The 57,671-nt window shown below is 29.3% G+C and carries 50 protein-coding genes and 2 pseudogenes (2 of these 52 running past the window's edge); 35 read left to right on the plus strand and 17 right to left on the minus strand.

What is annotated here, in order from left to right; all coding sequences use genetic code 11:
* The 3 genes from MSM_RS07425 to MSM_RS07435 all read left to right on the plus strand — a co-directional run.
* Positions 1-321: the 3' end of a triphosphoribosyl-dephospho-CoA synthase gene (locus MSM_RS07425; protein ID WP_011954536.1), read on the plus strand. 564 nt of this gene lie to the left of the window's left edge; 321 of the gene's 885 nt are visible here — the last part of the coding sequence; its start codon lies off the left edge, out of view; its stop codon occupies positions 319-321.
* 156 nt (positions 322-477) lie between these two features.
* Positions 478-2,022: a phenylalanine--tRNA ligase subunit alpha gene (gene pheS, locus MSM_RS07430; RefSeq protein ID WP_011954537.1), complete on the plus strand. Its 1,545-nt coding sequence runs from the start codon at positions 478-480 to the stop codon at positions 2,020-2,022.
* Complete coding sequence (locus tag MSM_RS07435) at positions 2,023-2,796, plus strand: exodeoxyribonuclease III (protein ID WP_004033361.1); 774 nt, start codon at positions 2,023-2,025, stop codon at positions 2,794-2,796.
* Here MSM_RS07435 and MSM_RS07440 read toward each other — a convergent pair.
* Positions 2,791-3,492, minus strand: a complete 702-nt coding sequence (locus MSM_RS07440; protein WP_004033363.1) for a TIGR02253 family HAD-type hydrolase — start codon at positions 3,490-3,492, stop codon at positions 2,791-2,793. The two genes, MSM_RS07435 and MSM_RS07440, sit on opposite strands and share 6 nt — an antisense overlap.
* Positions 3,493-3,530: 38 nt before the next feature.
* Complete coding sequence (locus MSM_RS07445; protein WP_004033365.1) at positions 3,531-4,214, minus strand: DNA polymerase domain-containing protein; 684 nt, start codon at positions 4,212-4,214, stop codon at positions 3,531-3,533.
* 222 nt (positions 4,215-4,436) lie between these two features.
* On the opposite strand from MSM_RS07445, the gene MSM_RS07450 reads away from it, so the two are divergent.
* The 5 genes from MSM_RS07450 (at position 4,437) to MSM_RS07470 (ending at position 8,057) form a co-directional block, all read left to right on the plus strand.
* Positions 4,437-4,784, plus strand: a complete 348-nt coding sequence (locus MSM_RS07450) for a hypothetical protein (RefSeq protein ID WP_004033367.1) — start codon at positions 4,437-4,439, stop codon at positions 4,782-4,784.
* 172 nt (positions 4,785-4,956) lie between these two features.
* Entirely contained in the window at positions 4,957-5,895 is a 939-nt protein-coding gene (locus tag MSM_RS07455) for an ABC transporter ATP-binding protein (RefSeq protein ID WP_011954538.1), read from the plus strand.
* A 6-nt stretch (positions 5,896-5,901) separates the two neighbouring features.
* Complete coding sequence (locus MSM_RS07460) at positions 5,902-7,056, plus strand: ABC transporter permease (protein ID WP_004035370.1); 1,155 nt, start codon at positions 5,902-5,904, stop codon at positions 7,054-7,056.
* 18 nt (positions 7,057-7,074) lie between these two features.
* Complete coding sequence (locus tag MSM_RS07465) at positions 7,075-7,461, plus strand: hypothetical protein (RefSeq protein ID WP_004033373.1); 387 nt, start codon at positions 7,075-7,077, stop codon at positions 7,459-7,461.
* Between the two features lie 218 nt (positions 7,462-7,679).
* Positions 7,680-8,057, plus strand: coding sequence for a 30S ribosomal protein S8e (locus MSM_RS07470; protein WP_004033374.1), 378 nt, complete (start codon positions 7,680-7,682; stop codon positions 8,055-8,057).
* 114 nt (positions 8,058-8,171) lie between these two features.
* Here the strand turns inward: MSM_RS07470 and MSM_RS07475 are convergent, their stop codons facing one another.
* The gene (locus MSM_RS07475) at positions 8,172-8,675 is read right to left on the minus strand and encodes a hypothetical protein (RefSeq protein ID WP_011954539.1); all 504 of its coding nucleotides are present in this window, start codon (positions 8,673-8,675) and stop codon (positions 8,172-8,174) included.
* The gene (locus MSM_RS07480) at positions 8,668-9,288 is read right to left on the minus strand and encodes an energy-coupling factor ABC transporter permease (RefSeq protein ID WP_011954540.1); all 621 of its coding nucleotides are present in this window, start codon (positions 9,286-9,288) and stop codon (positions 8,668-8,670) included. The genes MSM_RS07475 and MSM_RS07480 overlap by 8 nt, the downstream gene beginning before the upstream one ends.
* Positions 9,289-9,741: 453 nt before the next feature.
* On the opposite strand from MSM_RS07480, the gene MSM_RS07485 reads away from it, so the two are divergent.
* The 6 genes from MSM_RS07485 (at position 9,742) to MSM_RS07510 (ending at position 18,736) form a co-directional block, all read left to right on the plus strand.
* Positions 9,742-12,585 carry an FmdE family protein gene (locus tag MSM_RS07485; protein WP_011954541.1) on the plus strand — a complete coding sequence of 948 codons (2,844 nt, stop codon included), beginning with the start codon at positions 9,742-9,744 and terminating at the stop codon, positions 12,583-12,585.
* Between the two features lie 71 nt (positions 12,586-12,656).
* A complete protein-coding gene (locus MSM_RS07490; RefSeq protein ID WP_011954542.1) occupies positions 12,657-13,142 on the plus strand; it encodes a hypothetical protein in 486 nt (161 codons plus the stop codon).
* A gap of 450 nt (positions 13,143-13,592) precedes the next feature.
* Positions 13,593-16,412 carry an FmdE family protein gene (locus MSM_RS07495; protein ID WP_011954543.1) on the plus strand — a complete coding sequence of 940 codons (2,820 nt, stop codon included), beginning with the start codon at positions 13,593-13,595 and terminating at the stop codon, positions 16,410-16,412.
* A 212-nt stretch (positions 16,413-16,624) separates the two neighbouring features.
* Complete coding sequence (gene hypE, locus MSM_RS07500; RefSeq protein ID WP_004033379.1) at positions 16,625-17,644, plus strand: hydrogenase expression/formation protein HypE; 1,020 nt, start codon at positions 16,625-16,627, stop codon at positions 17,642-17,644.
* A gap of 12 nt (positions 17,645-17,656) precedes the next feature.
* Positions 17,657-18,061 carry an RDD family protein gene (locus MSM_RS07505; protein WP_004033380.1) on the plus strand — a complete coding sequence of 135 codons (405 nt, stop codon included), beginning with the start codon at positions 17,657-17,659 and terminating at the stop codon, positions 18,059-18,061.
* A gap of 33 nt (positions 18,062-18,094) precedes the next feature.
* Positions 18,095-18,736 (plus strand): hypothetical protein, encoded by a 642-nt coding sequence (locus MSM_RS07510; protein WP_011954544.1) that lies wholly within the window; start codon positions 18,095-18,097, stop codon positions 18,734-18,736.
* A 19-nt stretch (positions 18,737-18,755) separates the two neighbouring features.
* On the opposite strand, the gene MSM_RS07515 is transcribed toward MSM_RS07510, so the two are convergent.
* Positions 18,756-19,163 (minus strand): thermonuclease family protein, encoded by a 408-nt coding sequence (locus MSM_RS07515; RefSeq protein WP_019262832.1) that lies wholly within the window; start codon positions 19,161-19,163, stop codon positions 18,756-18,758.
* Positions 19,164-19,282: 119 nt separating this feature from the next.
* On the minus strand, positions 19,283-19,966 hold the full coding sequence (locus MSM_RS07520) for a CRISPR-associated protein Cas4 (protein WP_011954545.1): 684 nt from the start codon (positions 19,964-19,966) through the stop codon (positions 19,283-19,285).
* Positions 19,967-20,073: 107 nt separating this feature from the next.
* On the opposite strand from MSM_RS07520, the gene MSM_RS07525 reads away from it, so the two are divergent.
* Both MSM_RS07525 and MSM_RS07530 read left to right on the plus strand, forming a co-directional pair.
* Positions 20,074-21,408 (plus strand): SPASM domain-containing protein, encoded by a 1,335-nt coding sequence (locus tag MSM_RS07525; protein WP_048058642.1) that lies wholly within the window; start codon positions 20,074-20,076, stop codon positions 21,406-21,408.
* A gap of 57 nt (positions 21,409-21,465) precedes the next feature.
* The gene (locus MSM_RS07530) at positions 21,466-22,755 is read left to right on the plus strand and encodes a DEAD/DEAH box helicase (protein ID WP_004033385.1); all 1,290 of its coding nucleotides are present in this window, start codon (positions 21,466-21,468) and stop codon (positions 22,753-22,755) included.
* Here MSM_RS07530 and MSM_RS07535 read toward each other — a convergent pair whose 3' ends face one another.
* From MSM_RS07535 to MSM_RS09225, 7 genes are all read right to left on the minus strand, one after another.
* Positions 22,756-23,559 (minus strand): DUF7839 domain-containing protein, encoded by an 804-nt coding sequence (locus tag MSM_RS07535; RefSeq protein ID WP_011954547.1) that lies wholly within the window; start codon positions 23,557-23,559, stop codon positions 22,756-22,758.
* Positions 23,560-23,615: 56 nt separating this feature from the next.
* Entirely contained in the window at positions 23,616-25,037 is a 1,422-nt protein-coding gene (locus MSM_RS07540) for a single-stranded-DNA-specific exonuclease RecJ (protein ID WP_011954548.1), read from the minus strand.
* Positions 25,034-25,303, minus strand: a complete 270-nt coding sequence (locus MSM_RS07545; RefSeq protein WP_004033388.1) for a signal recognition particle subunit SRP19/SEC65 family protein — start codon at positions 25,301-25,303, stop codon at positions 25,034-25,036. The genes MSM_RS07540 and MSM_RS07545 overlap by 4 nt, the downstream gene beginning before the upstream one ends.
* Before the next feature lie 18 nt (positions 25,304-25,321).
* Positions 25,322-26,416: a UDP-galactopyranose mutase gene (glf, locus tag MSM_RS07550; protein WP_004035348.1), complete on the minus strand. Its 1,095-nt coding sequence runs from the start codon at positions 26,414-26,416 to the stop codon at positions 25,322-25,324.
* A gap of 6 nt (positions 26,417-26,422) precedes the next feature.
* Positions 26,423-27,526, minus strand: coding sequence for a glycosyltransferase family 2 protein (locus MSM_RS07555; RefSeq protein ID WP_011954549.1), 1,104 nt, complete (start codon positions 27,524-27,526; stop codon positions 26,423-26,425).
* Positions 27,516-28,289 (minus strand): uroporphyrinogen-III synthase, encoded by a 774-nt coding sequence (locus MSM_RS07560; RefSeq protein WP_004033391.1) that lies wholly within the window; start codon positions 28,287-28,289, stop codon positions 27,516-27,518. Before MSM_RS07560 ends, MSM_RS07555 begins: the two co-directional genes overlap by 11 nt.
* Before the next feature lie 426 nt (positions 28,290-28,715).
* Positions 28,716-28,865, minus strand: a complete 150-nt coding sequence (locus tag MSM_RS09225) for a hypothetical protein (protein ID WP_004033392.1) — start codon at positions 28,863-28,865, stop codon at positions 28,716-28,718.
* A 361-nt stretch (positions 28,866-29,226) separates the two neighbouring features.
* On the opposite strand from MSM_RS09225, the gene MSM_RS07565 reads away from it, so the two are divergent.
* The 3 genes from MSM_RS07565 to MSM_RS07575 all read left to right on the plus strand — a co-directional run bounded on the left by MSM_RS07565 (position 29,227) and on the right by MSM_RS07575 (position 30,989).
* Positions 29,227-30,249: a glycosyltransferase family 2 protein gene (locus MSM_RS07565; protein ID WP_011954551.1), complete on the plus strand. Its 1,023-nt coding sequence runs from the start codon at positions 29,227-29,229 to the stop codon at positions 30,247-30,249.
* Between the two features lie 130 nt (positions 30,250-30,379).
* Positions 30,380-30,589: a hypothetical protein gene (locus MSM_RS07570; RefSeq protein ID WP_011954552.1), complete on the plus strand. Its 210-nt coding sequence runs from the start codon at positions 30,380-30,382 to the stop codon at positions 30,587-30,589.
* A 13-nt stretch (positions 30,590-30,602) separates the two neighbouring features.
* Entirely contained in the window at positions 30,603-30,989 is a 387-nt protein-coding gene (locus MSM_RS07575) for a hypothetical protein (protein ID WP_048058694.1), read from the plus strand.
* 16 nt (positions 30,990-31,005) lie between these two features.
* Here MSM_RS07575 and MSM_RS07580 read toward each other — a convergent pair.
* Positions 31,006-31,725, minus strand: a pseudogene (locus MSM_RS07580) (class I SAM-dependent methyltransferase).
* 180 nt (positions 31,726-31,905) lie between these two features.
* On the opposite strand from MSM_RS07580, the gene MSM_RS07585 reads away from it, so the two are divergent.
* The 3 genes from MSM_RS07585 to MSM_RS07595 are packed head-to-tail and all read left to right on the plus strand — an operon-like array spanning position 31,906 to position 35,396.
* Positions 31,906-32,946, plus strand: coding sequence for a LicD family protein (locus MSM_RS07585; RefSeq protein WP_011954556.1), 1,041 nt, complete (start codon positions 31,906-31,908; stop codon positions 32,944-32,946).
* 57 nt (positions 32,947-33,003) lie between these two features.
* Entirely contained in the window at positions 33,004-34,080 is a 1,077-nt protein-coding gene (locus tag MSM_RS07590) for a pyridoxal-phosphate-dependent aminotransferase family protein (RefSeq protein WP_011954557.1), read from the plus strand.
* Positions 34,080-35,396 carry a Gfo/Idh/MocA family oxidoreductase gene (locus MSM_RS07595; protein ID WP_011954558.1) on the plus strand — a complete coding sequence of 439 codons (1,317 nt, stop codon included), beginning with the start codon at positions 34,080-34,082 and terminating at the stop codon, positions 35,394-35,396. The genes MSM_RS07590 and MSM_RS07595 overlap by 1 nt, the downstream gene beginning before the upstream one ends.
* A 5-nt stretch (positions 35,397-35,401) precedes the next feature.
* Here the strand turns inward: MSM_RS07595 and MSM_RS07600 are convergent, their stop codons facing one another.
* Positions 35,402-36,268 carry a LicD family protein gene (locus MSM_RS07600; protein WP_011954559.1) on the minus strand — a complete coding sequence of 289 codons (867 nt, stop codon included), beginning with the start codon at positions 36,266-36,268 and terminating at the stop codon, positions 35,402-35,404.
* 133 nt (positions 36,269-36,401) lie between these two features.
* On the opposite strand from MSM_RS07600, the gene MSM_RS07605 reads away from it, so the two are divergent.
* Positions 36,402-38,225, plus strand: a complete 1,824-nt coding sequence (locus MSM_RS07605; protein ID WP_048058643.1) for an aminotransferase class I/II-fold pyridoxal phosphate-dependent enzyme — start codon at positions 36,402-36,404, stop codon at positions 38,223-38,225.
* 111 nt (positions 38,226-38,336) lie between these two features.
* A complete protein-coding gene (locus MSM_RS07610; RefSeq protein ID WP_011954561.1) occupies positions 38,337-39,284 on the plus strand; it encodes an ornithine cyclodeaminase in 948 nt (315 codons plus the stop codon).
* Between the two features lie 145 nt (positions 39,285-39,429).
* Here MSM_RS07610 and MSM_RS09090 read toward each other — a convergent pair.
* Positions 39,430-40,614, minus strand: a pseudogene (locus tag MSM_RS09090) (ISNCY-like element ISM1 family transposase).
* A 901-nt stretch (positions 40,615-41,515) separates the two neighbouring features.
* Here MSM_RS09090 and MSM_RS07625 point away from each other — a divergent pair.
* Positions 41,516-42,022 carry a hypothetical protein gene (locus tag MSM_RS07625; RefSeq protein ID WP_011954566.1) on the plus strand — a complete coding sequence of 169 codons (507 nt, stop codon included), beginning with the start codon at positions 41,516-41,518 and terminating at the stop codon, positions 42,020-42,022.
* Between the two features lie 13 nt (positions 42,023-42,035).
* Here MSM_RS07625 and MSM_RS07630 read toward each other — a convergent pair whose 3' ends face one another.
* Positions 42,036-43,532 carry a transposase gene (locus MSM_RS07630; RefSeq protein ID WP_011954567.1) on the minus strand — a complete coding sequence of 499 codons (1,497 nt, stop codon included), beginning with the start codon at positions 43,530-43,532 and terminating at the stop codon, positions 42,036-42,038.
* A 334-nt stretch (positions 43,533-43,866) separates the two neighbouring features.
* Between MSM_RS07630 and MSM_RS07635 the strand changes: the two genes are divergently transcribed.
* From MSM_RS07635 to MSM_RS09430, 10 genes are all read left to right on the plus strand, one after another.
* Positions 43,867-44,949, plus strand: a complete 1,083-nt coding sequence (locus MSM_RS07635) for a hypothetical protein (RefSeq protein WP_011954568.1) — start codon at positions 43,867-43,869, stop codon at positions 44,947-44,949.
* A gap of 44 nt (positions 44,950-44,993) precedes the next feature.
* Positions 44,994-45,734: an abortive infection family protein gene (locus tag MSM_RS08985; protein WP_011954569.1), complete on the plus strand. Its 741-nt coding sequence runs from the start codon at positions 44,994-44,996 to the stop codon at positions 45,732-45,734.
* Between the two features lie 833 nt (positions 45,735-46,567).
* A complete protein-coding gene (locus MSM_RS07645) occupies positions 46,568-47,230 on the plus strand; it encodes a stage II sporulation protein M (RefSeq protein WP_004033449.1) in 663 nt (220 codons plus the stop codon).
* 195 nt (positions 47,231-47,425) lie between these two features.
* Positions 47,426-48,712, plus strand: a complete 1,287-nt coding sequence (locus tag MSM_RS07650) for an ATP-binding protein (RefSeq protein ID WP_011954570.1) — start codon at positions 47,426-47,428, stop codon at positions 48,710-48,712.
* Between the two features lie 534 nt (positions 48,713-49,246).
* The gene (locus MSM_RS07655; protein WP_011954571.1) at positions 49,247-49,594 is read left to right on the plus strand and encodes a helix-turn-helix domain-containing protein; all 348 of its coding nucleotides are present in this window, start codon (positions 49,247-49,249) and stop codon (positions 49,592-49,594) included.
* A 1-nt stretch (position 49,595) separates the two neighbouring features.
* Positions 49,596-50,324, plus strand: coding sequence for an ImmA/IrrE family metallo-endopeptidase (locus tag MSM_RS07660; protein ID WP_011954572.1), 729 nt, complete (start codon positions 49,596-49,598; stop codon positions 50,322-50,324).
* Positions 50,317-50,853 (plus strand): nucleic acid-binding protein, encoded by a 537-nt coding sequence (locus MSM_RS07665; protein WP_011954573.1) that lies wholly within the window; start codon positions 50,317-50,319, stop codon positions 50,851-50,853. Before MSM_RS07660 ends, MSM_RS07665 begins: the two co-directional genes overlap by 8 nt.
* Before the next feature lie 231 nt (positions 50,854-51,084).
* The gene (locus MSM_RS07670; RefSeq protein ID WP_004035302.1) at positions 51,085-52,581 is read left to right on the plus strand and encodes a sodium-dependent transporter; all 1,497 of its coding nucleotides are present in this window, start codon (positions 51,085-51,087) and stop codon (positions 52,579-52,581) included.
* A gap of 32 nt (positions 52,582-52,613) precedes the next feature.
* Positions 52,614-54,104, plus strand: a complete 1,491-nt coding sequence (locus tag MSM_RS07675) for a sodium-dependent transporter (RefSeq protein WP_011954574.1) — start codon at positions 52,614-52,616, stop codon at positions 54,102-54,104.
* Positions 54,105-54,830: 726 nt separating this feature from the next.
* Positions 54,831-57,671 carry the 5' portion of a hypothetical protein gene (locus MSM_RS09430; protein WP_011954575.1) on the plus strand. Its footprint extends 618 nt past the window's final position, so 2,841 of the gene's 3,459 nt are visible here — the first part of the coding sequence; the start codon lies at positions 54,831-54,833; the stop codon falls past the right edge of the window.

The raw sequence follows: 57,671 nt of genomic DNA on the forward strand, positions 1-57,671 counted from the left end.
CCTGTTGTTTTTGAAAAAGGTTATCCTACCTATAGCGGTTTAAAAAAAACCATGAAAGCTAATGATGCATGTGTTTTAACATTTTTAACTATCTTGTCTGAAACTCCAGACACTTTAATTTCAAGAAAATACGGTGACAAAAAAGCAGATGAAATTTCATCTCAGGCCAGAGAATTGCTTTCATTTAAAGATGATGAGAGTTTTTCAGATAAATTAAATGAATTTGATAATTATTTATATGAAAATAAATTAAATCCTGGAACTACTGCTGATTTAACTGCAGCTTCCATTTTTGTCAGCTATTTGGAATCAAATTTCTAAATACTTTTTTTCTTTTTTTTATTATCTTCAAAGCTCATACTTAAATTAAAATATTTCTTTTTCAATTCTTCTTTTTAAATAAAAGCTATTTTTAGCTAACATTTATAAATTCTATTTACATATATTATAATATTATTTATTATTTAAGGTGTTTAAATGAGTGGGGATATTAAAAAAACCATTAGTGAATTACATATTTATGAGAAAAAACTTTTAAAAGAATTGGAAACTAATCCTGATGCAACTCCTGAGGAAATAGCTAAAAATACACAAATGGATATTAAATCTGTTATGAGTGCAGCAGGTTCCCTTGCTTCTAAGGATATTATTGAAGTGGATAAGGATGTTGAAGAAATTATTTCATTAACTGATAATGGAAGTGAATATGCAGACGGGGGACTTCCAGAACGTAAAATCCTAAGAGTTTTATCTTCCAAAAAAGAAATGAACATGGGAGATTTAGCTAAAGATGCCGATATTGATAAAAAAGAAACCAACATAGCTATTGGTTGGCTGGTTCGTAAAAACTGGGCTAAAATCAATAAAGGTATTGTAACTATTACTGAACATGGTCAGGAATCTTTTAAAATCTTAGGAACTGATGAAAAGTTATTAAAACATTTGCAGGAAGCTAAAAATTCCATTAAAAGCAATTTGCCTCCTGAATTGTTAGACGGATTTAAAAAACTTAATGACAGGAAAAATATTTTAAATATTAAAAAGAACACCTCACACTCTTTTAAAATATTAGATAAAGGTGAAGCTATATTAAAAGAAGGTTTCACTATTCAAAAACAAGCTACTCAATTAACACACCAACAATTAAAAGATGGAGAATGGAAAAATTTAGAATACCGTCCTTATGATATTAATGCTGAAGCTCCAAAAGTTTTCCCTGGTAAAAAACATCCTTTAAGGGAAATCATTGATGAAATCAGAGAAATCTTTTTAAACATGGGGTTCAGTGAAGAAAATGGTTCTATTGTAGCTTCTGCATTCTGGAACTTTGATTCATTGTTCCAGCCTCAAGATCATGCAGCCCGTGAAATGCAGGATACTTTTTATGTTAAAAATCCTTTAACCTGTGATTTGCCTGACCAGAAATTAGTTGATGAAACTGCTGAAGTTCATAATACTGGTGGGGACACAGGTTCTACAGGATGGCAATATGAATGGGATGAAGATGTTGCAAAACAAACAGTTTTAAGAACACATACAACAGGAATCTCAACAAGATATTTATATGAGCATGAAGCTCCGTTTAAAATGTTTTCTGTAGGCAGAGTATTTAGAAGAGAAACTATTACTTATAAACATTTGCCTGAGTTCCATCAGGTGGAAGGACTTGTTGGCGGTGAAGGTGTTAACTATCAAAACTTAATGGGCTTTTTAAAAGAATTTTATAAAAAATTAGGTTTTGAAGTTAGATTTAGGCCGGCTTATTTCCCATACACTTATTTATCTACTGAATGTGAAGTTTATCTGGAAGATAAAGAAAGCTGGATTGAACTTGGAGGTTCTGGAATGTTCAGGCCTGAAGTTCTTAAACCTTTAGGTGTAGATGTTCCTGTTCTTGCTTTTGGTTTAGGTATTGAAAGATTAGCTATGATTAGATACGATATTTCTGATATCCGTATGCTTTACAAAAGTGATATCAAATGGCTTCGTGAATTGCCTACAACAAATGGAGTTAGATTATAAATGTCAGTTAAGCTCGTTTCCTGGAATGTAAATGGTATTAGGGCAGCCAGTAAAAAGCCGGAGTTTTGGGATTGGTTCAACAGTACTAATGCAGATATTATTAATTTTCAGGAAGTTAGAGCTACTGAAGATTCAATACCTGAAAAATTAACTGATGTCGCAGGATTTAACTCTTATTTTAATGAAGCCGAAAAGAAAGGATACAGCGGTGTCGGCACTTTTTCTAAAATCAAACCTGAAAATGTTGTTAGGGGTTTGGGAGTTGAAGCACTGGACAGGGAAGGTCGTGTACTCAGACTTGAATATAGTGATTTCACTCTTTTCAATATTTATTTCCCAAATAGTGGAATGAATGCTAAAAGGTTGGATTATAAAATAGACTTCTGTAATGCTTTGCTTGATTTGCTTGAAGATTTGAAAAATCAGGGTCAGAATTTAATCATTACAGGTGATGTCAATATAGCTCATAATCCTATTGATGTTTACAATCCGGCAAATTGTGAAGGCAAGTCAGGTTATCTTATTGAAGAACGTGAATGGTTAGATGATTTACTGGCTAGTGGTTTTGTTGATACTTTTAGAATGTTTGATGATTCTGGAGATAATTTTACCTGGTGGAGTTACAGAACCCGTGCAAGAGACCGTAATGCCGGCTGGAGACTGGATTATTTCTTTGTAAATGAAGAATTTAAAAATAAAGTAAAATCAGCAACCATAAAAAATGATGTTTTTGGTTCTGATCATTGTCCGGTTACTTTGGAACTGGATTTATAATATTGTATTTACATCACCAATATTTTCAATAATGGTGATATCCAATTGCTCTTTTCTGATGTATGCTCTGTCTTCTTCTGTAACATCGGAATTAACAAGTATTGCACTCATTCCGGCATTTACTGCTCCAAGTGCATCTTCTTTAAATTTATTTCCAATCATTATTGATTTTTCGGGATCACCATTCATTTTTCTTAAAGCTACATCGTAGATTAATTTATCCGGTTTTTTTGCTCCCACTTCTTCAGATGTTATTACTTCATCAAAAAATGAGTATACATTGAGTCTTACTAATTTTTCCCATTGTTTAATTGTAATTCCGTTGGAAATAACACCTAAACGATATCCCTGACTTTTAAGATAGATTAATGTATCAATAGTTTCAGCAAATGGTCTTAAAAGAGCTATTTTAACATTGTGGTATGTTATCATACCTAACGCAACAAGCATAGGGTCTTCATGGCCTAAAACCACTTCTGTTAAAATATTAAAGTGTTTACCATAATTTGATCCTTTCTGTCTTATGATGGTTTTTAAAACACCATATGCTTCATCTTTGTCTAAAGGCAATCCATTGTCTACCATTAATTCAATAGCTGCTTTTCTTGCAGTTTCTGCAAATGTTGATGTGTCAAGTAAAGTATCGTCTACATCAAAAAATACAACACGGTCATCATTAGGGTTATTACGCATCATTATATCTACATATTATTTTAGTCTTATTTAAAGTTTTATTAGAAAAATGCATCTAAACTTGTTTGTTTTTCTCCTTGGGCTAAGTCTTCCAAATCCTGTTTTGTGTAGCCTAAGGAATACATTATTCTTCCAATAGCCGGAATCATCTGATTGTTTATATAGTAATCTCTATCATATTCTGCTCCTTCACTGTAGTCATAAGGAACTGCTCTCTGGCTGATGGAACCTTTTCCTTTTACAATCACATATTGGATAATTGTTCCTTTAGTTATTTTAATTCCGTGTTCTTCCATTTTTTTAGCTGCAACCACATGTGGTCCGATTTGTTTGTATTCGCTTAATGGTTTTGTGATTTGTGTGTGGATTATCAATTCCTTTCCTTCAATTTTTCCAGTTTTTAGCCTTTTTAAAACTTTTTTAACTGTATTTATTGCTTTGGTTGTGTTTCCTTCTTTTAGGATGTCCTTTAGGACGTCTTTTTGTGTTTGTTTAACGATTGGTGCCCAGTCTCTTCTGACTAATTCCAGACCTTTTGCTATGATTTCACCATCTTCAATAACTGCATATCTTTTTTTACTTACAAAAAAGCCTCTTCTGTAGAATCCTTCATATTCCAGTTCCATAACTTCTGGAAGTGTTGCATTAAGGTCGGTTATGAATTTTTGAGCCTGATTTTTAATTTCAGCTTCTAATTCCAGTTGTTCTTTTGTTTCTTTTGGCAATTTTTTTACACCAATTTTATTTTAGTTATTTATTATTATTGCTTTGATAATTTAAATTGTTATTGTTTTGAAATATTTAATCGGGTTAATACTGTTTATTTTAGAAATATTGCTTTAAAAATTAACTATTTAATTGAAAAATACTTATAATTTCTTTTCAAATGCTCTTATTGGTTAATTATTTATTTTATAAGATTATAACAATATGTGAGGTGATATGTCATGAAAACTCAAAGATTAATTTCTAGCTATGATGAAATAAATGATATTTTCTGTGGAAAAATAGACGGTAAAAATGGTTATTTTGCAAATTATGCAATGAATGAAGGAATTTTTATAAATATTGATAAAAATGGATGTCCTGTATCTGTTTTTATAGATAGGGCATCTGATATTTTAAATGTTAAAAAAGAAATTTTGGAAGAATCTGATATTAAAATCGGGCTTGGCTGTGATGATTGTTCAATATATTTTGATATTTTTGTAAATGGTGTAAAAATTTATAATAACAAATTTGAGAATAACTGCGGAATTCCTGACCTTAATTTTCTTTTAGACACTGATTATTAAAAAGGAAATATTCTTTCCTTTTTTAATTATCCCATATATTTATAATTTATTTTTGATATATCATTAAATGGGAAAACGAATAAAAAAATTATATTTTTTGACTTTGTTTTTAACTGATTATACTCAGAGTATCAGTTAACACATGGTCAAATTATAGGATAAGGTTAAAATAATGTCTGAAACTTTAATTGAACTGCGGAATGTTGTTAAAAAATATGATGATGTTGCAGTTGTAAATAATCTGTCTTTGGAAATTAAAAAAGGTGAGATATTTGGATTTTTAGGTCCGAACGGTGCTGGAAAAAGTACTTCTATTAATATGATGGTCGGATTATTAAAACCGACAAGTGGAAATATATTATTCAATGGAAAGGACTCCTCATATCTTGATGAAAAGGAAATAGGAATTTGTCCCCAGGATGTTGTGCTGTGGAACAATCTCACCTGTTTTGAAAACTTGTATATGATAGGAAAAATGTATGATATTCCAAAAAAGCTTTTAAAAGAAAGGATATTAAAAATTCTTGAAAAATTACACTTGACTGATAAAAAGGATGAGCTGATATCCTCTTTATCCGGAGGGATGAAACGCAGGATGAATATAGCTATGGCTACCATTCACAATCCCTCTATCGTTGTTTTAGATGAGCCTTCAGAAGGTTTGGATCCGCAGTCTAGAAGACTGCTGTGGGATTATATCCTTCATCAGAAGGAACTGGGTCATACTGTTATTTTAACCACGCATCTGATGGATGAGGCAGATATGTTAAGTGACAGGGTAGCTATTATTGATCATGGCAAGTTATTAAAATTAGACACTCCAAAGAAATTAAAGCAGATAATCGGTAACGGAGATACTGTTCAGCTTGAGCTGGATAATCATAAAGACAATGAGGGGATTATCAGTGAACTTAAAACCATTGGTGATTTAAACAATATCTTTGAATCTGATGAAAAAATAATTCTTGTTTTGCTGGATGCAGTTAAAAAACTGCCTGATATAATTCATCTTGTTGAAAGCAAAGGTTCCAAAATAGCTGATATCAGCATACGTCAGAATACTTTGGAAGACGTGTTTATTGAGCTGACAGGAAGACAATTAAGAGAGTGAGTTAAAATGAAAATATTTGATATTGTCCAGTTAAATTTTAAACAGTTAATCAGAGATAAGAAAAACCTCTTCTTCCTGTTGCTGTTTCCTGCAGTATTCATGCTAATATTCGGTATTGGTTTCGGAGATAATGTGGAAAGTGATATAGATATAGCTATTGTAAATCATGATGATGGGGATGTGTCCAATCAGCTAGTTAGCATAATTGAAGACTTTAATTCCAGTGAGGATGAAAAATTATTTACAGTTCATAAGATTGATGATGAAACTAAAGCCCAGGAAATGCTGAAAAACGGCTCTGTTTCTACAGTTCTGATTATTCCTCAGGATTTTACCAGTGATATGGGTAAAAATCAGTCCAGTTTAGGTGAAGTTACAGTTAAAGGAAATGCAATTGATACAGATTATGGTATTGCAAGCAGTGTTATTGCAGGAATTCTTTCTGAATTTTCTAAAGAAATCATAAAGGAAGTTTCAGGACAGACAATTCCGGAAATAGACTTGAAATATGATGATCTGGATATTTCTTCATCATCTCTGTTTGATATATATGCTCCGGGGCTGATTGTATTTGCTATTCTTATGACTATAACTGTAGTTGCTTCCAATGTAGCCAGTGAAGAAGAAAGCGGAATGATTAAACGTTTAAAACTTTCTAAAATGAAAACAATTGATTATGTAGTTGGAAATTTAATTTCCTGGTCTTTTGTCGGTGTCATTCAGGTAATCATAATGCTTTTAGTAGCTGTTTTAGTTGGATTTAAATGGGAAGGAGGAATTTACACATTGGTTCTGGCATGTATTGTAGGTATTGTAACCACATTTTCTTCAGTGGCTGTTGCTTTGATAATTGTGGCTTTTTCAAAAAATGCAAAACAGGCTTCAAGTATTTCTCCAATTGTTGCTGTTCCATTAAGTTTTATAGCAGGAGCATTTATCCCATTACCTGACTGTGTTATAGCTACTATAAATAATCAGCAAATACAAATTTATGAGATTTTACCTTGGAATCAAGCAATTACTGCCATTCGTCAGGTTTTAACTTATGGTCAGGGTCTGGATGCAATATTCATGAACCTAATAATTATATTAATAATGGGAATTATATTATTAGCTATAAGTGTTCTATTGTTCAATAGAAAAATTTCACGTGAAAGCTAATTTAAGGTTTGGTTTGTTATGAATAAAGAGAATATATCTTATGTTTGTATTATTATATGTGCATTAGTTGCTTTAGCTATTGTTTCAATTTATGCGCTGGAATATTCTCAGGAAAAAACTAATCTGAAAATTATAAGTGATTCTAATTTACATAATGGTGATTCATTCACTTTAAGGTTAAGTGATGCTTATAACAGACCAATTGACAACAAATCTGTTGAAATTACTGTAACTGATGCATTAGGCGAAAAAAACTCTTTCAATGTTACAACTGATAGCTGCGGAGAAAATACCTTTGGAATGCGTGTTACTCCAGGAGTCTATTCATTTGATTGTGTTTTTTCGGGTGACGGTAATTATAAGGGATCTAGTACTTCACAAAATATTTCAGTTTGTGATTACTAGCTATTTTCTTTTTTAAATGAAATTTTATTTTTTCTTATTTTGGAAGGCAAATAAAACATTTATATATAATGAAAGAGTAATATTTTATTATCATTATTCTTTAAGACTCTTTATTGCTCTCAAGATTTAAATTGTTATTTATCTTCTTGTCACAACAGTTTAAATGAAAGAGGCTTAATGACGCGATTATTATTTAATTATATTTATTAGGTGAAATAATGGCAATTTCTCAAGGAAAATCAACTAGATTACCATCCGGTGCAAGGAATGTTGCAAACCGTGGAAAAAGGAAAGCTGAATTAGGTAGAGACCCAGCTGAAACTAGAGTAGATGAAAAAAGATTGAAAAAAATCAGAACCCGTGGCGGAAACGAAAAACTCAGATTAGCTACTGCTAATAAAATGAATTTAACTGATCCTGCTACTGGTAAATCCCAAGTTGTAGATGTTTTAGGTGTAATTGAAAACTCTGCAAACCCAAACTACGTAAGAAGGAACATCATTACCAAAGGTGCTATTGTAGAAACTCCTGAAGGTAATGCAAAAGTAACCTCCAGACCTGGTCAGGATGGAGTACTTAACGGAATTTTAATTTAAATAATTTATTTTATTTAAATTTACTTTTTTTATTAAAATTAGAAAATTAGCTTTTTATATATTGACTTTTTTAAGTTATACTTTATTTTTTAAAAAAAGGAGTTAAAGGAATTTTTATTCCTTATTTTTTCTTTTCATTAAAAGCACTCCAATTGGTGCACCAATAAGAATACCTATTATTAATCCAATGAATAACGGCACAGCAAATGAACTTTGAGACTCTTCATTTTGTGTTGGTGCATTCATTATTTTATTTAATCCGTCTTCTATTGTATCATTGTTAACGTCGTCAACTACAATAACCCTATCAGATACTTCTGAATGTTTCTTTAAAAATTCATTTCCGCTGTCCTGATAAGCTATCATTAGTATGCGTTTGTTTGTGTTGTTTACACTGTGTTCTAAAATATGTTCCACATCAGCCTGTGAAGTAAATTTATAAACACTGATATTCATTCCGTTTGAATCAGCTATGTCTTTAGCTAACTGTCCGTTTGTTTCATCTGCGATAACCATTGTATCAGCAGTTACATCAACTCCATGTCCGTATACAGCAGACATGATTAAAGGTATTAATAAAATTATAATTAAATATTTTTTATTCATAGTATCACTCATTAATCTCCATTATTTCAGGTTTCATAGTTTTAATTGCACTTATAATAACCACATTTGCAGCTCCTTCAATTATTGATATAAATAAATAAAATGGGAGCAATGTTGCAAGTAATGCGTTTAAACTCATAGTTCCAGATATTAATAATATAATTATTTGTCCAAGTGTTGCGAATATAATTCCAATTACTGTTCCTCCAAATATTGCAAACTTTTCATTTAAGTCTTTGAATAAAGTGTAGAAGAAGTATGCTGTTATGGATATTATAAATCCTATTACTATAAAATTAGCTCCAAGAGAAGTTAGTCCACCCATATTCAATGCTAATGCCTGTATAATTAAACTTATAAATGCAACTATACTTGAAGAATATGGCCCTAATATAATTGCAATTAATGGAATTAAAAAGAAATGAATCGGAACACCTAGGGGTGAAGGAATAGACAGTGATGTAATGATTACTGTAAATACACTAAAAATAGCCATTGAAACAATTTTCTTGTCTTTTTGACTGTCTTTTTGAAGTTTATAGAAACATATTGCCATAATTAATATTGTTAAAATCCAGTAGATAAGTGCCTGGTCTATAGTTATTATTCCATCGGGTATATGCATTATATCACTTTTTCATTTATATTCTTATATATTTAAATATAATATGTATTTAAGTCTTTTTATTACTTTTTTTATATTTTTCATTGAAAAGTATTACTTTTTAAACATTTTTACTAATTGTATGTCGTTAATTGGTACTTTGTCAATATAATAAGTATTACTTTTGATTAAATGATATATTAATTAAATTGCCATAGGTTTAACGAATATTATAAACATTGTTCTGTTTGTAGGTCTTTGAGACTGATTTGGTGATACAGGATAACTTGGTATTGGTATTGGTGCTTTCTATGAAGGGTGTTTCATTTTTTTTTAAAAAAAAAGTAATAATATTTTTGCTTTTTTTCCATAATTTGTAATAATCATATTTATATGGGTATTACTTTTTATATTAGAATCGTATTCATCTTTCGTGAATACGAGTTTAATTAATTAAAAAGGAGGTTTGATTTAATGGTTGTTAAAAATAACGGGAAGCGATTCGTGTTTATATTATTGGTCGTGACATTAATTGCTTTAATGATGGGTAATGTTTGTGCAGAAGATGTTAATGGTACAAATGTTGATACAATAACACCAACTAAATCAATTAATGTAGATGTTAATTACGAATACGCAAACGATAATAATAATGTAATTCCTGATTTTTATATTTATTCAGGTGAAGATAAAATAGAATATAACAAGGAGTTGGTTAGCTCAAACAGATTTGTTCTTACATTTAAGGATAATTCTTCTAATGGGTATAATATAACTGCTTTGACTGCAGGGTATATCTCTCAAAGTCAGATTATCAGTGATTCCATTACTTTTAATTTAAAAGCTAGTGATGCATATAAACTTGGTCGTGATGTAACTGCTGATGCAGACAGATTATTGGACTTTAAAACTGCTGATGATATTCTTGTTGTAACAACAGCAGGAGTTACCAAGTTAAATGGTAAATCAACTGAAGATGCACTTGAAGCTATTTTAAACTACGGAACTAAAATTAAATATTCAAATGTTTTAATGTTACGTGACACTGCTGTTAATCCAATTGATTTTGCTTTTATTGTTAAAAAAGGAAATGAATTAAAAGCAGTAATTTATGAAAACGGTTCAAGATCTTATTCTTACTTAGGTACAATTTCTGAAAACATGACTAGAGAACAATGGAACAACTATATCAGGTCTATTCATGGCCAAAATGCTTGGTCTTTTGCAAGTTTAGCTAATGGATGGGTTGCAGGTGTTTCTAGAGAAGTACTTCAGGAAGCAGCATTCCACGGGCATATTTGTGAAGGTACACTTGGTGGTTATAGTATTGTTAAAGCTTTAATAAAATATTACCCTCCAGTTCAAGAAACTTTAACTGGCGGAGGATCTCCAGCTGATGTTACTTCCTACAAAGTATTAGGAGTTCCTGGAGGCTCTGATGATGATGCAGTACTCTTTTTCTTAGATGCTACAATTGGTAAAACTTCATATGTTGGAATTGACACCACTGCAACTGGTGCTACTGAAAATATGTTAGGTTTTATTAGATGGGATGCAAAATCATTATCTGGTGATTTAATTATAATGAGTTTTGATTCCAAGAAGATAAAAGCTGATTTTAAAGCTGAAACTGGTATTAATGCTGATGCTGGAAGCTTAGAAGAATTAAAATATTGTACCTGGTGGATTAATAAAATTAATAAAAATCCTGAAGAATTAGCAACATTTTTATATGAATTTACTAATTTAACTGAAGAACAATACTATTATTTGATGGGAACTGCAAAAAGTGTTGTTCATGGTAATGTATCAATTGCACCTGTTGAATCTCACGGTTTAGATTTAAAATATATTTTATCATTAAATTTACCAAAAGCAACAAGAACTGTTCCTTCTGGTGAATCTGGTTCATTATCCGATGAAGAAATGAAAAATATTGGTTTTGAAGCATATAATAAAGCTAGCGCTATTTTTAAAGATGAATTAAATATTAATTTAGGTAAAGATAATGTGGATTTAGGTATATTTACTTCTGCAGGTTATGTTTATTTAAATGGTAAAGAAACTGTTGCAGTACGTGACGGACTTTATGAAATTGCTGGTGCAACTTTATACAGTAAAAACTTGTTACAATATCACCAGGCATTATGGAAACCGTTATGGTTTACATTTATATTGCGTAATCCTAATTCTGATGTTTTATACTCAGTTTATTTAAGGTATAATCCTGATGGAACATGGTTTGTCGGTGAATTAAATGGAAGTAATGTTGTTGATATTGGAATTGAAACTTTAAACAGTTCTGCAAAAGTAAAAGCAATTCAAAAAACTTTTATGCCTGACCAAAATTGGAATAGTATTCAATCTATTGCAAATGCATGGAAATCAAATCCTAATTTTGATCAAATAATGGCTTTTTTATACCATAATCATGTTTGTCCTGGTGTACAACCTGGATTTTTCATAACTGATTATATTCAACAGAATCATCCGTTAGGTGAAAATGAATCATATAATTACATTGCATCTAGTACTTATTGTAAAGATGACAGTTTGACTTATCTGTTAGGTGTATCTCCAGGTATGGGAACTTATTTTGTTCAGAAATTACCTGATTCTGATGTAACTTCTACATATGTAGATGGGGCTACTGATGAAGGTGCTTTAGTTATTTGGGATAATAACTTAAATATTGGTCGTGTTGTTATTGTTTCATTTAAATGGCCTACAATAGATACTAGTATGTATGCTACTTCTGAAGCAAAACGTGCTGCTCAAATTCAAGCATTCATTGATTTATATAAGGGAATCAATAATCCAAATGTTTTAGAAAATTTTGTTGTTAAAACCAGTGAGGAAAAATGGATTACTGCTGAGCAATTTAATTTATTAAAGTCAGGATCTGGTGAATTAAACACTATGGATTATATTAAGAGTCTTGACGGTTCAGTAACTAAAGAAGATTTGTTAAAACAATTAGAAAAGAATAACAATTCAAACACTAATACTAATACTAACACTAATACTAACTCTAATTCCAACTCTAATGTTAATGAAAACTCTCATTCATCAGCAAGCAGTGCAGGTGTTTCTAATAATCGTAACATGCCACAAAGCAGCAATTCTAATGTTGGTGATTCAAATAATGCATTAGATTCAAGCAGTGCTGATTTAGGTTCTGATGATGGTAAATCTTACGAAGTTTCTAAAAAATCTCCAGCTAAATCCATTAATCCAGATTATATGCCATATGTAGTAATTGTCATATTAATTGTCGGAATATTAGTTGGTGTAGGTTATATGAAACATAGAAAATAGGAATTTTTGTATTTATGGATTGCATATTAATTTTTTAGTATGCAATTCTTTTAATATTTTTTTTGATTTAAATGAATTTTAAAAATATATTATTGTTAATCTCAATAATTTCTCTAATATTTGTTTGTGTAGGTGGAGTAGCTGCACATCCTGGACATGGACATGAGTATATTGAAGAGGTTTCTTCATCTTCAGATTCTCCCCAGTCAGCTCCTTCACATTCAGGTTCATATCAACAGTCACATTCTTCAGGTGGTTCTTCTGCTTCTCACACTTACCAATCTAAAAGTTCTCAGGGAGTAGCTGAAAAAACACATAGTTCTACTGGCGGGAAATCTGCAGGATCTGGTGTTGATTCACAGAATGATGTGTCTGATTCTGGAGATATGAATGTTGATGAGGTTAATAATTCAAATACAACAGATAACAGTACTGCAGAGGAGGTAGTTGAAGAAACTAATCCTTTATTCAGCACATCTAATATTTTTATTTACATAGTGGTTTTTTTAGCAGGTTTGTTCGGTTCAATAATTTTAATGAAGATATTTTCTAAATGAAATGAGATTATAAAATAATTATATTGTTTGGATGTTTGATATTATTTAAAATAATTGAATGGATTCTTAAAAATCATTTTTTTATTTCTTTTTTTTCTACATTTGTCAAAACTGATTTTTTTTATTACTTTTTATTGAAATGTAATACTTTTAAAATATTTTAACTAAATGGCGTATTAATTAAATTGCCTTTGTTTTAAGTAATTTTTTAAAATATTGCTTTATTGATATCTATTTAAAATTAATTTGCTGTTTTTAAATAGTTTAATATTGATATTCAGCTATTTTGTGTAGATTATTTTTAAAATTATTTTTTAGAAAGTAATAATATTTTTAGTTTTTTCTCAAAATTCGTAATAATTATGTTTATATATGTATTACTTTTTATAATGATATAGTATTCATTTATTATGGATACGTGTTTTATTAATTAAAAGGAGGTTGAATTTAATGGTTGTCAAAGATATTGGGAAGCGATTCGTGTTTATAGTGTTGGCTGTGACATTAATTGCTTTAATGGCCGGTAATGTTTGTGCAGAAGAGGTTAATAATACAAATGTTGATACCGTAACACCAGTTAAATCAGTCAATGTTGAAGTTAATTATGAGTATACAGGCGATAATGCTAAGGTTATGCCTGATTTTTATATTTACTCAGGTGAAGATAAAATTGAATATAATAAAGAGCTGATTAACTCAAACAGTTATGTTCTCACATTTAATGATACTTTTTCTAAGGAATATAATATAACTGCTATGACTGCAGGTTATGTTTCTCAAAGTCAAATCATTCTTAGTGATTCTATTATTTTTAATTTAAAGGCAAGTGATGCATATAAACTTGGTTATGATGTAACTGCCGATGCAGATAAGATATTGGATTTTAAAACTGCTGATGATATTCTTGTTATAACATCTGCAGGTGTTCCTAAATATAATAGCAGGACAAGTGAAGATGCTGTAGAAGCTATTTATAATTATCAGTATAAATATGGGCAGTCTATTCCGTATAATAATGTTTTAATGTTACGTCAGACTGCAGTTGACAATATTGATTTTGCATTTATTGTTAAAAGAGGAAACGAATTAAAAGCAGTAATTTATGAAAAGGCTTCTAAAACTCCTGTATATGTCGGAACTATTTCTGAAAACATGACTAGAGTTCAATGGAACAATTACTTCAATTCACTTTCCGGTGAAAATGCATGGGCTTTTGCTAGTTTAACTAACGCATGGGTTGCAGGTGCATCAAATATTATTCTTCAGGAAGCTGCATTCCACGGACATGTCTGTGAAGGTACTCTTGGAGGATACAGTATTGTACAGGCTTTATTAAAATATTATTCTCCTGTCGGGGCTTCTGATTACTATGATATTTTAGGAGTTCCTGGAGGATCTGACGACGATGCAGTTATATACTTTTTAGATGCAACACCTGGTAAAATAGGGGATGTTGGAATCAATATGAGATTAAATGGATATATTGGATTTAACACCACTTCTACTGGAGTGTCTGAAAATATGATTGGATTTATCAGATGGGGTGCTTCAAGCGGAACTTTAATTATTATGGAATATAATAAAAGTAAAATCACTGCCCTTTTTGAAAAAGAAACAGGTATTAATCCGAAAAGCGGAAGTTTGGAAGAGCTGAAATACAATACCTGGTGGGTTAAAAATATTAAAAATAATCCTGAAAAAATGGCAGATATTATTTATGAATTCGATAACTTAACCAGAGCTCAGTATTTTGAACTTATTGGTGACGGTAAAACTGTTGAAGCTCGCGGTTTAGATTTGGATTATATTCTTTATTTAAATTTACCTAAAGCTACCCGTAATAGCGCAAGTGGTTTGGATATTAGCTTGTCTGATAAGCAAATAGAACAAATTGGTGTTGATGCTACAAATTTAGCTATTTCAATTTTTAAAAATCAAAAAGGAATTGATATTACTAAAGACATGGTGGATCTTTCTGTATTGACTTCTGCAGGTTATGTTTATTTGGGATCTTCTGATACTGTTTTAGCTAGAAATGGTATTAATAAGGTTTTAGGTGCTACTTTAACCAGTGCTACTTTATTGCCAATACATACTCCGGCATACAAACCGTTATGGTTTGCTTATGTTTTGCGTTCACCTGATTCTGATATTTTAGATACTGTATTTATCAAATATAATCCTGACGGAACTTTCTTTGTTGGCGAATTTAACGGCAGCAATGTGGCAGATGTTGGTATAAATTCAATTAACAATTCTGCAACTGTTAAAGCTTTGTCTTCAAAATTTGCAATTGATGAAAGTTTCTTTGGTGTACAAAGTATTGGAAATGTTTGGATGTCTCATCCGGAATTTGATCAATTGCTGTCTTTCCTATTCCACAGTCATGCATGTCCAGGTGTACAGCCAGGTTTCTTTATAACTGATTTTATTCAGGAAAATTTCCCGTTAGGTGAAAATGAATCTTATAAATATATAGGTTCAAGTATTTACTGTAAAGACGACAGTTTAATTTATTTGTTAGGTATTTCTCCAGGTATGGGTGATTATTTCCTACAAAAATTACCTGGTAATGAAACTGATTCCACTTATGCAGACGGTGCAAAAGATGAAGGAGTTCTTATTGTTTGGGACAGTAATTTAAATATAGGCAGAGCAGTTATTATTACTTATACTTCTGCCAAACTTAAAAAAGTTGCTGTAAATACTCAAGATGCAAACAGACATGTTCAAATTCAGACATATCTTGATATTTATGCTAAAAAAGATAATTCGTTGGTTATTTCTAAACCTACAGTTGAATCTAACGAAGAAAAATGGATTACTTATGAACAGTATTTGGAATTGACTTCAGGTTCTAAAGACCTTAATGCATTATCTTATCTTAAGGGCCTTCCTAGTGTATCTAAAGAAGATTTATTAAACTCAATGAAAAACAACTCAGAAAGTAACTCTAATTCTAACACTAACACCAATTCCAATTCAGATTCAAATGCTAATGAAAATTCTCATTCATCAGCTAATGTGAATAATGTTGGTGTTTCCAGCAATTATAATAATATGCCGCAAAGCAGCAGTTATGATGTAGGCAACTCAAATGATGTGTTAGGATCAGATTCTGAAGTTTCTGAAGATGAGGGTAAATCTTACGAAGTTTCTAAAAAATCCCCAGCTAAATCCATTAATCCGGATTATATGCCCTATGTAGTAATTGTCATATTAATTGTCGGAATATTAGTTGGTGCAGGTTATATGAAACACAGAAAATAGGAATTTTTGTATTTAAGAATTGTATATTAATTTTTTAGTATGCAATTCTTTTAATATTCTTTTTTTTACAAATTTGTCATTTAAACAGACATGGTTCAATATTTTAACTGGCATAATATTTCAAAAATATATTTGTAATATAACAACTATAATTAAATAGTTGATATTACAGACAATATAACTATAACTTTAATTATTTTTTAGGAGATAAAATGTCAGAAGATAAAATTAGTATGAATCATGGTGCTGGTGGAGAAGTAATGGCTAATTTAATCTCCAGTGCTGTTTTGGATAATATCACTAAAAAAAGTGTTAATGGTGGTATTAGCTTAGACGCTTTAGATGATGGTGCAACTATTCCAATAGGTGACTATGAGATTGTTGTAACTACTGATGGCCATACTATCGACCCGTTATTCTTCCCTGGTGGAGATATTGGTAGGATTTCCGCAGCAGGAACTATTAATGATGTTTCTGTTATGGGTGCTAAACCGCTAGCTATTTCTAATGCGATTATTATGCAAGAGGGTTTCCCTATTGCTGATTTGGACAGGATAATGAAATCCTTAAATGAAACTTGTGAAGAAGTTGATGTTGCTGTTATTACTGGTGATACCAAGGTAATGGAGCAGGGTAAGATTGACGGTATTGTAATGGTAACAACTGGTATTGGAATAGCTAAAAAAGGAGAAATTATTCGCGATTCTACTTTGGAAGTTGGTGATAAAATAATTGTCACAGGTTCTTTAGGTGATCATGGAATGAGTCTCATGTCTTTTAGGGAAGGTTTCGGTTTTGAAACTGATTTGAAATCTGATACTGCTCCGATGTGGAATGTTGTTAAAAAAGCACTTGATGTAGGGGGAGTTACTGCTATGAAAGACCCTACTCGTGGTGGTTTTGCAAATGCAATTAATGAAATGGCTTCAAAATCTGGAAAAGGTGTTTTACTTCATCAGGAAGCAATTCCAATTAAAAAAGAAGTTCATGCAGTTTCTGAAATGTTAGGTATTGATCCCTTTGAAGTGGCTAACGAAGGAAAAGTCGTTATGGGTGTTAAAGCTGATAAGGCTGAAGAAGTTCTTGAAGCAATTAAAACTGAAGAATATGGAAAAGATGCAGCTATTATTGGTGAAGTTATTGAAGGAGATTATGTTGTTGTTGAAACTCCAATTGGTGGGGAAAGAATACTTGAAGCTCCAATAGCTGATCCTGTTCCAAGAGTATGTTAATTAGGTGATATTATGGCAAGTTTATTTACAAAAAGGATTGCAGCATATCTTGCTGATTTTTTTGTAGTTTCAGCATTTATGTGGATTGTATCTTTTGTATTGTACCTTCTGGCAAATCCTTACAGTATGAATTCGCTTTATTCATATTTCCCGTATGTAGTGCCTGTTTTGATAATGGTTTATTTTGTTGTATGTGAAAAGTATAAGGGGGCTACTGTCGGTAAGGCTTTATTATATTTGCAGGTCAGGTCAAACAACGGAGAATATGTTTCATGGCAGCAGGCTATTGTCCGTAATTTAACTAAAATATATTGGTTCCCAATAATATTTGATTGGGCAATTGGTAAAATATTAGGTAAAAATGATAGAATTTTAAATTCAATTACTAAAACAAGGGTTTTTGATGAATTAAGATAAAACTCTTTTACTTTTCTTTTTTTGGTGTTTTTTATGATTAATCGGGTGCAGGTTTTATGGTATTTAAATAAAGATGATCTGGAAAATTATTGCTTGGACTTCAAACCTTATAAATCCCACAAGCTTGAAGGATATGAAATTTGTGATGTGGATGAAGACCTGATTTTTGATTTATGTGATAGGGATCCTGACAGATTGCAGCCTGTTGATTATTTTAAAAACAGAACAGAAGTTGAGAATTATCTGACTGATTATATTACAAATGAGGAATATGAATTGGCTGCGGATTCTGTTGAACTTAAGGATAAAATTAATAAAGCTATTGAAACTGTTGAGTTTTCAGATGAAGGCTATTATATCAGTGTCGGCTCCGGTGATGTAGGAGGCAGTGAAAATAAGATTGTTCATTGGTATGAAGCTCTTAAAAAAGAGTATAACAGTTCTTCAAAGGATAATATGTGGGTTTTAATGGTTACTGGTTATGACCCTTATGATTTAAAACCGAGCGGTAAAGTTTTAACCTATGTACTGGCTGATATTTTAAATTTACATGAATCTTATTTTGATGATATTATTCCTGATAAAGGTCTTTTGGAAATTTCCGAGTGGAATGATATTTTAGATGAAGTTTACAAGAAAAATAAATTGTATTTGGGCCTTTACAGGGCAGTTTAAAAAAATAAAAAGTGAGAAATTATACAGTGCCTTTAGCGAACTCGCTTGGAGGTATGTACATAATTTCTGCAAGGTTTTCATTTAATAATTCTCTGTTTATATCCAAATTTTCAGTATAAACAATAGCTAATGTTCTGTTGTATTTGTCGTAGTGTTTTTTATCATCAATGTCTAAGTAAACTGTTTTTCCAAGGCATTTTTCTTTAACATAGTCTTTTGCTTCGTGGTATCCTGGTTCTCCTCTTTCAGGAGTGTTTACCTGTACAAATCTGATTTTTCCAATACCTTCTACCCAGATTGTATCTCCGTCTACGACTTTGTAACATTTCCCGCTAGCTTCATAGTGTACGCTTCGTACTTCATGAGTTTTAGAATCCTCAATATTAAGTGTTCCTTGTGAAGGTGCAGCTGCCACTTCATTATCCATGAAATTCACAGCAGTTGAAACTGCAAGTACTCCAACAAATAATATTAGCAATATTAATGAGATGTTTCTAGATTTCATTGTTTTTTATATGGTATTTTAACTTAAATAAATGTTGTGTTTTAATCGTGTATACAGTAGCTTTGGAATCTGCAGCTTTTGCATTTGTTGGGATTTTTTGTTTTTATAAATGGTTTTTCTCCTTTGAACAATCCGTCCATTCTGTCAATCAGGAATTTAATTGATTTTTGAGCATCTTCGTCAAATTCTTCACTCCAGAATATGTTGTCAGTTCCTCTTTGTCTTAGGGCACCTACAATTTTTCTTTTGTCATTAATCATATTTTTAAATGCAAGACAATATGCTCTGACCTGGTTTATTGTTGAGCCGTATGCTTGGTTTCCGGGTTTGTCATCAATTATTACAAATTCATCAGGAGTCATCCATATTTCATCTATAAATCCTCTGATTCCATATTCCGGCGAAATTACAAACATTTCTCTGGTTACTGTTTTTTCAGTTTTTGAAAATTCAAGTACTTCGTCAAAGGTTGCAGGTGTTGCACTTTCCTGAAACTTCTCTTCCAGCTGGTTGTGCACTTTGGTTCCTGTAGTCATGGCCGGGGTTTCTCCTACTTTTACTCCCTGGAAGTACTGCAGATATAGCTGATACTCACAATATCCCTGTTGATTTAACCAGCTAATGGGGAAATTGTTTTTACCTTCTATAATTTGGACACCTTTAATATTTGGATGGTATTTAATGTCCAGATTTTTGTTTAAATCAGTGATAATTTTGTTTTCCATATGCAGTATTTTGTTGTTTTTAAAATATAATTCTTTAGTTAAATTTAAATATTATTATAACTTAATTTTATCTTGATTAATGAAATTTACATTTTGGAGAGATGAAATTGAGTTTTACCAAAAATAATGATGTTGACAGTGAAGACATTGCAAATAAAGTACAGACTTTTGAAAATATAGTAGGTAGTTCTCTTGTTCAAAAATTAATCAAAGCAGCAACTGTAAAATGTAAAAAGTGTGGAAAAAATCGTTTGGAAGTTGCAATTGATTATTATTTAGGTAAAAGGTCAGATATCTGTTTAAAATGTAGATTGCTTGTTCCTGTAATTAAAACAGTTGTCGGAAACAGCATCAGTATTTTTGGGATGTCAGAAAAAGAATTGATTGATTTGATGCAGGATTCATACTGGACTAAAGGACTGGTCAGTGTAATAAAAGGGCTTGGAGAAACAGGAATTGAAAAGCCGTTTGTTCCTGCAGCACCTCTTCAGGTTCAGTGGGATTTAACAGACAGTGAACTGTGCTTTGAGCAGATACATGATGAAATAGATAAATTAGCTGATTTTGGAGTTGCACACATTACATTTATCGGAGAAGTTGATTCAACATTCATTAAACATGCAGATGATGTTGGAATGTATCCCTGCTTAACAGGCAATGGATTTAATCTGGAAAAAATTGATAAATATGTTGATGCAGGAGTTAAATTTGTAGACATTTCTCTGGAAAGCGTTAATCCCCAAACTCATAATGAAAAATTGGGAATTGATAATTTATGGGAAAATGCAGTTGAATCCATTAAAAAGTACAATGAAAAGGATGTTTATGTGGAGGTTTCAACAGAAGTGACTCAGGATAATCTTTTGGAAATTCCTCAAATAATCGAGCTTTTAAAGCAGTTAGGTGTCGGATGGTATAAACTGGATGTTGTCAATGGAGATTTGACTGATAATCAGAGACTGGAACTATTTAAGCTAATTTATATGGAAAATATTAACGGGGATATGCAGATACTAACCAATGATCCTCAGTTGGGGGATGTTGCCTCAACAATCATGTGCAATGGAATGAATATGATTCCAACTCATTTTTTTAATTTGGACTATGACAAACAAGCAATGAAAGAACTTGGAAATTATATTGGAAGCTGCGGAGCTGGAAGATTTTACATGGCAATAGATGGAAAAGGGAATATTTATCCATGCGAATATTTCCGTGATTTGAAAATAGCCAATATCCGTGATGATTTGGACACTATGTGGCTAAATAATGATATCTTATTGAAGCTTAGAAATAGAAGCCTTTTAAAAGGAAAGTGCGGATGCTGTGAATCCAAATATATATGTGGGGGATGTCGTAAAAGAGCATTTGCGGAAAATAATGATTATTTGGCTGAAGATAAGAACTGTTTAAAAGATATTAAGGAAAATCTTTTGGATTAAACAATTTTTATTTAATCAATATATTATAAATAGTTAGTTTAACAAATACTAACTGTAATGAGTGATATAACATTTGATGATTTTGAAATTTTAGCAGAAATTAAAAAATCAATAAAAGAAATGGGTTTTGAAGAGCCAAGTCCAATACAAGAATTAACTATTCCTGAGGCTCTTAAAGGAATTGATATAATAGGACAAGCACAAACAGGTACTGGAAAGACCCTGGCATTTACTGTTCCTTTGCTTCAAAAGATTTTTATTCCTGATAATTCTCCCCAGGCTATTGTTTTATGCCCTACAAGGGAGTTATGTATTCAGGTAGCTGGTGAAATTGGTAAAATAGGTTCACACATGAAAAAACTTAAAATTTTGCCGGTTTATGGTGGTCAGCCTATTGGAAGACAAATTAGAGTATTAAATAAAGGTGTTCATGTAGTTATCGGAACTCCAGGTCGTGTTTTGGATCATATTGAACGTAAAACTTTAGACTTAAAAGGAATTTCAACTGTAGTATTGGATGAAGCAGATGAAATGTTGGATATGGGTTTCAGAGAGGATATTGAAAAAATATTAAGACACACTCCAAAGCAAAGGCAAACACTGCTTTTCTCAGCTACAATGCCTAAGGAAATTAAAAGAATTACTAAATTCTATCAGAAAAAGCCTAAACATTTAAAGGTAGCTCAAAGCCAGATGACTGTTCCGGAAATAACTCAGTACTATTTTGAAACAAAGGAAAAAGACAAACTTGAAAATTTAACTCGTTTGATTGATGTTTATGATGTTAATTTAGGTTTGGTATTTTGTAACACTAAAAAAAGAGTTGACTGGGTTGCTAAAAACTTGAGAAACAGAGGATATGCAGCTGAGGGAATTCATGGAGACATGAATCAGAAATCCCGTGATAAGGTTATGAACAAATTCCGTAACGGAAATATTGAAATTCTGATAGCTACTGATGTTGCTGCACGTGGAATCGATGTACCTAATGTTGAAGTGGTTGTTAACTATGATGTTCCTCAAAATCCTGAATACTATGTTCATAGAATCGGAAGGACAGGCAGGGCAGGTAATATGGGGTATGCATTTACCTTTGTTGCAGGTAAAGAAATCTATAGTTTAAGAACCATTAAAAAAGTAACCAAATCCAAAATCAAACAAAGAAAAATTCCGTCATATAAGGAAATGGAATCTATTAAAAATACTCAGCTAATGAACAGCGTTAAAAACTCTATTGAAAAGGATAATTTGGAAAAATACGTAAAATTAGTTGAAGGAGCTATGGAAGAAGATTTTGATTCTGTAGACATAGCTGCTGCATTATTAAAAATGGTTAAGGAAAATTAATTATTTTCCACCATCAATAATATCGAATTTTATTTTTTGTTCTTCAAGTTCACGGGTAAAAGCTTTGGTCATATCTCCGACACATAATGCCAAAACGTTTAATCCTTTACGGGCAGCATTAGCTGTAGCTTGAGGAGCGGCATATTCAATGGTAACCGGGAGATTTAACATATTGGCTACTGCTCTGGAAACAGTTCCTGCAATAGCTACTCTGTCTATTTTTTTACCTGTAGTTGTTCCCTGTTCATAAACACTTTTAATTAATTCCAGGTTAACTTTATCGGATCCACCTTCTTTAATGGTAGGCAAATTAATAACAACAGCTTCTCCAATGGTCATGTCGATTAAACCGGTAAGATTACTTAATGCCACATCACAGCCTTTTGCAGCATCTCCTAAAACAACACCAGTTGCATCTTCTTCTTTTTTATGAGCATATAAAACACCAGAGTCCATATAAAGACCAACAATTTCATCTTTTTTAAGATCTTCTTTTGCAATAGCCGGCCAAACAGTTTTATAATGATTCATGGTTTCCAAAACAGAATCAGAGTATTTTCTAAGAGAAATAGCATCTCTTTTAACTTTGTCAATACCTTTTTGAGTAATTTTATATGGTGATCTGCCATCTTTAGATGTTATATACTCTTGTTCAATAAGTGTCTTAATATTTTCTGAAACAGCCTGAATGGTGATACCTAAAGTTTCAGCCAAATCCTTTTGTTTGAGATGTGGGTTTTGCTTTGAGATTTCACTTAAAATTTGAAAATGTGTTAAGGCACCTCTTTTTTTAAATGCTTTCATTTTTTTTCATTCCTCAATTTTTTTCAATGATAATTAATTTTGATTTAATGTTATATTTAATTTGCTATTTTTCCTTGTAATTTTCTATTAAATTTATCAAGGAATTCTGATTTTTTTTCATTTGGAATGTAAGCACCGCAAGCTATTGCATGGCCTCCTCCGGTACCTCCAACTTCTTTTGCGATTTCACGCATCATGTTACCGAAATGAATTCCGTCATAGGCAAGGAGTTTGGAGCATCTAAGTGAGACTTTGATTTGGTTATTTTTAGGTTTGCTAAATCCTAAAATAGGTTTTTTCCAATTACAGTAACCTAAAACCCTACCTGTTATTGTACCGATGATATTGGAAGCTATGTCTTCATCAAAGTCACTGCAGTCAAAATATTGAAAATTGTCAAGTTCAATAATTTCGGAATGATAATTGTCTGCAACTTTGCTGATGGAAGTGGCCAGATTATACTTGTGTGTTTTGCTGACTTCTTCTAAGGCATCAAGAGCAACAAGTCGGTCTCCTTTAATAATATCTACTCCAATAGCTTCTTTTCGGTTTCTGCCGCAGGCATTCATAGCTGTTGAAAACTCAGAACCGTCTCTTAAAAAGCTTCCTTCCTCTTCATTTAAAAAAGTGTATGCATCTCCCACAATCAATTTTGGAACATATTTGAGGTATTTTGGAGGAACTCTTTTGGAAATCATTCTGCTTAAAAATTTTTTGATTTCCATTTTATCCTCTTCAGTTACCTCAGATAATGTTTTTCTGTTGTGTTTTTCATCAACTCCCAATTCTTCCAAAACAACTTTAGCTTCCTGCTGATTGTTAGTTATCGGTAACTTGACATCACTGAAATAGGATAGTGCAACATATAGCGGTCTGGTACTGCGTCCGTAGATGTTCAAATCATTTTTAGTCACTTTTAGAAGACCTTCATTAATTGCATCTTCCTGGATAATTTCATTTAATCCTTCGAAATGTCCTGTTTTATTGTTTTGCATATCTCCGATAGCTGACAGAACACCGATCCAGCTTAAATCCTTAAAGCCAAATGTTTTAGCTAAAAAATAACATAATCCTCCACCGCAGACATAATATGATCCGTCAATACCGTAGAACATTGGATTGATTTCTAAATAAGTATATGCTTTGTCATTTTTATAGTTGATGTCTCTTAATGGCGGGTGGTGGTCTAAAATTAAGATTTTCTGGTCGTCTTTTGCATTTTTGTCAACTCCCTGACCTGAACCCAAATCTGAAAAAATTGTCAGTTTATGGTCTAAATCTAGGTCTTCTATTTCATCAAGATTGACAAATTCAATTTCATAATCCTTGTTTAAACGGTCCAATATTATAGATAGGATTGCACCGGAGCAGATTCCGTCGCAGTCAGTGTGTGTATAAATTTTAATGTCATTGCTGGATTCAATTAACTCTTTGGCTTCAAGAAACTGCTCCTGCATTCCGCATGGTATTTCCATCATTGTTTTATTTCCTGTAGTTTTAAACTAATTTCCTTTAAAAGCTCTAATTTAGGTTTGTCACTTTCAACTAAGATACGTCCTGATTTTTCATACCATTTGCCAGGATATGACCTTTCTTTTTGAGTGCTGTAAGGTAAATTAAGTCTTTTTAGAGCTTTTTCAATATCCTGTAATTTTGGTTCTTCTACAGCTATTTCTTTTGATACCTTTCTGCCCTCATTTAAAGAGAGGTTTTTATCCAAGTACTGTGGCCATACTGTAATCATATTAATTCACCTTCAAATTTAATGATTCTTTTTTATTTGTGTTTCAAATATTTCTAAAGCGTTTTTAACAACTAAATCCATATTGTAGTATTTGTATTGAGCTAGACGTCCTGCAAATATTACATTTTCCTCATTATCCATTTCTTTTTTGTATTGCTGGAATTTGTCAAGGTATTCTTGGGTAGGATATGGGTAGCATAATTCTCCGTTGAATCCAGGATATTCCTTCATAATTGCAGTTTTGCCTTCAACATCCTGCATTGTTAATTTTTTAAACTCTGTAATACGTGTAAAGTATGGATGATTTGGATAATTAACAACACCAACTTCCTGATAGGAATCTTCGTCTAAAACTTCATATACAAAGTTCAGACATCTGTATAATAATTCCCCGTATTTGTAATTGTAGAAATAGTCAATAGGTCCTGTGTAGATTAATGTATCATATTCTATGTCTTTTAAATAATCCTTATAGTCAGTATTCAGAACCACCTTGATTTTATCATTGTCAATCATTTTTTCACACATTTTGGTAAATCCCTCTTTCGGCATTCCCTGATATGTGTCTTCAAAGTATCTTGTGTCGTGATTGAACCTGAAGGGGATTCTTGAAATTACTGAAGGGTCAAGATTGGCTGCTGAAGTTCCCCACTGTTTTTGAGTGTAGTTTTTAAAAAGCTTATTGTAAATGTCACGACCTGCATTTTTTAAAACAACATCTTCACTTGATTTGATTTCATCAATATCTTCTTTATGCTCTTCAATCCATTTTTTCATAGATTCTTCATCTAAATCAAGACCATATAAAGCATTTAAAGTATCAATACAAATAGGCATAGGTACTAATTTTCCACCTACATTACTTAAAACGTGATGTTCATAGTCTAACCATTCAGTAAATTCGGACAGGTATTCGTAAACGATTTTTTCATTGGTATGGAAGATATGAGGTCCGTATTTTTGTATTAAAATGCCGTCTTCATAGAAATCATAAATATTTCCTCCGATATGATTTCTTTTTTCAATAATCAGAACTTCTTCATTAAGCTGGTTAGCTATTCTTTCAGCGATTGTTAAACCGGAAAGGCCAGCTCCAACAATTACATATTTCATTAATATTTACTCCTTGTGTATTTTAATTGCAGATTCAATAGCTGTTGTCATGGAAGATAATAACATTTTGGTTTTCAGATCGCTTTTATGAATCCTTTTAAGTTTTTCCACTTTGCTTAACAGTAATTTGTTTTCACTTTTGGTAAACGGTGAATTTTTCCATGTATGCATCCAGTAAATTAAGTGAGGGTTAACTGAAATTGTTTGAATATCTTTGGAAAACCTTTCAGTACACTGTCTGGCATAAATATAGGAGTCCATTAAATCACTGAGGAATCTGACATTTACATTATTGGTAATGGACTTGTCATCAGGCAAATCACGTACATAATAGTCATAGCACATGAAATTATTCAAATATACAATTCCGTCAGCTTTAAGGAGAGTTTCTAAGGTAAATGCTAAATCGTCCCCGGAAACAAATGGCTGATAACGGATATTTTTATCCATAATTAGTTCTCTTTTAAATATTTTACTCCATACAGAAGGCGCCATTTTCAATAAATCAGGTTCTTCCTTTATGCTTTTGACATGGATAACATCAACGGGACTGTTTCTTTCATATTTTCCCTGAATCTTTTTACCGTATAGTGCATGTTCCAGAATGTGGTCCCAAACATAATCAGGAACATTTAAAGGATTTGCTGTTTCAAATGTTTCATCAGGATATGCACTTTTTAAATCATCCAAATAAGGGGAATATGATTTTTGAATAGTTTCACCATAAGTATAGATTCTTCTGAATCTTCCAAAAGCCATATCTGCATCATACTTGGTTACTGCATTGTATAATACTTCACAGGCATCTAATGTGTATCTGTCATCTGGATCTAAAAACATAATGTAATCGCCGCTGCACTCTTCAATACCTCTGTTACGGGGACCATTGGCTGCACCGGTATTTTTTTCCAGGTGGATGGCTTTGCAGCAGTCGTATTTCTCATCATATTCATCAATAATCTTTCCACTTTCATCAGTAGAACAGTCGTCTACCATAATGATTTCTAAATTTTCATTTCCTATTGTTTGGTTGATTAAAGAATCAATTCCTCCTCTTAAATGAGGGCCGACATTAAAAATAGGTAGAATAATACTTATTTTATCTTCCATGTGAATTTCTCCAGGTTTTGAATAATAACTCCATCATATCACGAACAGTGTAAGTATCAGGATATATATAATTAATATTGTACTGGTCTAAAATTTTACCGGTAATGGGACCAATACAGACAGTTAATAAATTATTGGAAAGTAAATCAGCTAATTTTTCTTTGTTTTTAGATATTTTAAAGAAATTAGTAACAGTTAAAGGACTGGTAAAAGTAATTGCGTCAATTTCATTATTTTCTATTTTAGCTATCAAATCATTGATTTTATCTTCATCCATTGGGAATAATGATTTGTAAGCTTCAGCAACTATAACTTTATTGTTAAGTTTTTCTAAGCCTTCAGGCAGAACAGGTCTTGCAGAAGCAGTTCTTGGAATTCCAATGGTCTGATTTGTAATATTTCTTTTTTCAAATTCCTCTAAAAGACCTTCTGCTGTAAAATCTTCAGGTATTAAATCAACTTTAACGCCTTGTTCGCCGGCTATTTTTCCGGTTTTATTTCCAATTACAGCTACTTTGCAATCTAAATTTTTTAAAAAATCAGGATAAAAAAGATTTAGGGAAGTAATTGTAGTTGGAGAGGTAAAAACAATCCAATCCAGCAAATCTTTATTAGCTATTAAATTCTTTAAAGATTCGCTATTTACCGGTTTTAAATCTAAAGTAGGAGCTAGAACATATTGACCTCCTAACTCTTCAACAATCTTGCAGGCTGCTTTAGATCTGTCAGCAGGCCTTGTAATTGCAACAATGGGTCTTGACATTTAATTTACTCCAAATAATTTAATAATATTATAATTTTTGATTTTATTAGTTAATATTATTTATGTATTATTTGTTGTTAATAATTAAAAATTACAAAATAGTAAAGTGAATTGCTACAAAGTAGTAAAGTAAACTGCTAGAAAAAATTCATAGATTAGTCTATTGCTGTAGTAACATGGGGTTTAACTTCAAAATTGTTAATAAATGTTTTAAACACTTTGAAAACTTATGCATAATTGTCGTTTTATGTTTAGAATTGAGAAAATATATATGTATCAGATTTATATCAATAGATGCATACAATCATGAAAAAACAATAAATTTTAATACTAAAAATTTATTCGAAGTTTTACAATACTCTAAAAACAAGAATAAACTAACATTACTCATGTATCGGGATTTATGCCAAAAATAATTAAAAAAAATTATCTTTTAAATTCAATTTGTTCAAAAGTTTTTTTTGCTCTTTTTAAAGCTTTAATTTCCTCTTCAGTTGAAGGAATATTTAATTTTTGAATAAATCTATCTGCATCATCACCTGTTAATGTTGGAGTTGGTTCTACTTTAGTTGCCATAATTAAATCTCCTTATGATATTTTTAATAAATATTATATAGATTATTATTTTAGATAAACTATTTTCTAAGTTTTTAAAAGAATCTTTTAATAAGAATTCATTAAGATCATTATCACCACAATCAAACTGTATTGTTGATAAAATTTGTTTATTTGCTTTTATCATCTTTAATTTACTTCAATTAATTCTATTCATAATTGTATTATTAAGTTAGTAATTTATAATTTTTTTCTTTACAATTAAATCAATATTTCGTAATTACTACAATAATTGGAAGTTTTTATCTATTTTTTTCATTGATTATAATAAAATTAATAAGATACAAAAATTAATAATAAATTATAAAGATGGGGACTGGCTATGTACAAAATATCTATGATTATACCTGTTTATAATGCGGAAAAATACCTGAAAAGAACAATAAATTCAATTATTAATCAGAGTATAGGTTTTGAAAATATTGAACTTATTTTGGTAGATGATAATTCTCAGGATAACTCAAAAAGCATTATAGAAGAATATGTAGCTAAATATGATAATGTAATTGGCATTTACTCTAATGAAAACCACGGATTTCCTGGATTTGGAAGAAATAAGGGTATTGAAATAGCCAGCGCTCAGTATATCATGTTTTCAGACAATGATGATGAACATGACAAAGATTTATGTCTGAAATTGTACGAAGCCATTGTTTCAGAAGATGCTGACATTGCTTCCTGTGATAAAGTTAAAAGAGATAATATTAAGGATATTCCAGTATCTGAAAAGTATGTTGGCGGAAAGTTAAGTTCCAATGGGAATATTATAGTCTCAAATGATGATCTGGCATATTTTGAAGATATAACTATCTGGAATAAGATTTTTAAAAAAGAAATCATTGCAGATAATAATATAAGATTTGTAGAAAACATGCTGGCTGAAGACTTGCTTTTTTGTCTGGAAGTATTTTTCAACTCATCTAAATTACTTTATTTGGAAAAATATTACGGATACTTTTGGGATATGCATGAAGAATCATTATCTCATGAATGCAGTCCGAAACATGTGGAAAACTTACTTAATTCAATTCCTGAAATGTTTAAAATTTTAGGTAAGTATAATAAAAAAGATTTAGCTAGTTTTTATTTTAAATTCTACTTACGTAATTTGCTCAGATTTTTCATTGATGTAAATACAACTGAAAGTAATTTGAAATCAATGATTAAAAAGTTGTATAATTATGAAAAAGAAGCTGGATTTGGATGCAAGGCTAATGAAGGATGGGCAAATATAATTAACTTTTTTATAGTTCACAGATTCTTTAATTTAGCTATTTTAATTATTAAGATTATGAAAGCTTCAAAGGGATCTGCTTTTTTAAGAAAGATTTTCAGATCTGTTTAATTGTTCATGTTGGATATTGTGCTAAATAAGGAATATTGTTTTTATTTTGAATAATTGAAGTGATGTGCAACATTAATTTTTTATATTAACATTTTTAATATATTTATTGTTCATTATAAGGAGGTAATAAATGATAAATTTTAATATTGAAGATGTTCAAAATATTTTAAGAAAGTGTAATGTTAATGATTTGGTGGTTCATCCACACATTTTAGATAATTGGTTTGAACGAGATTATAATTTAAATTATGTTGCAAATTGTTTAGTTAATGAAGTGCCTTTAAGTATTTCAAAAACTTGTGAAAATCGTTTTAAACTTATTTATCCACATGAAAAATAAAAATGATGAGTTTATGGATTTAAGTAAAAAAGCGATTGTTATAGTTTGTTTGGTTATAGCTGTTTTATGCGGAGGAATTATTGCAGCTACATTATTCAGTGAACCTGAAAGTATTGATGAGGTAAATATTACAAATAATAACACAACTGAAGCTGACAATTATGTTGCTGAAAGCAGTGATGGGGCCAAAACAGAAAAATCATACGGATACTGTGCAGTTTGTGGAAAAGCCCTTTCAGCTAGTGAAGCTAATAATGAGTACACTCAGGGAAAAGTATGTCACAGCTGTGCAAACAACCCTCCAGGAGGACCTGATTATGCCAATCAGAAACTAAAAGAGGCATATCCTGATGAATATTATTGGTTAGAAACAGGTTATGAGGATAGCTACGGGGAGTAGCTATTTATACTTATAATTAATTTACAGATTTAATTAAAAAGTATTTATATCCAGTTTCAGTGAAATTTTTTAATTCATCAAATATTTCACCAGTTTCAATGGTTATATTTCCATCAATTCCTTTTATAAAGTCTAAAAATTCATCATCAGTTCTGTAAATTGCATTATAATCAGCTTCCAGATTTTCAGAAAAGAAATCCTTTAAAGTAAGTCTGGTTTCTAAAAATGAAAGAGTTTCTCTTATGTAAATTGTTTTATTGGAAGCACATAAGCTATTTAAATCTTTAATCATTTTTTTAATAGTATCATCATTAAAATAGATTAATACCCCAGTAATTATAACGATATCAAAAGGAGCACTAACTAGTAAATCTGCAGTATCTAATTGGGAAGCAGATAAAACCTGGAAATGGCAGTTATCATAATTATAATTTTCCTTAGCTATTTCAATTAGATCTTCAGAATAATCAATACCTAAATAACTGTCGCACTTGTCATGGAAAACTTCAGCCCATCTGCCAATTCAGCAGCCAATTTCTAAAATTTTTTTATTTTCAAAATCAATTTTATTTAATAGTAATTCACTTTCTTCTTTGTGACGTTTTTCAACATTTTCTTTGTCTGAAAATTCAGTTTTAACAAGCAGTGCTTCTTCATCTTTTTTAGCCCGATTATTGAAAAATTTTTTAATTTTCTCAGAGTCTACTTCTTCAATGTTTCCATAAATTCTACTCATGTTGACCACTTAATATTGAATTAGTTCAAATACTTTAAATATTTTTAGTTTATCAGCTTTAAAAATTAAAGTTTAATTATACATTTTTTAAAATTTTGATATTAATAAATTATTTATATTTATATTGACATAGTGTTAATTTAATTAGTGTGTTTTTCAATAAACATTGGATCGATTTTTATGGATTTTGAAAAAATTTATGCAAAGTTGCCTGATTCTATTAAATATAATAATTATATTCTAGATTTCTTTTTAAAGATTCCTAAAAAGTTACAAAATTTAAATAAAAAATCTAATCAGTTAAATTCACAAAATCAGTTATTGGATTTATTGTTTACTAGTTGTGATATAAAAATAAAAGGTAATTTGAGAAATGTTCAGTTATTGTATATTGAATTGCTTCGTTTTGTAGATAATGTCTGTAAAAAGCATGATATTGATTATTGGCTTGAAGGAGGCACATTAATTGGCGCAGTTCGTCATGGCGGTTTTATTCCATGGGATGATGACATAGATTTGTCTATTATGAGAAAAGACTATGAAAAACTAATTAAAGTTCTTCCAGAAGAAATTTCTAAATATGAATACTTCAAAGAAAACTGTGGTTTGTCTTTGCTAATTGAAAATCAAAAAAACTATTTTGAAGGATTTAGAAGTGTTTATGATGTTGATGATGAAAATGGTTTTTTAGATGATAATAAATTTTCATTTTTACAAATTGCCTGGCTAAAACCTTATGTTAAGATTGATCTATTTCCGAAAGATTACCTTTTAGAAGAAAAGTTGGAATCTTTCAAAAAAGATTATGTATCAACTAAATATAAGTTTAATCAGGATGTTAAAAATGGTAAAAAAGTTTTTTGGAACGAATTTAATGTAGTAAAAAAAGAATTGGGGTTAGTTAATACTAAGACAAAGTATTTTGCAGATTCAATTGATGTTTTACAGTTAACTTCTGATTTAATTTATGAAACTGATAAAATATTTCCATTGAAAACAATAAAATTTGAGGGATATGAATTTAAATGTCCTAAAGATATTGAACATACATTGGAAGTTCAATTTGGTAAGAATTTCATGCATATTCCAAATGTTATTGAAAATCATAGTTTAGTTCCATTTATAGAACATCAATTTAGTTCATTTGAGGAAATGGATAAATCATTTTCAAAATCTATTAGTTATTTAAAAGAAATTAATGATAATTTTGATTTTGAATAAATGAAGTTATTTTGAGTTTTATTAATAATGTTAATTTAATATTTAATAGGTGATATTGTGTTGAATTTTGCTTTAGGTCCAGTTATGAGTAGTGATTTAGTTTTAAAAATTGGAAGTGAACAAACTCCTTATTTTAGAACTCCTGAATTTTCCAAAATCACTCTTGAGAATGAAAAATTAATGAAAGAAATGCTTTTTGCAGATGAAGATTCCAAAGTCATATTTTTAACGGGATCTGGAACTTCTGGTATGGAAGCTACTGTAATGAATGTTTTTACAGAAAATGATAAAGTATTGATTGTCAATGGTGGAGGATTTGGTCAAAGATTTGTAGATTTATGTAAACTCCATAATATTGACTGTGATGATATTAAAATAGATTTTGGATCATGTCTTACTTCTCAAATGTTAGAGGAGTATGATAATAAGGGATATACTGCATTTATGGTTAATATTTGTGAAACAAGTTCTGGAGTTCATTATGACATTGATTTAATAAGTGATTTCTGTAGAAGGAATAATCTATTTTTAGTTGTCGATGCCGTTAGTTCTTTTTTAGCTGATTATATTAATATGAGCGAGCACGGAGTGGATGTTGTAATAACTGGTTCTCAAAAAGCATTGGCATGCCCTCCTGGAATTGCTATTATAACTTTATCCGGACGTGCTGTGGATAGGGTGAACAATAATTCATGTAAATCAATGTATTTTGATTTAAAAGATATGTTGTTAAATGCTAAGAGAGGTCAAACACCATATACTCCAGCTATTACTATTTTGTTACAGATTAATGCGAGATTGAATCAAATTAAAAATGATGGTGGAGTTAAAGTTGAAATTGAGCGAACTACAAATTTGGCTAATGATTTTAGAAATAAAATTAAAGAATTTCCATTTGAAGTTAGATGTAAATGTTTATCTAATGCAGTTACTACAGTTCACTCTAAAGAAATTCTTGATGTAAATCTTGTTGAAATATTAAAAAATGAATATGATATATGGGTTAGTACAGCAAGGGATGATTTATCAAAAGACATGATTTTTAGAGTTGGACATATGGGTGATTTATCTACTGAAGATAATGATACCTTGATTGATGCACTTAGAGATATTCAAAAAAGAGGATTATTCTAATGATTAAAGTTATAACATATGGTACATATGATTTATTTCATTATGGTCATCAAAGATTACTGGAAAGGGCAAAAGCACTTGGAGACTATCTGATTGTAGGGGTTACTGCTGATGACTTTGATAAAAACAGGGGAAAAATCAATGTACAGCAGTCATTAATGGAAAGGATAGAGTCAGTAAGAGCAACAGGGCTGGCTGATGAAATCATTATAGAAGAATATGAAGGTCAAAAGATAGATGATATCAAAAGATATGATATTGATATTTTTACTGTAGGATCTGATTGGGTTGGTGAATTTGATTATCTTAGAGAGTACTGTGATGTTGTTTATTTGGAGAGAACTGAAGGAGTTTCAAGTACTGATATACGATCCAAAGATAGGCAGGTTACATTAGGTTTAGTTGGTGAAGGTTTAGTTTTAAACAAATTTTACAATGAAAGCCAATATGTTAACGGATTGACTGTTGGAGGAATATGTTCAGGTGATGAAAACCAACTTAAAGACTTTGATGATGATTTAATTTTGACTCAGGACTTTGATGAATTACTAAATAATGTTGATGCAATATTTATTGTATCTCATCCATCAAAACATTACAAACAAGCAAAAAAGGCACTTGAAAATGGAGTCCATGTTTTATGTGAATCGCCAATTGCTCTTAAAGAAGAGGAACTCTGTGAATTATTCAAACTGGCTAAAAAGAATAATCTGATTTTAATGGATTCAATTAAAACAGCATATTCAACTGCTTATAACAGATTGTTGTTACTGGCTAAAAAAGGAAAAATTGGAGATGTAATATCAGTTGATGCAACATGTACCAGTTTAGCAGATGGGTCTGGTGATGACTGGAACAGTATAACTGCATGGGGTCCAACAGCTTTATTGCCGGTTTTCCAATTGCTTGGAACTGACTATAAAGATAAAAACATTAATTCTCTTTTGTTAGACAGTGCAGAGAATTTTGATTTGTTTACAAAAATAGATTTCACATATCCAAATGCAGTAGCTTCTATAAAAGTTGGAAAAGGAGTTAAATCTGAAGGGGAATTAATAATCTCTGGAACAAAAGGATATATTTATGTTCCTGCTCCGTGGTGGAAAACAGACTATTTTGAAATACGTTTTGAAAATCAAAATGAAAATAAGAAATATTTCTATCAGTTAGATGGTGAAGGAATAAGATATGAACTTGTAGCATTTATAAAATCAATTGAATTAAATAAAACAGGTTCATATATTGATATTAATATTTCTAAAGAAATATCTTCAGTAATGGAAGATTTTAATAATAATAAATTTAATAATTTATGATGAACTTATTCATAAGGTCCAAAATCGACAGTATTATAAATATGATTGTATCTTTCATTTTCTGGGGGCAATTCCATATAATTTTTATCATATAATAAAGTTAAATATGTGTCATAATCATTTGGAACATTAATTTCAATATTTTCAAATTTGACTTTTTTAGCAGGTCTTAATGAAGATTTAGGTATTATTCTTGGGGTATTGTAAGTTGTACTAAGATTGCATACGCAGTCACATTTTTCATTAAGATATTTATCCACAAAGTTGGTTCCATATTTTTTTATTTTTTGAAAATTTATTCTAAATAATTTAAAAATAATTTTAATAACTTTTCCAATTCTTTCTTTATTTTTAGATATGTATGCTTCACTGTTTGTTATTTCATAAATCCAAATTAATTTTCTTAAAAGTTTCCATTTAAATAAGAATTTTTTTCTTTTATTTGTATCATCAGGGATGTTGTCTAATACGAATATATCTAAACTTAAACCTAGGGTAAAATCAGTATTATTGTCATAATATTCTTCAGTTTTTGTTCCTTTTAAGTTCCATTGTGAATAAAGTCTACAGTAACCTTTTTTATTTCTAGGACTTAATAATTCATATTTATCTTGAGGTGATTTCTCCAATATGTCCAATAATTTTTCGTACTGATCCCTTAATAGAATTAAATCAACATCATCATCCCAAGGAATAAATCCATTATGTCTTATAGCTCCAATTAGTGTACCTGAATCTGCAAAGTATTCTATATCATTTTCTTCACATATTTTAATAAAATCAGTTAACATCATTAAATTTAAATCTTGAACGTGTTTTAAGATTTGGGGGTCATATTTATTGAATTTTTCAGGTATTTTTATAATCGCCATTGTTTCCCTCTAATTATTAATTTTAATTTATATATAATTAATTACATAAATATTATGGTATTTAATTAATGGATTTAAAATTGATTATTTATTTTATAAAATTATTAACATAATATTCATGGGGATAGTAGTAATGCAAGCAATTATTTTAGCAGCAGGAATGGGAAAACGTTTAAAAGAGTTAACAAATGATGTTACTAAATGTATGGTTAAAATAAATGATGTTACTATGATTGAAAGAATGTTATCACAATTAGATAACTTAAATTTAAATAAAATTATTATAGTAATTGGATATAAAGGAAATAAATTAAAAGATTTCATTAAAACATTAAATGTTAATACTCCGATTGATTTTGTTGAAAATAAAATTTATGATAAAACAAATAATATTTATTCTCTTTTTTTAGCTAAAGATTATTTATTAAATGAAGATTCTTTAATTTTAGAGTCAGATTTAATTTTTGAAAATGGAATATTAGAAGATTTGGTTAATGACCCATATCCTAATTTAGCATTAGTAGCTAAATTTGAAAGTTGGATGGATGGAACAGTTGTTACAATTGATAATCAAAATAATATTATGAATTTTTTATCTAAAAATCAATTTTCATTTGAAAATATTCCTAATTATTATAAAACAGTTAATATTTATAAGTTTAGCAAAGATTTTTCAAATCATTATTATGTCCCCTTTTTGGAAGCATATATTCAGGCTTTAGGTACTAATGAATATTATGAACAAGTTTTAAAAGTAATTAGTAATTTAGATGAATCTCACATTAAAGTTAAAAAACTTGTTAATAAAAATTGGTATGAAATAGATGATATTCAAGATTTGAATATTGCAGAATCAATTTTTGCGTCAGATGATGAAAAATTATCTAATTTTAACTCTAGATATGGAGGATATTGGAGATATCCACATATGCTTGATTTTTGTTATTTAGTGAATCCATATTTCCCTCCACAATCTTTAATCGATGAATTAAAATCTAATTTTGAGATTTTACTTGAAAGTTATCCTTCAGGAATTGAAATTAATAGTTTACTTGCTGCTAAATATTTTGGTGTTCATCAAAATCAAATCTGTGTAGGTAATGGTGCTTCAGAATTAATTAAATCATTAATTGAAAAAGTTTCTAATCCAAATGATAATTTAGGAATTGTAATTCCAACATTTGAGGAATATTCTCACAGAAAAAATCCAGATAATATTATTGCATTTACACCAACTAATAATAATTTTAAATATGGTGTTAATGACCTTATCTCATTTTTTTCAGATAAAAACATTGGAATGTTAATTTTAATAAATCCAGATAATCCTTCAGGTAATTATATTTGTAAAAATGATGTTTTAAGATTGGCAAAATGGGCGGATAATAATGATATTACTTTAATCGTTGATGAATCCTTTGTTGATTTTGAAGATATAGAAGAAAATCCTTCGTTTTTAAATCAAGAAATTTTAACTAATTATCCTAATTTAATCATTGTTAAAAGTATTTCAAAATCATTTGGGGTTCCAGGTTTAAGATTAGGTATTTTGGCATCAAATAATTTAAAATTAGTGGATTATATTAAAAAAGATGTAGCTATTTGGAATATTAACTCATTTGGAGAGTTTTATTTACAGATATTTGAAAAATATAAATCAGATTATGAAAATGGAATTGTTAAATTTAAACGGAGTAGGGACAAGTTAGAAAAAGAATTAAATTCTATTAAAAATTTACGGGTAATTCCATCTCAAGCTAATTATTTTATGTGTGAAGTTTTTGGAGAAATTAACAGTAGTAAACTATCTGAAATACTATTGAATGAGTATGATATTTTAATAAAAGATTTATCTTCTAAAATTGGATGTGATGGTAAATCTTATATTAGATTAGCAGTTCATGATGAAAAAGATAATTCTGTTTTAATTAATGCATTAAAAGAAATTTTAGGTTGAAGATATTGACAACTTTTTAATAGTTTTAAAAGAAGCATTAAAAAGTAATAATGTCACAATTCCAGTTCAATATTAAGTTATATTAAATTTAAAGATTTTAGAGGTGTTTAAATGAAAATAATAACATTTGAAGATATTAAAAAATTAAATATGTCTCCATTAGATTGTTATGAATGGGCAAAGGAAGTAGTTCAAAATAAAAATACTACATTGCTGCCTCCTAAAATTAGTATGAAACCAGATATTGATGGTGTTTTTTATAATATTATGCCGTCAGTTATTCCAACACTTAATAGGGCAGGAGTTAAAATTGTAACAAGATATCCTAAAAGAAAACCAAGTTTAGATAGTAATTTGTTATTGTATGATTTAACAGATGGATCTACATTAGCATTGATGGATGCAAATTTCATCACTGCTGTAAGAACTGGTGCAGTTGCAGCTCTTTCAATAAAATTATTAGCTACTGATGATTTTAAAGAGATAGGAATAATTGGGCTTGGAAATACAGCAAGAGCAACATTAAAAATTTTACTTGCTTTGTTTCCTGAAAGAAATTTTAAAATAAAATTATTAAAATACAAAAATCAGCATCAACTTTTCAAAGAAGATTTTAATCAATTTAACAATATTGATTTCTGTTATGAAGATAATGCTGATGAGGTAGTTAAAAATAGTGATGTAATAATTTCGGCAGTTACCACAATTAAAGAAGATGTTTGTTCTGATGACTGCTTTAAAGAAGGTTGTTTAGTTGTACCTATACATACTTTAGGCTTTACAAATTGTGATTTATTTTTTGATAAAGTATTTGTTGATGACATAGGCCATGTAAAACATTTTAAATATTTTGATAAATTCAAAGAATGTCATGAAGTCACAGATATTTTAACTGGTGAATCTAAAGGTAGAACAAACGATAAACAAAGAATTATTGCATATAATATTGGTATTTCCATACATGATATTTATTTTGCAAGTAAAATCTATGAAATGGCTGAAACTACTGAAGAAATAGATTTAAAAGCTCCTAGTGAAAAGTTTTGGTTTGATTTTTAGTATTTATATAATATTATTGGGAATAATCTGTTTTTTCTACAAATTCTTTTTTTTAAAACAAAACAGGATTTTTCAGACTTTTTTTAGCTTTCAGTTGATAAAGTATAGAAATCTTCAATTAAAGAGTCTGTAAAATTTTATAGGTTTATTTGATTTTAATGTGTTTTTTAGTCCAATTTTGCATTTGATAGTCTAAAAATGTTGGAATTCCATTTTTGGTTTTGTATATTTTCTTTATTTTTTCTGGATTGGTTTGTCTGTAGTAATTTTCAATTTTATTTGATGTTTTTTCTTTATTTTCATCATCAAGATGTTCTATGTATATGTGGAAGTGATTTATGATGTGTTTTATTATGAAATCTTTTAAAACAACTGGTATGGCTGTATATTTTTGTAAATATTGTTTAAATTGTTCTATTGCTTCTTTTTTTGAGTTTTATCTGAAACAGTTTTTTAATTCTTGTGTATTTTCGTAAAATATGGTATATTTGTTTTTATATTAATCTTGTTTCTTCTACAATATACTTTTAATTTATGATTCATTGTTTAAAACAAATGAAATATGCACAATTGATGTTTTACTCCTATTTTCATCTGCTACATTACGATACATTGGGAATAAATCGGTTGTTAGGCAAATGAATGGTTTATTTTCTGTTGAATCTAAGATAAATTTTTTCGTATTTTTTGGTATTCTGCGACATATTATTCGTTCTGAGACGGGAATATTGAGTATTGCATCAAATAAAGTTAATCTATAGTGTCTAGTTCTATTAAGTCTTAAAAATTGCTCATCATACAAATAATAACTGGAATATTCAAATTTTTTTTTTATTGTTGATTGTTTTTTCGTGATTTTTGTTGGAATCAGTTCTTGTTTGATGATATATTTTGATTCTAAGGAATATTTCAAAGTATTTACTTATTTTTACGAAGTGATTGATATCCTATTTTTATTATTCCTGAAATTTTATCCATTATTTCTTGTAAGAATTGTTTATTTTTACCAATTAATGGATTATTGTATATTCCAAATTTTTTCCCACATTTTTGCATTGATATTGTTGTTCTTTGAATTCTGTTGTTTTTTTATTGTGCCTTTTTTGATTATTTTATGGCTTCCACAAACTGGATAAATATGATTATCATATTTAAAAGTATTATTTTCATCTAAAAATAGTTTATGATTAGTATTTTCAAAATTAGGTGTTTTATTCAATCTTTTTGAAATGATTTTTTCTGGATTAATTTTTTCATCAGAAAAATCATAAAGTTTAAGTTGTATGAAGCCTATATTACTATTGAGGACAGATTTGTTTTGTTTGGTTATAAAACATTATTTGTACTCACTTATTAAAGTAATTTACTATTTTTAAATCATTTATATTAAAATTGAAGAAAAGTTAGAGTGAAATTTCATCTGTATAAAAATTCAAAATCAAATAAACCTATAAAATTTTACGGACTCAAAAAAATTAAAGAAATAAATAAAGATATAAAACCAAATAACTGTTAAAATTTATTAAATAGGTGTTTAAATACTCAAAAATTGTGTTAAATAAATATTCAAGCGATTTTTCAAAGCATAATTTTACACAACTAGCATTATTCACACTTTTAGTCATGAAATTCTACACACGAATCACACATGGCCAAATAATTGATTTATTAGAATTATCTGATAAAATACAGAAATATTTGCACTTAAAAAAGATTCTACATTACATAACACTCCAGAAATTCTTTCAAAGACTACCAACATCAATATTACATGAATTAAATGATGAAATATTAAATGATAATAAAATTAATGGAAAAATAATTGTTTTAGATGGCAGTGGATTCATTAACGATTATAAAGACAAATATTACACAATAATAAGACATAAACAACGAAAAAATCATGTAAAAAACCATATTTCATTGATGTAGAAACAAGATTAATATTTCATTTTACAGCTTAAAGAAATCCAAAATTCGACACAAAATTTGTAATACCTGTATAAGACATATAAAGAAATATAACACAAATTCAATAAAAATCATGATTTCTACAAAGCCAAAAATTAAACATCTATTATAGAGCACTCCCCTTTAAATAATTTTATTTATATATGATAACATAAAGTATGGTGATAATAATAAAAATATAGTTGGATAAGATTATTGTTTTGCCATTAATGAAAATTTAATTAATTTGTAGGTATTGATTTAGTATTAATTCTGATATTATGAAGTTAAATGAAATTAAAAATATTATAAAAAATTTTCATGAAAATTGCAATTTAGCTGATGAATATTGTTTTGAAGATATTTTGGAATTTTTAATAAATTCTCAATTTGAATCAGTTCCAATAATTTTATATGATGATGGCATTTTTTTAAATTCATTAATTGTTTCAAAAGATTTTTTGGAAAATGATTTTGTTGAGGAGTTATTGGATTGGAATTTTAGAGTATCTTCTTATGGTTATTCTGTGTCTTCTAAGGAAGAGTATAAACTATCTAATCCGTGTGATTCATATAGTCCTAGAAAAATTTTGAAAGATGCAACACCATTATTTCTTGAGAGGTATGTTTTTAATGATACGAAGTCCATAATTGAGTTTAATCAAAAAATTTCACATAGATTAGGTGTTGCAGAGTTAAATAATAAAAATCAATTTTACAGAATGGATGAATATGGTGACATAATGGAAGTAGCTTCAGGGTGTCCGCCAAAATTAAATTTTGGTTGACTTGTTGATTTTTTTAAAATATTGTTACATCGAGTTTTAATTGATTTTTAATGGATGTGCTTTCGCAGAAATCTTCTAAATCTTCGGTTGTGTTTTCTATTTCTTGTTTAATATTATATAATCGTATTAAATTGTATGCTAGTGCGTCTAAGTTTATTCTTTCTTCTGTTTTTACCATTCCGATGACTACTTCTTTTTCTATTTGGAATTGTTCTTTGAATATTCCAAATGGTCCTTCAACACTTGATCTTTTGGCATATTCGTCTTTATATTCTTGTTTTTCCATTTTTTGGTTCATTGCTTTTTGCATTTCTGAACCGTATTCTGTGATGGTTTTGTGTGTTTGTGAGGATGAACAGCATTTATTTCTTGCAGGACAGTGTTTACATGCTTCATAATTATTGTAGAGTCTTTTTATTTTGTCTGGTTTTTCTGGGTCTTTGTGTGGTTCTATATATTTTGCAAAAAAGTGTAAGTAGTTTCCTTCTGGGCATTTGAATGCGTCTAATTCATAATCATATTCAAAATGGTCTTTATGATATGGATTTGGGTTTAATTTTCCTATTTTTTCTTTGGATTGTTTTCTATTTGGTATTAATCCATCTATTTTTTTATCCGCCAAGTATGATAGACTTATTTGGTTTAAGTAGATTGTGTCTGCACTTATGTATTTTGGTTTGGTGTTAATGTTTCGTATTGCTCTTTCTGCGATATTTGGTAGTTCATAATGGTCTGTAGGATTTTGTGTGACGTTTATTGCACAGATTAATTTGGTATCGTAATCGAATGCAGATTGGATATTATAGGCAACCATGTAGTTTCCTTTCTTTCCTTTCATAAATCTTGCTTCAATATCGTTTACTGGTATTCTGTCTTGTCCTGTGAATGTGAATTGTGTTTCTATTCCATATAATAGTTCTAATTTGTCTTCGTCATCCATGTCTTTCTTTTCGAGTAATCTTTGGGCTGGTTTATGGAGTTTTTCAAGAGATTCTGGGTCAATTGGTCGTCCTTCGTAGTAATCGACCAATATTTGTGTTTCTTTTTTGGTGATGGTGTTGTTGTTGGAATTGTATGCTTTTTTGATGGTTCCATCAATGGCAACGTGATTAAATTCAGTGAATCCTTCATCAAAGGCCTTTTTTAAGGTCATTTGCAATAATACTTCAAAATAATGACCGTATTCTCTTCTGTATCTTTGTATTGATCTTTCAGAAGGTCGAATATCATCACACACGTATTTAAATATGTCATGGTATCTTGCCATGTCTGCGATTATTGATGTTCGGTCGATATGTTGTATTTTAGCATAAATAAGTAATTTTAGCATTGAATCTACTGGAAGGGAGCCTCTTCCTTTCTTTTTCTTAGGCTCTTTGATATTTAAAAGTGGAAAAACTTCTTCAACAAATTCTACGACAAAACGAGAAATATGATTGGCTGGAACATTCCAATCAAGTGTCTTTATACCTAGTTTTGCTTGATTCTTATCAAACTTTCTTTTAACCATAAATAACAACACCAAAATAACTTATACTTAATATAAAATATGTACAATCAAGTATATAAATTTAACTATCTTAAAATCATTTAAAACAAAAAATAAAAATCAAATAAACTTAAATATCAATTTATAAAATAATTAAATAGAATAAAATGAAATAAATAAAAATTTACAATAATATAAGAAAAATAATAAAAATTAGGCTAAAAAATTATTTGACGAAAAATCAAAAATCAATTTTGGCGAACACTCTTCAATAATAAAAAAAGATAATCTTACATTATGTTTATTAGATAAGAAGGAATTAGATAAATATTTACATATTTCTAATTCTGTTTTAGTGAGATTTTTTGATATCTATATTTTAGATAAAGCAAATCCATGGAATTCTTCAGAAGAAATTATTCGATTAGATGATAAAGATATTTATTATAAAAATGTTGTTCAACATTCTAAGGATGATATGATTACTCTTAAAGAAATTAGGGGATTTCAGATTATAAAGCCTATTTCTGAATTTAAGAATAATTATGATGAGGTTAATTACCAAGAATTTAAAGTATTAGATTTAAGATTAGGCAGTGTAGTAACTAATTCATGTGACCCTAGTAAATTGGGCAATATTGTTAATAAATTTGATGGAGTTCCTGAGATTAGTCCAGTATTTTTTAGAACGGAAGTTTTTAATAAATATAATGATAGTGAAAAATATGATGTGGATAATAGATATATTGAGTGTAAAGGTATTTGGTCATTAAGATATTCGATGTCTGATGATAAAACTCAAGTTATTGTATATATTAGGGATTTGGGAAAATTACCTGAGTTTGAGCAGATATATTGGAAGTCTTTTAATGTGGAACCTAAATCTAATATTGCAGAGCATATATTTAAAACTGATTTTTTAGGGGAATGGGATGATGTTTTAGACCCATTAATTTCACTTAAACAGTGTTTATCAGATTTTCCTTCATGTTATATAGGTGAAGTTGAAATAAAAATTTGGGTTGAAAAAAATAAAGGAAATATACGAAAATTGGGCAATTTACACTATATTAAACATCCTACTAAAGAAAATTGGGATTTTGAAGTTAAAAAATTACATCAAATTGTTGTTGAGGGATTTTGTGGGAAAAATATTGATAAAATTGCAAAAAACTTAGATTGTTATGATGAGAAATTAAGATCATTAAAACAACTAAAAAAATGTATAATAAAATTATATGATGAGAATACTGCTAATGTTATTATTGATCCATTATTGCAGTTAAATGATGATAGAAATAGTAGTGGGCATGCTAAAAATGGTGAAATTTATCCTAAAGATGTAATTCAAGATTATAATAGCAAAATTAAGGCATGTTTTTTATCAATGAAGTGGTTGTCAGATAAGATAAATGAGGGTAAATTTAATTTTAAGTAATTTTTTTAGTTGATAATGAAAGTTATATAGTACTTGGTGAGAATATGGTTGATAATTTAAAATTATGTTCTATTGATATTGGAAGAATAATTGTAGATAATGAAAGTAATAATGAAAATAATATTAGTTGGACAAATATTTTAGAAGCATTTGATTTTGAATGTTTGTTAGAAGAGAACAGGTTAGTAAGAAGTCAATATTGGGGGGATAGTGATTATGAATTTTGTGTTATAGAAACTCTTTCAGATGCTCTTCATGTTGATAAAAATGAAGCTTGTAAAATGATTGAGTATATTTTAACTAATTTTACTGATGTATCTAAAGAAGAAATAAATAATATTATGAGCAATCTTAATGATAATAATTATATTGTTAATAATACATCAGATAATAATATTGATGATTTAATAAATGATATAAATAATTCTATATCTGAAGGAAAACCTGTTTTTGCATTAGATAGATTACACACACTAATGATTAAATATATAAAAGAGCTATGTTTAAGACATGGCGTGGAAATTGAAGAAAAAATTAAATTAGATGCTGTATTAAAGAAATATTTAAAGTGTATTGATGAATTTATAGATTCGGAGATGACTAAATCTATATTGAAGTCAAATATATCATTATTTTCTAAATTTAATCATGTTAGGAATAATTATACTTATACGCATGATAATAATATTTTAAATGATATTGAGGGTAAATTAATATTTAAAAATATTGTCAATGTTAAAGAATTTATCGATGATATTGAATTAAAAATAGTTAATCAGGGATAAAAATAGTTAAAGATATTATTTAATTAATTTTTTAATTTTCATAAAAATAAAATTGGTTAACAAGTGTTAAAAATGAAATTTCGGCAAAAATTAAAAATAAACATTTATGAATAAGTATAAATAAAATAAAGAACTGTTTAGTATTAAAATAAGAAAAATAAAATTATTTATTAAATTATATATTTATTGGCAATAATATTAAACAAAACAGGATTTTTCAGACTTTTTTTTAGCTTTCAGTTGATAAATTATATAAATTCTCAAATAAGTAAAAAAACTCACTATCAATTAGCTGATCCATAAAAAAAGAATAAGTGGATGGGGCTACACAACCTATCATTTTTACAAAACCCCATCCAACATGGAAAAAGTGGAAGAATTTTCCTGCACAATTATCCACCTAATCAATACAAAGCTTTTATAAAATATTTTTTTGAAGCAGTTCAGAATTTAACTTCAATTGTATATATTTTACTATTACTTAATATATTTTACCTTTTTATTTTCATAAAATCCTTTAATATGCAATACATTATAAAAAATCAGTAAATTTTTCTGGTGATTTCATAAATTAGGTAATTTGGATGTTTTGGTGCAGTAATGTTGTATAATAATTTATAATTTATTTTGTGCTTTTTTTTTGTTTGTTAACGATAACCACACAGATTAATAGTTTATTCTATTTAATTTTCTTTTGTTATAATGCTATTTTTCCAAAACAGATATTTTTCTATGTGCAGATATCAGAATTTTACATTATCTAATCATATGCAGGTTTGGTAATATGTTGATGAACTAAAACTACATTAACACCACCAAATAAATATCATAATATGAACAGATATTTTTCAATAGCTAAAAGGGAAGTTAAAAGTTCCATTGCAGATAATAGGCGTCTGATTTGTTTGATGTTTTCATTATATGTTATTTCAGCGGTTCTGGCCTGGATTTTTCATGCTCAGTTACTTGAAATTTTAAATCCGTTTTTAGGTGAAATTAAAGCAGAGATGTCAAGGGAGTTTACAATGGATCCTGCTTTGGAACTGTTTATTAACAATGAAACTGCAGGTCTTACAACATATTTTTCATCTGTTTTCTTTGGAATAATGTCATTTGTCAGTGTTATTGTTAATGGAATGGCTATAGGTATTGTTGGCGGAAAAGTAGTAAGTATGGATCCTTTTCGCATGAGTCTGATGTTTATTGCTTTAATTGTTCCTCATGGAATATTTGAAATTCCTGCTTTGATTTTTGAATCAGTAGCAGGTGTTTTGCTGTTTTTGTTTATCTGGAGATTTTTAAAAACAATTGACACTACCAGAAATGATGTTCCCGGTTTTAAATTAAGGGCTAAAAATTCATGGAAGTTAAATAGGATTTATTTAAAACAGTCCATTGTTCTTATGGTATTTTCCTGTTTTCTGCTGATTATTGCAGCACTTATTGAAGGCCATGTTACCGAACATGTAGGTATGTGGGTTGATTCATTTTTCTGATTGATTCTATCTTTTAAATTAGCTAAAAACTTTTATATAGCCTTATATTTTGCCGAAAATGATTTTATTGGGCAAATTGCTTATTTTAAATCGTCATAAGTTTCACAGTTTTAATGTGTATTGATGAAAAGTATAAAATAAATCTAATGAAAAGTATAAAATAAATTAGATGAAAAGTATAAAAAAGGGATTGTCATGAAAAAATATCTGCCGAGATACACTGATTACGAATTAAAAGAATCGTTAGAATACATGGGTGCAGTATTAATAACTGGTCCAAAGTGGTGTGGAAAGACTACAACAGCTAAACAGCAATGTAATAGCTTAAAAGAGTTACAGCATCCTGTTTATGGAAAATCTTATTTAAAACTTGCAGACACAAATCCTATAGAATTATTAAAAGGTGAAAAACCGATGCTAATTGATGAATGGCAAATGGCACCGGAACTGTGGGATGCAGTAAGATATTTGGTAGATGAATCAGATGAAGACGGACTTTATATTCTAACAGGTTCAACAATAGTTGATGAAAGTAAAATTATGCATTCAGGAGCAGGCAGAATAAAAAGAATCGTAATGCGACCAATGAGTTTATATGAAAGCGGCGAATCTACGGGAGCAATATCACTGATGGATTTATTTAATGATGAAGATTTAAACATCGACGGCATAACTTCAAATTTATCAATATCTGATTTGATATTTGCTGCCTGCAGAGGTGGCTGGCCGGAGTCACTAAACAAAAAAACAAAAAAACAGCAATTAGCTATTGTAGCAAATTATATTGATATAATATGCAATAGTGATGTTTCCAAGATAGACGGAGTTAGACGAAATCCTCAAAAGGTAAAAGCTATTTTAAAATCTTATTCCAGAAATATTTCAACACTGGCAACTAAAAAAACACTTATGAAAGATATAAAAACAGAGTATGGGGATATATCAGCACCTACATATAATTCGTATATTGATGCTCTTGAAAGATTATATATTATTCAAAATATTCATGGATGGTCACCAAATATCAGACCAGCAAATACCATTAGAAAATCCTGCAAAAAGGAATTCATAGATCCATCAATAGCTGTAGCAAGTCTTAATTTAACTCCTGAAAAATTATTAAAGGACTTTGAAACCTTTGGATTCATATTTGAAAACTTATGCATACGTGATTTATTGGTTTATTCAAGTTCAGTTAATGGAGAAGTATTGTATTACAATGATGACAGCGGTCTTGAAGCGAATTGTGTAGTATATTTAAGTGATGGAAGATATGCATTAATAGAATTTAAATTAGGAAACAGGGAAATTGATAAGGGAGCAGAAAATTTACTTAAATTAAAAAAATTAATTAAAAATAGTGTTAAAAACAAAAAAATTGATTTGGAAGAACCAAGTTTTTTAGCTGTTATAACTGGTGGTGAAATGGCATACACTAGAGATGACGGTGTAAAAGTTATACCGATTGGATGTTTGCGATAAATGTTTTTCTGGATTAATTGGTGAGATATATTATTTGAATATGCTTTTGTTAATTATTGCAGCGGTTACGAATGTCTATTAGGGCATGGTTTTTTGATTAACCTATCTTTTTTTTTAAATCACTACAATTTTATTATTTCGTATCAATTTTTCAAAATCACTTAAACAAACTATATATACTTATTGAACTTAATATTAAAATGTTTAGTGTGATGATATATATTTTAAAAATAAATCTTGAGGAATGTTTAGATGGAAATTTAGATAGGTTTAACTGCAAATAAAATTATTTAAGTTAGGATAATGAATTTTGAGTAATATTTTATTATTTATTCAGCAATATCTTTATCAAAAATATATTTTTGATTTTAATTAAATATTATAGGTATTATTTATAAATTTAGTTTAATTTAAATTTGTTATCTGTAATTTAACTATTTTTTATTCTTTTTAATATTTTTTGCAATAAAAAATAAAAAAATTTATATTATTTTTATTACAAAATATTATTAGATATTTATAGGAGGCATAAATATGGTGGTTGATAATAAAATTGTTGGAGAAAGGATGGAATTTTTAAGGGAGAATATGGGAGTAAGTCAAAAAAATTTAGCAGAATATTTAGACATATCTCAACCATATTTATCTCAAATAGCTGCTGGAAAAAGACCAATGTCTTTAACAATTTTAGATAAACTTTGTGCATTATTTGGATGTAGTGAACAGTATCTTTTGGGTTTAGATGATAGCTTTCATCCAAAGTCTTATGCATTTCGTAGTAAAAAGATTGATGTTGCGGATTTAAAATGTATTGCATCAATAAATAAGCTATATAAAAATTTGAAATATTTACATAAAAAACAAAAAGAATTGGGGGGTTAACTTGAAATCTGATTTGGAATTAAATTCTTTGGCTGTTGATTTAAGAAAAGATTGGGAAATTGATGCTTATGGGCCTTTAGATATTTTTTCAATTGTTTTGTCTAAATTTTCTAAATTATCAATATTGATTTATCCTATGTCTAAAAATACGAGTGGTTTGTGTATTAATGAAGAAAATATACCTATTATTGGAATTAATTCAAATCATTCTAAAGGTAGACAAAAGTTTACATTAGCTCATGAATTATATCATTTATTATTTGAGGATATTAAGGATATTATTATTTGTAATGATGATAAAAATGATTCTGAAGTTGAAGCAGATTCTTTTGCATCATTTTTATTAATGACTGATGAAGGATTAAGGAGATACATGAAAATCAATGAGATTAATCATTGGAATTTGAATAATATTATTGCTGCTGAACAATATTTTCAAATTAGTCATCAAGCATTTTTATTTCGCATTAATAAATTAGGATTTTCAGTAGATGAATATAATAACATAAATTTAAGTAATGAATCTAAAAAAAGAGGTTTTTTGAATGATTTATATAAACCTGCTTTTAAAGAGGATATTCCTTTTGTTTTAGGCAATTATCTTAAGATGATTAATCATGTTGATGAATTAGGTGGACTTTCTGATGGTAAAAAGAGGGAATTATTACTTGATGGTTGCAGGGGTGATCTGGTTTTTAACAAATGTGGGAGACAAGATTTAAATGAATAATAAACCAGTTTTTTATGATACTGATTGTTTGTCTTCTTTTTTAGTAGTAGATAGAATTGATTTATTAAAAAAGGAATTTTCCAGCATAATTGTTTCAGCACAAGTAAATATAGAATTTTTAAATGATAAAACTCCAAAGTGTATATATGAAAGATTTAGTAATTTGGTAGATGAAGGTTTTGTCATTGTTAAAGATATTGATGTGGATGATGAAGTTATGGAATATTATATTACATTTATCACTGAAGATGATGATGGAGGTAAAGGTGAACTAAGTTCTATAGCATTTGCAATAGTTAATAATGGAATTCTTGCAAGTAATAATTTTAGAGATATTTGTAAATATGTAAAGAAGTATAATTTGCACCATATTACAACTGCAACTATTTTATTGGATTGTTTTAAAAAAGAATATGTTTCTAGTGATGAAGTTGAAAAAATTTGGCAGGACATGTTAAAAAAATATGTTAAACTTCCAAAAAAATCATTTATAGAGTATTACAAATGGGACGATCCATTATGCAGTTAATCATTAACTTAAACTTTTTTTATTAAAATTTCCAGAATCATATTTTTCCAAATTCTTTTTATATAATCTGTTATTTTTTCATAAAATTTTATTCAACTTATTTTAAATTTTAACTAATTTTTATTCACTTAATCTCTGAATTAAATGTATATAATTAATATTGTATTTTTTACTAAAGTAATAATGTTGAATTAATAACAATAAATTTAATTTTATCGCAGTTGATTTTTTATGGCGAAAACGAAAGATAAAAACGAATGGGGAAGTAACCTGTCATTTCTGTTGGCTATGATAGGTTCGGCAGTTGGACTTGGAAATATTTGGCGATATCCTTATGTTTTGTACAGTAATGGTGGTGGAGCATTTTTCATACCATATATTGTTGCAATTTTGATTATGGGGATTCCCTTTTTAATTTTGGAATATGGTGTCGGATATAATTTTAAATCTTCTTTTCCAAAAGCGGTTAAAAGCATTTCAAAGAAATGGGAGTATTTAGGTTGGTTTTTACCAGTAGCTGTTTTCATGATTCTTATTTATTATTCAGCTATTCTTGGTTGGGACGGATTTTATGTAATTATCTCAGCATTTAAAGGCTGGGGAGCTGATCCAAATGCCTATTTCACAGGCAGTTTCCTTCAGGCAAATGATACTTTAGGTGGTCTTGGTACTTTTGTGCCTTTTGTAGCTATTGCAATGCTTGTAGGATGGGTTATAATGTGGGTCATTTCCCATACTGACTTGGAAAAAGGTTTAGGTAGGGTTTCTAAAGTTTTAGTACCTTTATTATTTGCTATAATGATTTTTATTGTACTTTTCTCTTTAACATTACCTGGAGCAGGTATCGGACTTGCAGAGCTGTACAATCCTGACTGGAGTCTGTTGCTTAACTTCAATATTTGGATGGCTGCATTTGGTCAGATGATATTTTCATTAAGTTTAGGTATGTCTATTGCATTTACCTATGCAAGCTATACCAAGGATGATTCAGATTTGGTTTCCAATGCATTATGGGTAACTGTAGCTAACTGCGGTTTTGAAAACTTTGCAGCTATTGGTGTGTTTTCAATTCTCGGATATATGTCACTTCAAAGCGGTGTGGCAGTGCCTGATTTGGTAACTCAGGGAACTGGATTGGTATTTATTGTATATCCTACTGTATTTAATGTTCTTGGTGATTGGGCTTCTGTAATTGGACCGCTATTCTTCTTTACAGTATATTTGGCCGGTCTGACAAGTATTTTATCAACAATTGAACCTTTATCATTTTCCATCCAAAACAAATTCGGATGGTCACGTAATAAAACCATGACTATTTTATGCGTCTTCGGTGCAGCTGTTTCAATGATTTATGCAACGGCTATGGGTTCATATATTCTGGGAATAGCCGATACATTTGTTAATCAGATAGCTATTTTAATTGGTGTTATATTTGAATGTATTATATTTGCCTGGATATTTAAAGCAGAAAACATTATTCCTAAACTCAATGCAAAAAGCAAATCAATTAAATTAGGTAAATGGTGGCTTGTTGTAGTTAAATATGTATTGCCGATTTTCATTGCAATTGTATGGGTTGGAGGAATTTTGGAAGTTATCTCCTCAGGATCCATGTTGGAATTGGCTATTCTGGCTATTTTAACAGTAATATTACTTGGTGCCACATTTATATTTACTAAACTGCCTGCAAAATCAGGGGAATGGGATGAAGTCAAACAGAGACTTTAATCCTATTTTAATTTTTTATTGAATGTGATATTATGGCAAATGAAAAAAATGAATGGGGAAGCAATATCTCATTTCTGCTGGCTATGATAGGTTCTGCAGTTGGACTTGGTAATATCTGGAGATTTCCTTATGTTCTCTATAGCAATGGTGGAGGAGCATTTTACATTCCATATATTACAGCAGTACTGATTTTAGGTATTCCGTTTCTGATTTTGGAATATGGCGTAGGATATAATTTTAAATCTTCTTTTCCAAAGGCAATTAGAAGCATTTCAAAGAAATGGGAATATTTAGGCTGGTTTTTACCTGTAGCTATTTTTATGATTCTGGTTTACTATATTTCAATTCTCGGATGGGACGGATTTTATGTAATCCTGTCTGCATTTAAGGGATGGGGAGCAGATCCGAACAATTACTTTACAAATACCTTTTTGCAATCAACAGAATCTGTCAGCGGTATTGCAACGATTGTGCCGATAATAGCTATATCAATTCTTGCAGGATGGTTTATATTGTGGTTTATTTCACACAGAAACCTGGAAGACGGAATAGGCAGGGTTTCAAAAGCATTAGTGCCATTGTTATTTATCATAATGATTGGTATTGTAATATTTTCTCTAACATTACCTGGAGCAGGTATCGGACTTTCACAGCTCTTTAATCCTGACTGGAGTTTGTTAGGTGACTTCAATATTTGGATGGCTGCATTTGGTCAGATTATATTCTCCCTAAGTTTGGGAATGTGTATTGCATTTACCTATGCCAGCTATGCTCAGGATGACTCTGATCTGGTTTCAAATGTTTTGTATGTTGCAGTGGCAAACTGCGGTTTTGAAAACTTTGCAGCTATTGGTGTGTTTTCAATTCTCGGATATATGTCACTTCAAAGCGGTGTGGCAGTGCCTGATTTGGTAACTCAGGGAACCGGTTTGGTATTTATTGTATATCCTGAAGTATTTAATGTGCTTGGTGGCATAGCTAATATTATCGGACCGTTATTCTTCTTTACAGTATATTTAGCTGGTATAACAAGTGTTTTAGCATTGCTTGAACCGGTATCCGTATCTATTCAGAATAAGTTTGATTGGACCCGTAATAAAACAGTAACTGTTTTATGTATTGTTGGAGGAGCCTGTTCAATGATTTATGCAACGGCTATGGGTTCATATATTCTGGGAATAGCCGATACATTTTTAAATCAGATAGCTCTGCTGATTGGGGTTATATGTGAATGTATACTATTTGCATGGATATTTGATGCAGGTAAAATCATCCCGTCACTTAATAAGAATAGTAAAACCTTAAAAATTGGCAAATGGTGGATAGTTGCAGTTAAATATATTATTCCGATTGTTTTAGGATTTGTATGGATTGGAGGACTGTTTGGAGTTATATCTTCCGGTTCATTTGTGGAATTAAGTATTTTAGCTATTTTGACTGTTATTCTAATTGGCTTTACTGTTATACTTAAGAAATTACCTGCAAAATCCAAAGATTGGGATGAAACACAGCAAAGACTTTAATGTCTTTCTTTTTTATTTTATTTTTTTAAACTTTCTGTTTTATAGTTTGAAGCATTATTTTTTGGCTTTACATAATTTTTAATAATTAATAATTCTGATTTTTCAAAATTAGCTAATTCAGCTTTGTTTTATAAGTTATTGTAACTGACTTATTGTTTTGGCATTTTAAACTTCCGGGATTTTCTGTTCCGGATAAAATGAATGAATAACTAAAATGTTAATTTTAATATGTAAAATAATGAACATTAATTAAAATTAACTTTAATTTTTGTACAGTTAACTATAAATAAAAAAAGTTATTAAATAATTACTGTGAAACTGCAGCGGCAGTTTGGCTGTAAGTTTCACAAAAATCTAAACATTTAAAAAAATCTATTATATGGAGGCAAATTCAATGGATATAGAATTTGAATTTAGCTTTGAAGAGGATGGATTTATGATTTATGTTAAAAAAATCAATTAATTTAATTTAATGGCTGTTTAAAATAATTAAATATCAAATTCACCTGTTGTATTTAATTGGATGATGGTAATATCTCTTTACCATTATTATCTTCTCTTTTCATCACTTATTGCTATTATTTATATACTACTTGTTTAATGTTTTAAGTAATTGTTAAACGAATTTCTTTTTTTATATGCAAGTTATTATAAAATTATATATACTATAAAGATGTAATATATAATTCGTAATTATCAAAACAAAATTTTATATTGGTGTAATTAATGAATTATTTGAAAGTATTAGCAATACTTAGTTTATTGTTTATATTTTGTGGTTCAGTTTATGGTGCAGGTGAAGCTGATTCTCCAGATATTAACGGAGTTAATGCAGTTATTGACGATACAATTACTGTTGAAAACGCTAGCTTAACCTATGATAAACTTATCACAAGCAATAACTGTGAGGAAGTTGTTATTGGAGATAATTCTATTTGGGATGTTCCGATTAGGGAAGGTCCTATTGTAGAAAATGATAACACGTCTATTCCGGATATTACTTTAAAAGGCGAAAATGGCAATAATATGTCTTTTAATAATCCTGCAGATGTTTTTATCAATGAATCATTCAACTTCCAAATGGTATTTAAGAATTTGGGGGACGCTACTGGATTCCAACCTTATATTCAGTTAATAGCTCCTAAAGAACTAACACATTTTACTGTTTCATATTCTAATAGGAAGATAGTCCCGATAAAAGTTGGAATATTTAATGAAAGTACTTATGACAATACAACGGGTTTATACACCTTAAGGGATCCATTTACTAAAAAAGAAGTGCATGGTCCGGCAAACAGTACTTTTTATATTCTTCAGTATCCTTTAGGTAGTTTTACTGTTAATGCTCCTGATGCGGTTTTAAATATTACTTCAGGTATCGGAGTATTGAAAATAGGAAAATTACTTAATTTTACTGTTACTCCTGTTTTTAGATATGGGAACAGTCCTATTGATGATCCGGTGAATTATCCTCCAATTTATGGAGAAACTGTTACAGGATGGGTAAATCCTGTTGTTGTTAAAATAGATAAAAGTTCAAGTCTTAATGAACATGAAACTGCTACAGGTTCAAATTTCCCATTTAGCTATTCTGTAAATATTAACATAGCTAATGGTGCAAAAATTGAAAATATTACTATTACAGATGTAATTCCGTCTGATGTAATGTATTTGGGAAGTCCGGTTTTATATGATTCTAAAGGAAGAGTTATAGACTCTGGTTTATATACTATTGAAGAACCTGCTGGTAATAAAACAGGCGGAAAACTAATTTTAAAATTAAAGGAAGCTGTTGGAGATTTAAGCACCACAAGTATCACTTTAAAGTATAAGGCTTATGCTCCGGAATTTGATAACAGTACTGGTGACAACATAACCATTATCAATTCTGAAACTGGTGAATGTGTTGCTGCTGCAAGTACTGTGGATATGAATTATACTTATGTTAATGATACTTACAATGCTTCAAATAGTTATAGCATATATTTAAAATCATTAGCTACTCAAAAATATTCAGAAATTTTAACAGGATCAGGTAAGTTACATCCTGTTGTTCCTCATAATTTAATTGTGTATAAAATTGATTTTGAGATTTCTGATTACTTTGCTTTTGATGATTTGGTAATTTATGATAAATTTGACACCCATAAAGTAGGTTCAGCTCAAAAATTCTTAACTGAATATGAACCTGTCCTATCAATTTATGGAAAAACATATGAATTAAATGAAAGTTATTACAGTGTTGTTTCTTTAGGAGATATTGATGAATCAGTTACATTTTATATTTCAAAATTCTTAAAGGATAACAATATAAGTACAAGCTTAAAAGGCGGATATTATACAAATAGAAGCGTTAATCAGGGTGCAATGGTAGGGTCTTTAAATTTTGTTGCAAAAGTTATTATTCATTATTCAAACGGATCTTCTGTTGTATCAAATGATTTGGTTATTAATTATATTAAAACATCAGCTACTGTTTTAAATACATTTAATACGGTTTCTGATAACAGTTACACACAATTAAGAGTTCCAAGTGTTACACTTAAGAAAGATATTATTGCAGTTGATGGTGAAATCATAAATGATACTGACTTTTATAAAGTTTATCCTGGTCAGAATATAACTTTTGTATTGGATATTCATTTTCCTACAGGTTCTGTAAACGATTTTATTGTCACTGACTTTTTACCAATTCCATTATTTAACTTAAAAGGATTTAATCTGGTTAATTCCACTACTGGAGTAATTCCTAAATGCGGATATTGGGCTTATGCAAATGACAGCGGATTTTTATATGATGAAAATACAGGTAAGGTTATTGTTCCTAAAATTGGTATAGATACTTTTAATAATGCACTTTCATTTAATTTTGGAAATACATTAGATAACCTGGCTCATCCTGTTGATGTTAGATTGTGGTTTACATTTCAGGTATCTTCAGAACCTATGGCAGACCAGCTTAATTTGGCTAATCTTGCTGAAATGAAGTTTAAGGATTCCATTGATGTTGTATATGCAAGCTCAAATATTGTACTGATGCTTACTAATGAACCTGAATTAAAAATTACAAAATATGTAAATGACACAAAAATTTTAGAAAATATTGAAAATGCAACTGAAGTTGAATATAATATAACTATAACTAACACAGGTCATTCTGCTGCTTATGATATAATTGTAGCTGATGATTTTGTTAACAGAACAACTTCAAATGGAATTACAAAAGCTGATGTTAAATCTGTTAGTTTGGTTTACTCAAACGGAACTGTTGTTGATATTACTGCATTTAAAGATGACTTATTTACAAAAGGATATATGATAGCTCAGTTAGCTCAAAACACTTCCTGCAGTATTATATATACTGTCAGGTTTAGTGAATATTTAATCCCAAAGGAAAGTATTGTTAACAATGTATGGATTACAAACTTTGCAGCATATCCTAATAGTACAAACTTTGCAACCAACAAAGATAAGTATAGGGATAATGCAACTATTATAGCTAAAGGGTTAAACATTACAAAAGAGTTCATTGGATCTAATGTTACTGACAATACTGAAATACTGTTT

The sequence above is a fragment of the Methanobrevibacter smithii ATCC 35061 genome, from assembly GCF_000016525.1.
In the GTDB taxonomy this organism is placed as follows: domain Archaea; phylum Methanobacteriota; class Methanobacteria; order Methanobacteriales; family Methanobacteriaceae; genus Methanocatella; species Methanocatella smithii.

Coding starts and splice junctions, on each gene's coding strand:
- pheS (WP_011954537.1), top strand. CDS start 478: ATGAGTGGGGATATTAAAAAAACCATTAGTGAATTACATATTTATGAG.
- MSM_RS07435 (WP_004033361.1), top strand. CDS start 2,023: ATGTCAGTTAAGCTCGTTTCCTGGAATGTAAATGGTATTAGGGCAGCC.
- MSM_RS07440 (WP_004033363.1), bottom strand. CDS start 3,492: ATGATGCGTAATAACCCTAATGATGACCGTGTTGTATTTTTTGATGTA.
- MSM_RS07450 (WP_004033367.1), top strand. CDS start 4,437: ATGAAAACTCAAAGATTAATTTCTAGCTATGATGAAATAAATGATATT.
- MSM_RS07455 (WP_011954538.1), top strand. CDS start 4,957: ATGTCTGAAACTTTAATTGAACTGCGGAATGTTGTTAAAAAATATGAT.
- MSM_RS07460 (WP_004035370.1), top strand. CDS start 5,902: ATGAAAATATTTGATATTGTCCAGTTAAATTTTAAACAGTTAATCAGA.
- MSM_RS07465 (WP_004033373.1), top strand. CDS start 7,075: ATGAATAAAGAGAATATATCTTATGTTTGTATTATTATATGTGCATTA.
- MSM_RS07470 (WP_004033374.1), top strand. CDS start 7,680: ATGGCAATTTCTCAAGGAAAATCAACTAGATTACCATCCGGTGCAAGG.
- MSM_RS07475 (WP_011954539.1), bottom strand. CDS start 8,675: ATGAGTGATACTATGAATAAAAAATATTTAATTATAATTTTATTAATA.
- MSM_RS07480 (WP_011954540.1), bottom strand. CDS start 9,288: ATGCATATACCCGATGGAATAATAACTATAGACCAGGCACTTATCTAC.
- MSM_RS07485 (WP_011954541.1), top strand. CDS start 9,742: ATGGTTGTTAAAAATAACGGGAAGCGATTCGTGTTTATATTATTGGTC.
- MSM_RS07490 (WP_011954542.1), top strand. CDS start 12,657: ATGAATTTTAAAAATATATTATTGTTAATCTCAATAATTTCTCTAATA.
- MSM_RS07495 (WP_011954543.1), top strand. CDS start 13,593: ATGGTTGTCAAAGATATTGGGAAGCGATTCGTGTTTATAGTGTTGGCT.
- hypE (WP_004033379.1), top strand. CDS start 16,625: ATGTCAGAAGATAAAATTAGTATGAATCATGGTGCTGGTGGAGAAGTA.
- MSM_RS07505 (WP_004033380.1), top strand. CDS start 17,657: ATGGCAAGTTTATTTACAAAAAGGATTGCAGCATATCTTGCTGATTTT.
- MSM_RS07510 (WP_011954544.1), top strand. CDS start 18,095: ATGATTAATCGGGTGCAGGTTTTATGGTATTTAAATAAAGATGATCTG.
- MSM_RS07515 (WP_019262832.1), bottom strand. CDS start 19,163: ATGGATAATGAAGTGGCAGCTGCACCTTCACAAGGAACACTTAATATT.
- MSM_RS07520 (WP_011954545.1), bottom strand. CDS start 19,966: ATGGAAAACAAAATTATCACTGATTTAAACAAAAATCTGGACATTAAA.
- MSM_RS07530 (WP_004033385.1), top strand. CDS start 21,466: ATGAGTGATATAACATTTGATGATTTTGAAATTTTAGCAGAAATTAAA.
- MSM_RS07535 (WP_011954547.1), bottom strand. CDS start 23,559: ATGAAAGCATTTAAAAAAAGAGGTGCCTTAACACATTTTCAAATTTTA.
- MSM_RS07540 (WP_011954548.1), bottom strand. CDS start 25,037: ATGATGGAAATACCATGCGGAATGCAGGAGCAGTTTCTTGAAGCCAAA.
- MSM_RS07545 (WP_004033388.1), bottom strand. CDS start 25,303: ATGATTACAGTATGGCCACAGTACTTGGATAAAAACCTCTCTTTAAAT.
- glf (WP_004035348.1), bottom strand. CDS start 26,416: ATGAAATATGTAATTGTTGGAGCTGGCCTTTCCGGTTTAACAATCGCT.
- MSM_RS07555 (WP_011954549.1), bottom strand. CDS start 27,526: ATGGAAGATAAAATAAGTATTATTCTACCTATTTTTAATGTCGGCCCT.
- MSM_RS07560 (WP_004033391.1), bottom strand. CDS start 28,289: ATGTCAAGACCCATTGTTGCAATTACAAGGCCTGCTGACAGATCTAAA.
- MSM_RS09225 (WP_004033392.1), bottom strand. CDS start 28,865: ATGGCAACTAAAGTAGAACCAACTCCAACATTAACAGGTGATGATGCA.
- MSM_RS07565 (WP_011954551.1), top strand. CDS start 29,227: ATGTACAAAATATCTATGATTATACCTGTTTATAATGCGGAAAAATAC.
- MSM_RS07570 (WP_011954552.1), top strand. CDS start 30,380: ATGATAAATTTTAATATTGAAGATGTTCAAAATATTTTAAGAAAGTGT.
- MSM_RS07575 (WP_048058694.1), top strand. CDS start 30,603: ATGGATTTAAGTAAAAAAGCGATTGTTATAGTTTGTTTGGTTATAGCT.
- MSM_RS07585 (WP_011954556.1), top strand. CDS start 31,906: ATGGATTTTGAAAAAATTTATGCAAAGTTGCCTGATTCTATTAAATAT.
- MSM_RS07595 (WP_011954558.1), top strand. CDS start 34,080: ATGATTAAAGTTATAACATATGGTACATATGATTTATTTCATTATGGT.
- MSM_RS07600 (WP_011954559.1), bottom strand. CDS start 36,268: ATGGCGATTATAAAAATACCTGAAAAATTCAATAAATATGACCCCCAA.
- MSM_RS07605 (WP_048058643.1), top strand. CDS start 36,402: ATGCAAGCAATTATTTTAGCAGCAGGAATGGGAAAACGTTTAAAAGAG.
- MSM_RS07610 (WP_011954561.1), top strand. CDS start 38,337: ATGAAAATAATAACATTTGAAGATATTAAAAAATTAAATATGTCTCCA.
- MSM_RS07625 (WP_011954566.1), top strand. CDS start 41,516: ATGAAGTTAAATGAAATTAAAAATATTATAAAAAATTTTCATGAAAAT.
- MSM_RS07630 (WP_011954567.1), bottom strand. CDS start 43,532: ATGGTTAAAAGAAAGTTTGATAAGAATCAAGCAAAACTAGGTATAAAG.
- MSM_RS08985 (WP_011954569.1), top strand. CDS start 44,994: ATGGTTGATAATTTAAAATTATGTTCTATTGATATTGGAAGAATAATT.
- MSM_RS07645 (WP_004033449.1), top strand. CDS start 46,568: ATGAACAGATATTTTTCAATAGCTAAAAGGGAAGTTAAAAGTTCCATT.
- MSM_RS07650 (WP_011954570.1), top strand. CDS start 47,426: ATGAAAAAATATCTGCCGAGATACACTGATTACGAATTAAAAGAATCG.
- MSM_RS07655 (WP_011954571.1), top strand. CDS start 49,247: ATGGTGGTTGATAATAAAATTGTTGGAGAAAGGATGGAATTTTTAAGG.
- MSM_RS07665 (WP_011954573.1), top strand. CDS start 50,317: ATGAATAATAAACCAGTTTTTTATGATACTGATTGTTTGTCTTCTTTT.
- MSM_RS07670 (WP_004035302.1), top strand. CDS start 51,085: ATGGCGAAAACGAAAGATAAAAACGAATGGGGAAGTAACCTGTCATTT.
- MSM_RS07675 (WP_011954574.1), top strand. CDS start 52,614: ATGGCAAATGAAAAAAATGAATGGGGAAGCAATATCTCATTTCTGCTG.